Source organism: Rhodococcus sp. NPDC019647 (assembly GCF_044389235.1).
Classification (GTDB): domain Bacteria; phylum Actinomycetota; class Actinomycetes; order Mycobacteriales; family Mycobacteriaceae; genus Rhodococcus_F; species Rhodococcus_F oxybenzonivorans.
In genome coordinates, this window is sequence record NZ_JBIRXS010000015.1 from 57672 (window position 1) to 115342 (window position 57671).

The 57671-nt window shown below is 64.9% G+C and carries 49 protein-coding genes and 1 pseudogene (2 of these 50 cut by a window edge); 21 read left to right on the forward strand and 29 right to left on the reverse strand.

Annotated features, from left to right (window positions below):
• On the forward strand, positions 1–126 hold the 3' portion of the coding sequence (locus ACH49N_RS23935) for an SDR family oxidoreductase (RefSeq protein WP_358275050.1). Its footprint begins 669 nt before the window's first position; 126 of the gene's 795 nt are visible here — the last part of the coding sequence; the start codon falls outside the window, past its left edge; it ends in the stop codon at positions 124–126.
• A gap of 61 nt (positions 127–187) precedes the next feature.
• On the opposite strand, the gene ACH49N_RS23940 is transcribed toward ACH49N_RS23935, so the two are convergent.
• The 4 genes from ACH49N_RS23940 to ACH49N_RS23955 form a co-directional block, all read right to left on the reverse strand.
• A complete protein-coding gene (locus ACH49N_RS23940; RefSeq protein ID WP_358274935.1) occupies positions 188–925 on the reverse strand; it encodes an alpha/beta fold hydrolase in 738 nt (245 codons plus the stop codon).
• Positions 922–2487 (reverse strand): AMP-binding protein, encoded by a 1566-nt coding sequence (locus ACH49N_RS23945; protein ID WP_358274937.1) that lies wholly within the window; start codon positions 2485–2487, stop codon positions 922–924. Before ACH49N_RS23945 ends, ACH49N_RS23940 begins: the two co-directional genes overlap by 4 nt.
• Before the next feature lie 14 nt (positions 2488–2501).
• Entirely contained in the window at positions 2502–4004 is a 1503-nt protein-coding gene (locus ACH49N_RS23950; RefSeq protein WP_358274939.1) for an aldehyde dehydrogenase family protein, read from the reverse strand.
• A 73-nt stretch (positions 4005–4077) separates the two neighbouring features.
• Positions 4078–4914, reverse strand: a complete 837-nt coding sequence (locus ACH49N_RS23955) for a mycofactocin-coupled SDR family oxidoreductase (protein ID WP_358274941.1) — start codon at positions 4912–4914, stop codon at positions 4078–4080.
• Between the two features lie 453 nt (positions 4915–5367).
• Here ACH49N_RS23955 and ACH49N_RS23960 point away from each other — a divergent pair, with 453 nt between their 5' ends.
• A complete protein-coding gene (locus ACH49N_RS23960) occupies positions 5368–6159 on the forward strand; it encodes an SDR family oxidoreductase (protein ID WP_358274943.1) in 792 nt (263 codons plus the stop codon).
• 28 nt (positions 6160–6187) lie between these two features.
• Here the strand turns inward: ACH49N_RS23960 and ACH49N_RS23965 are convergent, their stop codons facing one another.
• From ACH49N_RS23965 to ACH49N_RS23975, 3 genes are all read right to left on the reverse strand, one after another.
• Positions 6188–7723 (reverse strand): ABC transporter substrate-binding protein, encoded by a 1536-nt coding sequence (locus tag ACH49N_RS23965; protein WP_358274944.1) that lies wholly within the window; start codon positions 7721–7723, stop codon positions 6188–6190.
• A 217-nt stretch (positions 7724–7940) separates the two neighbouring features.
• Complete coding sequence (locus ACH49N_RS23970) at positions 7941–9218, reverse strand: acyl-CoA dehydrogenase family protein (protein ID WP_358274946.1); 1278 nt, start codon at positions 9216–9218, stop codon at positions 7941–7943.
• A gap of 35 nt (positions 9219–9253) precedes the next feature.
• Complete coding sequence (locus tag ACH49N_RS23975; RefSeq protein ID WP_358274948.1) at positions 9254–10327, reverse strand: phosphotransferase family protein; 1074 nt, start codon at positions 10325–10327, stop codon at positions 9254–9256.
• A gap of 126 nt (positions 10328–10453) precedes the next feature.
• On the opposite strand from ACH49N_RS23975, the gene ACH49N_RS23980 reads away from it, so the two are divergent.
• Together ACH49N_RS23980 and ACH49N_RS23985 are read left to right on the forward strand one after the other, a co-directional pair.
• A complete protein-coding gene (locus ACH49N_RS23980; RefSeq protein ID WP_397504781.1) occupies positions 10454–11452 on the forward strand; it encodes an NADPH:quinone oxidoreductase family protein in 999 nt (332 codons plus the stop codon).
• Entirely contained in the window at positions 11452–12363 is a 912-nt protein-coding gene (locus tag ACH49N_RS23985) for a LysR family transcriptional regulator (protein WP_358274951.1), read from the forward strand. The genes ACH49N_RS23980 and ACH49N_RS23985 overlap by 1 nt, the downstream gene beginning before the upstream one ends.
• A 43-nt stretch (positions 12364–12406) precedes the next feature.
• Here ACH49N_RS23985 and ACH49N_RS23990 read toward each other — a convergent pair whose 3' ends face one another.
• The 9 genes from ACH49N_RS23990 to ACH49N_RS24030 all read right to left on the reverse strand — a co-directional run bounded on the left by ACH49N_RS23990 (position 12407) and on the right by ACH49N_RS24030 (position 22922).
• Positions 12407–13633, reverse strand: coding sequence for an amidohydrolase family protein (locus ACH49N_RS23990; RefSeq protein ID WP_358274952.1), 1227 nt, complete (start codon positions 13631–13633; stop codon positions 12407–12409).
• Positions 13634–13847: 214 nt separating this feature from the next.
• Entirely contained in the window at positions 13848–15422 is a 1575-nt protein-coding gene (locus ACH49N_RS23995; RefSeq protein WP_358274954.1) for an ABC transporter substrate-binding protein, read from the reverse strand.
• Positions 15423–15547: 125 nt separating this feature from the next.
• Positions 15548–17128: an ABC transporter substrate-binding protein gene (locus tag ACH49N_RS24000; protein ID WP_005570024.1), complete on the reverse strand. Its 1581-nt coding sequence runs from the start codon at positions 17126–17128 to the stop codon at positions 15548–15550.
• A gap of 381 nt (positions 17129–17509) precedes the next feature.
• A complete protein-coding gene (locus ACH49N_RS24005) occupies positions 17510–18460 on the reverse strand; it encodes an ABC transporter permease (protein WP_005570022.1) in 951 nt (316 codons plus the stop codon).
• Positions 18461–18566: 106 nt separating this feature from the next.
• Positions 18567–19397, reverse strand: coding sequence for an ATP-binding cassette domain-containing protein (locus ACH49N_RS24010; protein ID WP_358274957.1), 831 nt, complete (start codon positions 19395–19397; stop codon positions 18567–18569).
• Positions 19394–20443 carry an ABC transporter ATP-binding protein gene (locus tag ACH49N_RS24015; RefSeq protein WP_358274958.1) on the reverse strand — a complete coding sequence of 350 codons (1050 nt, stop codon included), beginning with the start codon at positions 20441–20443 and terminating at the stop codon, positions 19394–19396. Before ACH49N_RS24015 ends, ACH49N_RS24010 begins: the two co-directional genes overlap by 4 nt.
• A complete protein-coding gene (locus ACH49N_RS24020) occupies positions 20436–21323 on the reverse strand; it encodes an ABC transporter permease (RefSeq protein ID WP_015890791.1) in 888 nt (295 codons plus the stop codon). The genes ACH49N_RS24015 and ACH49N_RS24020 overlap by 8 nt, the downstream gene beginning before the upstream one ends.
• 4 nt (positions 21324–21327) lie before the next feature.
• Complete coding sequence (locus ACH49N_RS24025; RefSeq protein WP_358274960.1) at positions 21328–22512, reverse strand: thiolase family protein; 1185 nt, start codon at positions 22510–22512, stop codon at positions 21328–21330.
• Entirely contained in the window at positions 22509–22922 is a 414-nt protein-coding gene (locus ACH49N_RS24030) for a Zn-ribbon domain-containing OB-fold protein (protein WP_015890789.1), read from the reverse strand. Before ACH49N_RS24030 ends, ACH49N_RS24025 begins: the two co-directional genes overlap by 4 nt.
• An 834-nt stretch (positions 22923–23756) precedes the next feature.
• On the opposite strand from ACH49N_RS24030, the gene ACH49N_RS24035 reads away from it, so the two are divergent.
• Complete coding sequence (locus tag ACH49N_RS24035; protein WP_005570012.1) at positions 23757–24959, forward strand: CaiB/BaiF CoA-transferase family protein; 1203 nt, start codon at positions 23757–23759, stop codon at positions 24957–24959.
• Between the two features lie 133 nt (positions 24960–25092).
• Positions 25093–26688 carry an MFS transporter gene (locus ACH49N_RS24040; protein WP_358274962.1) on the forward strand — a complete coding sequence of 532 codons (1596 nt, stop codon included), beginning with the start codon at positions 25093–25095 and terminating at the stop codon, positions 26686–26688.
• Between the two features lie 142 nt (positions 26689–26830).
• Here the strand turns inward: ACH49N_RS24040 and ACH49N_RS24045 are convergent, their stop codons facing one another.
• Positions 26831–27523 (reverse strand): TetR/AcrR family transcriptional regulator, encoded by a 693-nt coding sequence (locus ACH49N_RS24045; protein ID WP_358274964.1) that lies wholly within the window; start codon positions 27521–27523, stop codon positions 26831–26833.
• 198 nt (positions 27524–27721) lie between these two features.
• Between ACH49N_RS24045 and ACH49N_RS24050 the strand changes: the two are divergent.
• From ACH49N_RS24050 to ACH49N_RS24060, 3 genes and pseudogenes are all read left to right on the forward strand, one after another.
• Positions 27722–28735 (forward strand): annotated as a pseudogene (locus ACH49N_RS24050) (amidase).
• A 17-nt stretch (positions 28736–28752) separates the two neighbouring features.
• Positions 28753–29127, forward strand: a complete 375-nt coding sequence (locus ACH49N_RS24055) for an amidase family protein (protein ID WP_358274966.1) — start codon at positions 28753–28755, stop codon at positions 29125–29127.
• A 95-nt stretch (positions 29128–29222) separates the two neighbouring features.
• Positions 29223–30533 carry an MFS transporter gene (locus ACH49N_RS24060; RefSeq protein ID WP_358274968.1) on the forward strand — a complete coding sequence of 437 codons (1311 nt, stop codon included), beginning with the start codon at positions 29223–29225 and terminating at the stop codon, positions 30531–30533.
• Between the two features lie 197 nt (positions 30534–30730).
• Here ACH49N_RS24060 and ACH49N_RS24065 read toward each other — a convergent pair whose 3' ends face one another.
• The 3 genes from ACH49N_RS24065 to ACH49N_RS24075 form a co-directional block, all read right to left on the reverse strand.
• Positions 30731–31855 (reverse strand): NDMA-dependent alcohol dehydrogenase, encoded by a 1125-nt coding sequence (locus ACH49N_RS24065; protein WP_005573068.1) that lies wholly within the window; start codon positions 31853–31855, stop codon positions 30731–30733.
• Positions 31856–31914: 59 nt separating this feature from the next.
• Positions 31915–33351 (reverse strand): aldehyde dehydrogenase, encoded by a 1437-nt coding sequence (locus ACH49N_RS24070; protein WP_005573069.1) that lies wholly within the window; start codon positions 33349–33351, stop codon positions 31915–31917.
• A 128-nt stretch (positions 33352–33479) separates the two neighbouring features.
• Positions 33480–34463 (reverse strand): TIGR03857 family LLM class F420-dependent oxidoreductase, encoded by a 984-nt coding sequence (locus tag ACH49N_RS24075; RefSeq protein WP_397504782.1) that lies wholly within the window; start codon positions 34461–34463, stop codon positions 33480–33482.
• Positions 34464–34694: 231 nt separating this feature from the next.
• Between ACH49N_RS24075 and ACH49N_RS24080 the strand changes: the two genes are divergently transcribed.
• The 5 genes from ACH49N_RS24080 to ACH49N_RS24100 all read left to right on the forward strand — a co-directional run bounded on the left by ACH49N_RS24080 (position 34695) and on the right by ACH49N_RS24100 (position 39056).
• Positions 34695–35810, forward strand: a complete 1116-nt coding sequence (locus tag ACH49N_RS24080) for a phosphotransferase family protein (RefSeq protein ID WP_358274972.1) — start codon at positions 34695–34697, stop codon at positions 35808–35810.
• Entirely contained in the window at positions 35807–36256 is a 450-nt protein-coding gene (locus ACH49N_RS24085) for a MaoC family dehydratase N-terminal domain-containing protein (RefSeq protein ID WP_005573072.1), read from the forward strand. Before ACH49N_RS24080 ends, ACH49N_RS24085 begins: the two co-directional genes overlap by 4 nt.
• A complete protein-coding gene (locus tag ACH49N_RS24090) occupies positions 36253–36675 on the forward strand; it encodes a MaoC/PaaZ C-terminal domain-containing protein (RefSeq protein WP_043793411.1) in 423 nt (140 codons plus the stop codon). Before ACH49N_RS24085 ends, ACH49N_RS24090 begins: the two co-directional genes overlap by 4 nt.
• A 66-nt stretch (positions 36676–36741) precedes the next feature.
• Positions 36742–38070, forward strand: a complete 1329-nt coding sequence (locus ACH49N_RS24095; protein WP_029538788.1) for a TetR/AcrR family transcriptional regulator — start codon at positions 36742–36744, stop codon at positions 38068–38070.
• A 215-nt stretch (positions 38071–38285) separates the two neighbouring features.
• Positions 38286–39056 carry an SDR family NAD(P)-dependent oxidoreductase gene (locus tag ACH49N_RS24100; RefSeq protein ID WP_005573077.1) on the forward strand — a complete coding sequence of 257 codons (771 nt, stop codon included), beginning with the start codon at positions 38286–38288 and terminating at the stop codon, positions 39054–39056.
• A 120-nt stretch (positions 39057–39176) separates the two neighbouring features.
• Here ACH49N_RS24100 and ACH49N_RS24105 read toward each other — a convergent pair whose 3' ends face one another.
• The 3 genes from ACH49N_RS24105 to ACH49N_RS24115 are packed head-to-tail and all read right to left on the reverse strand — an operon-like array spanning position 39177 to position 43421.
• Positions 39177–40040, reverse strand: coding sequence for a patatin-like phospholipase family protein (locus ACH49N_RS24105; protein WP_358274974.1), 864 nt, complete (start codon positions 40038–40040; stop codon positions 39177–39179).
• Between the two features lie 16 nt (positions 40041–40056).
• Complete coding sequence (locus tag ACH49N_RS24110; protein ID WP_358274976.1) at positions 40057–41241, reverse strand: CaiB/BaiF CoA-transferase family protein; 1185 nt, start codon at positions 41239–41241, stop codon at positions 40057–40059.
• 26 nt (positions 41242–41267) lie between these two features.
• Complete coding sequence (locus ACH49N_RS24115; protein ID WP_358274977.1) at positions 41268–43421, reverse strand: acyl-CoA dehydrogenase; 2154 nt, start codon at positions 43419–43421, stop codon at positions 41268–41270.
• A gap of 304 nt (positions 43422–43725) precedes the next feature.
• Between ACH49N_RS24115 and fdxA the strand changes: the two genes are divergently transcribed.
• From fdxA to ACH49N_RS24150, 7 genes are read left to right on the forward strand one after another with little or no spacing between them, the layout of a single operon-like run.
• Positions 43726–44049, forward strand: coding sequence for a ferredoxin (gene fdxA / locus ACH49N_RS24120; RefSeq protein WP_005573081.1), 324 nt, complete (start codon positions 43726–43728; stop codon positions 44047–44049).
• A gap of 36 nt (positions 44050–44085) precedes the next feature.
• Positions 44086–45618, forward strand: coding sequence for a class I adenylate-forming enzyme family protein (locus tag ACH49N_RS24125; protein WP_358274979.1), 1533 nt, complete (start codon positions 44086–44088; stop codon positions 45616–45618).
• A 59-nt stretch (positions 45619–45677) separates the two neighbouring features.
• Positions 45678–45983 carry a hypothetical protein gene (locus tag ACH49N_RS24130; RefSeq protein WP_016881672.1) on the forward strand — a complete coding sequence of 102 codons (306 nt, stop codon included), beginning with the start codon at positions 45678–45680 and terminating at the stop codon, positions 45981–45983.
• 46 nt (positions 45984–46029) lie between these two features.
• Positions 46030–47127, forward strand: a complete 1098-nt coding sequence (locus ACH49N_RS24135) for a CaiB/BaiF CoA-transferase family protein (RefSeq protein WP_005573084.1) — start codon at positions 46030–46032, stop codon at positions 47125–47127.
• A gap of 24 nt (positions 47128–47151) precedes the next feature.
• Entirely contained in the window at positions 47152–48219 is a 1068-nt protein-coding gene (locus ACH49N_RS24140) for a CaiB/BaiF CoA-transferase family protein (protein WP_005573085.1), read from the forward strand.
• Positions 48220–48262: 43 nt separating this feature from the next.
• Entirely contained in the window at positions 48263–49078 is an 816-nt protein-coding gene (locus tag ACH49N_RS24145; protein WP_005573086.1) for a crotonase/enoyl-CoA hydratase family protein, read from the forward strand.
• Positions 49079–49083: 5 nt separating this feature from the next.
• Positions 49084–49776, forward strand: coding sequence for an SDR family oxidoreductase (locus tag ACH49N_RS24150; protein ID WP_043793419.1), 693 nt, complete (start codon positions 49084–49086; stop codon positions 49774–49776).
• Positions 49777–49844: 68 nt separating this feature from the next.
• Here the strand turns inward: ACH49N_RS24150 and ACH49N_RS24155 are convergent, their stop codons facing one another.
• The 6 genes from ACH49N_RS24155 to ACH49N_RS24180 all read right to left on the reverse strand — a co-directional run.
• Positions 49845–51461: a bifunctional 3-(3-hydroxy-phenyl)propionate/3-hydroxycinnamic acid hydroxylase gene (locus ACH49N_RS24155; RefSeq protein WP_358274981.1), complete on the reverse strand. Its 1617-nt coding sequence runs from the start codon at positions 51459–51461 to the stop codon at positions 49845–49847.
• 81 nt (positions 51462–51542) lie between these two features.
• Positions 51543–53105, reverse strand: a complete 1563-nt coding sequence (locus ACH49N_RS24160; protein WP_005573091.1) for an AMP-binding protein — start codon at positions 53103–53105, stop codon at positions 51543–51545.
• Complete coding sequence (locus ACH49N_RS24165; RefSeq protein ID WP_358274983.1) at positions 53102–54760, reverse strand: FAD-binding protein; 1659 nt, start codon at positions 54758–54760, stop codon at positions 53102–53104. Before ACH49N_RS24165 ends, ACH49N_RS24160 begins: the two co-directional genes overlap by 4 nt.
• Positions 54761–54809: 49 nt before the next feature.
• Positions 54810–55652, reverse strand: a complete 843-nt coding sequence (locus ACH49N_RS24170; protein WP_043777197.1) for a 3-carboxyethylcatechol 2,3-dioxygenase — start codon at positions 55650–55652, stop codon at positions 54810–54812.
• A gap of 152 nt (positions 55653–55804) precedes the next feature.
• Positions 55805–56566: an SDR family NAD(P)-dependent oxidoreductase gene (locus ACH49N_RS24175; RefSeq protein ID WP_358274984.1), complete on the reverse strand. Its 762-nt coding sequence runs from the start codon at positions 56564–56566 to the stop codon at positions 55805–55807.
• A 430-nt stretch (positions 56567–56996) separates the two neighbouring features.
• A protein-coding gene (locus tag ACH49N_RS24180) for an amidohydrolase family protein (protein WP_358274985.1) crosses the window boundary here: on the reverse strand, positions 56997–57671 show its 3' end. Its footprint extends 729 nt past the window's final position; 675 of the gene's 1404 nt are visible here — the last part of the coding sequence; the start codon falls outside the window, past its right edge; the stop codon is at positions 56997–56999.

Sequence of the window (57671 nt, forward strand, 5' to 3'; positions counted from 1 at the left end):
TCACGCCTGCATCTCGAGCGGATCGGGAATCCCGCCGAAATCGTCGGGGCTGCACTCTTCCTCGCCAGCGACGCGTCCAGCTACACGTCCGGAACCATCGTACGGTCCGACGGCGGCATTCCCTGATCCGCCGGACGCGCAGGTGCACCGAGGCGTTACGCCCCGGTGCTTCTGCGCATCGCTCGAATCAGACGAGGCGATCGATCAGGATCTTCGCGAGAATCTCCGGTTCACTCACCATCACGTCGTGACAGGTGTCGATCTCGACGATCTCGTCGACTCCCCCGAGATTGTCGACGTGTTGCCGCTGCTGGTCCGGCGGCACCGCCTGATCCTGCAGTGTGAGCACCCAGGTCCGCGGAATCGACGGCGGCATGTCGCTGCGATCAACTTTCTGCGTGGCGAGGAGGTTGCTCTCCGGGCACATGCACCGCACGACGAAGTCCGTCTGCGCTTCGGTCATTCCGTTGCAGAACAGCGATTCCACCGTCTCACGGGGAAAGGGAGGCGACTCTGCCGGAGCGTCGACGCGCTCCCGGACGTCCTCCTGAAGTTCACCCATGAGGTCGTCGAGAATCGACATTCCGTTCGGCGGCGCCGCAGCGGCCACGAAGACCATCCGGCGGACACGCTCCTTTCCCAGCGCCGCTGCCACTCCGGGCATCGTGACGCCGCCCATCGAATGCGCGACAAGTACCACCTCGGACAATCCGGCCGCATCGATGTCGGCCACCACCGAGCGAACACACTCGGCGATACCGACCTCGGACAGGGCAGCAGGCTTCGACCCCCGGCCCGGTAGGTCCACGGCCAGTACCGTCACATCCGGCCGGAGCTCTCTCAGCGCCGTGACGGTGAGGTCCCAGCACTCGCTCGTGTGCTGCCCGCCGTGGATCAGTACCACTGCGTCGTTCACTGCTGTCATGTCCAGACCCTTTCCATCAACACGCGTTTGAGTAGCTTTCCGGCCGGAGTCCGCGGTAGCGACTCCTCGAAGGTCACCGATCTCGGGCACTTGAAGGACGCAAGTTCCTTCCGGCAGAATTCGAGGAGCTCGCGCTCCAACTCCGCGTCGCCCGCAACACCGCTGTCGAGTTGCACGAAGGCTTCGACCCGCTGGCCGTATTCCTCGTCCGGAACACCGATCACCGCGACATCGAACACCGCGGGATGCTCGACCAGCCGAGACTCGATTTCGGCGGGGTAGATGTTCACTCCCCCGGAAATGATGAGATCGGCGCGTCTGCCGTCGAGGTACAGGTAGCCGTCCTCGTCCAGGTAACCGAGATCGCCGAGCGTCGCGCGCCCGTCCGCGTCGAAGACACCCGCGGTCTTCTCCGGTGAGTGGTGGTAGCTGAAATCGGGCGCATGGTCGAACCAGATGGTTCCCCGCTCGTACGGGGCCACCGGCGCGTGGTCTTCACCGAGCACCGATATGGTTCCGGGTGCCGGCCGACCCACGGAACCGGGATGCGCGAGCCACTCGTCCGGCGTGATGAGGACCATGCCGATGTTCTCGCTGCCGCCGTAGAACTCGTAGAGCACCGGCCCCCACCACTCCATCATTGCGCGCTTCACAGGCACCGGGCAGGCGGCGCCGGCATGAATCGCCAACCGGATCGACGAGACGTCGTAGCGCCGCCGAACGTCCGCGGGCAAGCGCAGGAAGCGAACGAACATGGTGGGAACCATGCTGGTGTGCGTGACGCCGAATTCATCGACGATCCGAAGACTCTCCTCGGCATCGAACTTCTCGGTCAGAACCAGCGTTCCGCCCCACCTGACCACGGACGTGCAGGTCTGCAACGGATACGCGTGATAGAGCGGGGCCGAGTTCAACCACACCGAGTCCTGGTCGAACCCCCACGTGTGCGGGAAGTTGGCCGTCACCGGATCGCCCTGCTCGAACGACACGTCGGGCATCTCCCGCAGAATTCCCTTGGGCTTTCCGGTGGTCCCCGAGGAGTAGAACATGAAGGCGCCCTGGCGCACCGCCTTATCAGCACTGGGTCGTGTTGCAGGGGCAGGGTCGGATTCCACGCCGTCGTACAGACCCTCGTACCTGTCGCGGACTTCGCCGACGATCTGCACCGCCTCCACTGCGGGCGACGCACCCGCCGCCTCGGTTACCAGATCAGCAAACCGCTCGCTGGCGACGATCAGCCGGGCGTCCGAGTCGTAGATGACGTGAACGGCCTCTGCCCGCGTGAGGTGGACGTTCACCGCGACCAACCGGACGCCGCATCGCAGTGCCGCGATCGCAACGACGACATAGTCGGTGCGGTTCTCCATGACGACGGCGACGCGATCCCCGGGTGAGATTCCCTTCGAGATCCAGTCCCGTTCCAGCCAGCGCGATTTCGCAGCGAGTTCGCCGTAGGTCAGAGTCTCGCCGCCGGGTACGACCACCGCCGGGCGCGACGGGTCGCGGTCCGCCCACCAGTCGGGTGTGCACACAGGTTCTCGGACCGTCGACGGTTCCGCCATCGATGGGCCCCCTGTCACGCGGTCGCCGGTATGCCGATGGTCTTGCTCTCGAGGAACTCCTCGAAGCCTTCGACGCCGTGCTCCCGTCCCAGGCCGCTGTGGCGATACCCACCGAACGGGACGTCGTCGGCGAGGAACGCGGCACCGTTCACGGAAATCGTGCCGGTCCGGACTCTCCTGGCCACGTCTGTCGCATGGGCGACATCGCCGCCGAACACCGAGCCGGACAGGCCGTACAACGAGTTGTTCGCGATATCGATCGCCTCGTCCTCGGTCTCGTAGGGAATGACGACGAGGACCGGACCGAAGATTTCCTCCTGGGCGATCCGCGCGTCGGGGGCGACATCCGCAATGAGCGTCGGATTCACGTAGAAGCCGCGATCGTGGTTCTCCGCCCGGCCCCCTCCGAAGACGATCCGCCCCTCGGTCCTGCCGAGTTCGATGTACCCGAGAACACGTTCGAGCTGAACCGCATTGATCACCGGGCCGATGAATGTCGACGGGTCTTTCGGATCCCCGGGCACCATCGCGGACATGACCGCCTGGGCGACCTGCAGCCCCTCGTCGTAGCGAGAACGCGGAAGCAGCAGACGCGTGGTCAGTGCGCAGCCCTGACCGGCGTGCGAGCAGACCGAACCGGCGATCTGCCCGATGGCTGCCTGCATGTCTGCATCTTCGAGAACGATTGCAGCGGACTTGCCGCCGAGTTCGAGAAGGGTGCGCTTCACCGTCGGTGCGCCGGCGGCAAGGATCTTGCGTCCCGTGGCCGTCGACCCGGTGAACGTGACGACGTCTACCCGCGGATCCGTGGTGAGCGCCTCACCGACGGCATTGTCGGACGAGGGAACGACGTTGAGCACGCCGGCGGGCATGTCGGTGTACTCGGCGGCGAGCTTTCCGATCATCGTCGCGGACCACGGGGTGTCGGGTGCGGGTTTCAGCACCACCGTGCACCCGGCTGCGAGTGCGGCGGACAGCTTGACCATGTTCAGGAAGAACGGATAGTTCCAGGCGGTGATCGCCGCGACCACTCCGGCCGCTTCCTTTCGGACCAGCGGCGCTGTCGAGGTGCCCAGCGCGACGCGGGTGGGGAACTGCTTCTCGTATTCGTACGTGTCGGCGAGATCCGCCATCCACCGCAGCGATTCGATGCCGGGACCGACCTGCATCATGTCGTGCAGGGCCAGGGGAGCGCCCGCCTCGGCCGTGACGACCTCGCCGAGATCTGCTCGGCGCTCGTCCATCGCGTCGGCGAGCTGCCGCAGTATTCGGCTTCGCAGGGACGAGTTCGTCGACCAGTCGGTCGTGTCGAATGCGCGGCGCGCGGCGCTCACCGCGCGATCGGCGTCCTCCGTAGATCCGTCCGCGGTGACGCCGAGAACGTCTTCCGTTGCGGGGTCTATGTTCTCGAACACTCGGCCGGACAGGGCGTCGACCAACTCACCGCCGATCAGCATCCGCGGTTCGGCGAGCGACAACGTCGGCGCGCTCACCGGGGCGTTGACTGAAGATCCCATTGACGTACTTCTTTCGTGTGGGGCCGCGACGCCGTCGCAGCACGGATACCGATGGCGAAGTCGAGCGTGGTGATCAGAGTCCGAGAGCCAGTCCGGCGCCGGCATCCACCCGCACCTCCTGGCCCGTGACGAAGCGGGATTCGTCCGACGCGAGGTAGACCACGAGGCTCGAAATGTCGGCAGGTTCCACCCACGGCGTCGGGATGGGGTGCATGCTCGCGAAACCGTCTTTGACGTCGTCGAGAGTGGGATTGTCGAGGTCGTCGCGGAACATCTTGTACATCGGGGGGCTCTGCAACATATCGGTGTTGCAATTGGAAGGATGAATCGTGTTGGCCCGGATGCCCCTGGCTGCCAGCAGATGTGCCACGGTGCGTACGTACTGCGGGATCATCCGTTTGGCCAGTCCGTACCCGGTTCCTCCCGGGCTGGTCAGACCGGCAGGCATGAGGGCCGCGAGCGAACCGGTGGCGATGATCGAGCCGCCGTCGCTCAGGTGTGGCAGGGCACCGTGGATCGAGTTCACGACGCCGAGGAAGTCGACGTCGAACGAGTCGACGAATCCCTGCATCGGGATGTCTTTGCCGAGCGGACAGATTCCGGCGTTCGCGACGACGATGTCGAGACCGCCCAGTTCCGCAACGGCCGACGCCAGAGCCTTCTCCAGTCCGACACGATCACGCACGTCCACCTTCGCCGACACGACGCGCCGACCTTCGGCTTCCACCAGCTTGACCGTGTGCGCGAGATCTTCCTCGGTCGACAGCGGGTACTCGTTCGTCTCGATGTCCTCACACAGATCGAAGGCGATGATGTCGGCGCCTTCCTGAGCAAGGTTCAGAGCATGGCTTCGTCCCTGCCCGCGCGCGGCTCCGGTGACAAAAGCGATCTTGCCTTCAACTCGGTTCACGACTCTCCTCGATTGACGTTTCGGGTGACGATGCTTGCCTCGACAGCGTCTGATGGCACGCGGGTGCGGAAGAGATCAGACATCTTGTTCATCGGTCGCAGCTCCCGACAGTGCACCCAGCGCGCCCATGCAGCCTCGATTCCGGAAGAAACGAACATCTAACTCCGAATCGGGATCCGCATCTGACACAACGCACATTATTGTGACGCCGTTCACATGTCAATGGTGCTTTCCGGAGCTTCACCAGGTCGAACTCGCCGAGGTCGGCAACCCGAACCCTCGGGGCCGCAACGGCGATCCCGCCGCTCCGTCGATGCGGGACCTCGCCGACAGGCCCGCGCGGTTCCCGAACCGGTCCCCGACCCGAGAGGGCGGCCTTCTCCAGGGCCGAATCGTTCTGACGATAGTGTCATCACTGGACGGTTGGGCTCACATCAAGGAAGCGTGGAACACATGGATCTTCTCGTTCGCGACAAGGGCTATCTCGTCGTCGGTGGAACTGCCGGAATGGGGCTCGCGTCGGCCCGCGCCCTCGCCGGAGACGGCGCCTCGATCGTTGTGGTGGGGCGCGACGCCGCACGCGCGGAGCACGCGGCCGCCGAGATCCGCGAAGCCGGCGCCGCACGTGCGTACGGACTGTCGTTCGACGTCGGCGTCGCCGGCCAGGCCGAACAGGCGGTGGCAGAGGCGGTCGAACTCCTCGGCCGCCTGGACGGGGTGGCGGTGACCACCGGCATCCTCGGGAAGGAACCGATCGAATCACCCGAGGAGATGTGGATCGGGGCTCTCCGCGACGTCGTGCTGGGCACGACGCGGACGGTCGAGGCCGCACTCCCCCATCTCACCTCCACCCGAGGCACGATCGTGACGACGGCGGCGTACTCGGTGCGCTCTCCCGAACTCGTGCGACTGCCGTACGCATCACTGAAAGGTTCCGTCGCGGTGTTCACCAAGGGGATCGCGAAGGCGTATGGCAGCAAGGGCATTCGCGCGAACTGCATCTGCCCGGGGGCCATCGAGACGGACGCGTTGCGGGCGATCCGTACCCACGTGGCGCAGGAACGGGGATACCCGTACGAGGAAGCGCTGGAACGGGTGATGGTGGAGGAGTGGGGCCTCGAGGCGGCGCTGGGCAGGCCCGGACAGCCCGACGAGGTCGGCGAACTCGTTGCATTCCTCCTGTCACCGCGAGCCGGCTATATGACCGGTGCCTTGGTGAACATCGACGGCGGCACGGACTTCTGACACCGCCCGGCCGCCGCCGACCCCTCCATCACTCCGCGAAATGGACGTGCCGGAGTTCGAACGGGCCACCGACGAACGGCGGGGTCATCTCGTCGAATCCCACTACACCCGGCGTGTGCAGGTACTGAGTCGCCGGAGCGCAGATGAACACTTCCAGCGCTTGTTCGGACGCAACCCGGGACGCCTGCTCCAGCAGTGCGGTTCGGGTTGCGTCGCCAGGCTCGTGTGCCAGCGCTGACCGGATCGTCTGCGCGAACCCGTCGGGGAGCGGGCCCTGCTGGCTACGATCCAGGTAGCGGTCGCGAAGGGTGAAGCCCGGTTCGGGGTTTCCCGCCATGCTGTACTGCCAGGCATCGACCTCGCCCGATTCCCATCTCGGCAGCGCTTCACCGAAATCGGAGTTCTCGAAGTTCATCTTCACACCGACGGCCTGCAGCTGAGCCTGGATGCCGACGGACAGTTGAGCGTGCGCGCCGGTCGTCAACGCCTTGATCTCCAGGCCGTCTGCGTAACCGGCCTCGGCCAGCAGGGCACGCGCCTTGTCCGGGTCGTAGTTATATCCGAATCCGTCCTCGGACACATGTCCGTCGACTCCCTCCTGGAGCGGCTGCGACGTCGGAGCGCACTGTCCGTTCATCAGAGAATCGTTCAACGCGTCCCGGTCGATCGCATAGTTGAGCGCCTGACGGACGCGGGGATCGCGCAGCGGTCCGCGATCGGAGTTGAGATAGATGGTGTACCAGGACGTCCGCCCCGAGGTGGACAAGGTGAAGTCGCCCGAATCGGCCATGGCTGTCGCATCCCGGTACTGGCTCATCCGCGAGAGCGCGGCATCGATCTGACCACTGCGAAGCGCATTCATGCGCGCGTTGTCATCCACGATCCCACGGATCTCGACCTTGGGAATCACGTAGGTGTCCGGGTTCCAGTAGTCGTGCACCCTCGTGAACGTTGCCTTGTCCCCGACCGTCAGAGACGTCAGCTCGTACGGGCCCGATCCAGCGGGATGCGTACTCAGGTCGTCATCAACTGCCTTCGGATTGACGATCGATCCCAGAGTCGTCGCCAGAATGAACGGCAGATCGGTCGACGGCTCGTCGAGCGCGAACTGCACTGTGTAATCACCTGGTGCACTGACATCCTCGACCATCGTGAACTTGTCCTGAGCCGACGACTGCGGCCGGTGCAGCGCCCGGTCCATGCTCGCGACGACCGCCTTCGCATCGAGTGGCGTGCCGTCGTGGAACTTCACGTCGCGCCGGAGAGAGAACGTCAGCGTCCGGCCGTCGGCAGAGTAGTCCCAGGACTCGGCCACGCTCGGCACCACCGTGGGTACACCGTCGACCGGTTCGATTGCGGTCAGCCGGTCGTACAGGAGGTCGATGTACGGGTGAGCCCCGGCCGCACTCGGGTTCATGTGCGGATCCATCGACGACGGGGGAATGAACCACGCCACCGTCAGTGAGTCGGTGTGGCCCGTAGTACCACCGGCGCCTCCACATGCGCCTGCGCCGAGGGTGGCGACCGCGAGTGCCCCGATCTTGATCACACGAGACGAAGCCATGAACTTCTCCGATCAGATGCCGAGATCCGACGAGAACGGTCCCGGGGATCAACTGAATGGCGGAATTTTCACGCCGATCAGAAAGCTAGTGCTCCAGCTCACATCTGTCAAAGTGCCCGGGCAATCGGGCGCGGCAGGCCCGCAGGTGAATTCACTCGACCGCGGACACAGGAAAGGGAGCGTGGACATGCGCCTCCACGCTCCCCCGCCTCCGTGATCAGACGATGCCGAGCTTGTCCTTCGCGGCTTCGAGCTTCGACGGAATGTGGTCGGTCGGCCAGAGCCCGTCGGTGGACCCGTGGTCCTTGAGCACCGCCCTCGCCACCTGACGCAGGTGAACCTCGGTCGGACCGTCCACGAGGCCCATTACCGGCGCCGTGACCCACATCTTGGCCAACGGAGTGTCTTGGGTGACACCGAGGGCCCCGTGTACCTGGATCGAGCGCTGGACGATGTCGTGGAGCACCTTGGGTGTAAGGAACTTGATCGCGCTGATGTCCTTGCGGCACAGCGAGTAGTCCTTGGTCTTGTCGATCAACCACGCCGTGCGAAGAACGAACAGCCGGAACTGCTCCAGTTCCGCATACGATTCGGCGATGTAGTTCTGCACGGTCTCGCGTTCGGAGAGCGCCTTCCCGCGGGTGGTGCGGCTCAGTGCCCGCTCGCACATCATGTCCAGTGCACGCTGCGCGAGTCCGACCGTACGCATGGCGTGATGGACGCGACCACCGCCGAGACGGACCTGGGCCACCTCGAAGGCTCGTCCCTCGTCACCGAGCAGCGCGGTGTGGGGAACACGGACGTTGTCGTAGTGGATGTAGGCTTCCGAGCCCTCGTCCGCCGGTTCGTGGATCAGTGCCAGGTTGCGCTCGATCGTCAGACCCGGAGAGTCGGTGGGAACGAGGAACATCGACATGCCCTTGTGCGGGCCGGCCTCCTTGTCCGTGTACGCCATGACGATGCAGAACGTCGCGTAGCGGGCGTTGGAGGAGAAGAACTTCCAACCGTTGATGATCCAGTCGTCACCGTCGCGGACGGCTGTCGTCTCGAAACCGGAGACGTCGGCGCCGCCCTGCGGTTCGGTCATCGAATAGCAGGAGAAGATCTCCCCCTCGAGCAACGGCTGGAGGTAGGTCGCCTTCTGCTGCTCGGTGCCGAAGTGGGCGATGATCTCGGCGTTCCCGGTGTCGGGAGCCTGGGTCCCGAAGATGACCGGAGCCCAGGCGGAGCGGCCGAGGATTTCGTTGAGCAGGGCGAGTTTCAGCTGTCCGTACCCCTGCCCACCGAGAGCGGGTTCGAGATGGCATGCCCAGAGCTGCTGGTCGCGCACCTTCTGCTTGAGCGGATCCACGACTCGACGGTGCTCGTCGTCGAGTGGCTTGTAGTTGTCGTGCGGCCACACCAGATCGAGCGGCTCAACCTCCTCGCGCACGAACCGCGCGGTCCAGTCGAGTTTCTTCTGAAATTCAGGATCGGTTTCGAAATCCCAGGACATTCCCATTCCTCGATTCTTCGGTGCGACGTCGTGCGTTAGCGGAGCGACGTCGACTTCGACAGGTTTGCGGCGAACTGCATGAGCTCGAGCACGATTGGACCGAAGCGGGCGACGCGATCGTCCGCCTCCCCCTTCGCGTGCCTGGCGACACTCGCCTCCAACACGATGGCCAGTTTGAACCGGGCGAGAATGACGTAGTAATCCACGTCGGTGACGTCGCGTCCACTGACCGTCGCATAGTGCTCGAGCATGTCTTCGCGGGACGGCATCCCGTCGTAGTTCAGATAGCGGGCATGCTGCATCGCATCTCCCTCGGGCGGCCACGCGACCAGCACCCAACCGAGATCGAGCAACGGGTCGCCAATCGTCGCCATTTCCCAGTCGATGATCGCCGCGAGCTCGGCTGGCGCACCGTGTCGATACATGACGTTCGCGAACTGGTAGTCACCGTGCATGATTCCGGGCTCGAAGTTCCGGGGCTGGTGGTTGCGGAGCCACGTTGCGGTCTCGTCCAGTCCTGGAATGTCGCGGAACTTGAACCCGGCCAAATGCGACAGCCAGCGATCCACCTGCCGGTCGAGGAAGCCGTCCGGCTTACCGAAGCCTTCGAGGCCCTGCTTCCAGTCGACGCGCGCCATCTTCGCGGCGCCGTCGACGAGTTGGATTGCGAGTCCCGATCGGACCTGTAGATCGGTGTCGAACGGCGCCGCCCAGCCGCCGCCCATCGGGCTCCAGCCGTCCACCAGATCCATCAGGTAGAAGGGCGACCCGATGACAGACACGTCATCGGTCGCGCCGCGCAGCCTGGCGTGCGGTACGTCGGTGTCTGCGAGGGCCCTGAGAAGCTGCGCCTCACGCATGAGGACTTTGGCTCTGCCTTCGACTCCGTAACCGGGTGGACGTCGAAGCGCCATCTTCTCGCCCCCGCGAAGGATCTCGAAGAGCTCGTTCTGCGATCCACCGGCCAGACTCCGCGCCTGCACCGGTTCGCCGGCTCCGGGAATCCCTTGGCCGTCCATCCATTTGCCGAGCGCTTCGACGTCGAGCGAGAGGGCGGGCTTGTCGTCGACCCGGTCCGCGACCGAGGTGCTGTCACTGTGATCTGCCATACTTGGAACATAATGACTGATTTAGCAGAATGCAATTACTCTGTGGACATCTCCGGCATACTCCCTGCTGGAGACCCGCGAATCCGCGAGAGGACACCGATGACCCCTACCGAAACTCCCACCGTGATGTCGGCAGCCCGCATCCACAGGATGGGAGATCCCGACGCGATAGGCATCGATTCCGTCGCCGTTCCGGCACCGGGACGGGGAGAAATCCTGGTTGCGGTGCGCGCGGCAGCCGTGAATTTTCCCGACACCCTGATGATCGCGGGAAAATACCAGGTTCAGGTGCCACTCCCCTTCGTCCCCGGGCACGAGGCGGCCGGCGTGGTGCACGCCGTGGGGCCGGACGTCACCGCCCCGGTTCAAGGCGACCGGGTGGCGGTCCTCGCCCCGGGAGCATTCGCCGAGTACGTGGTCGCACCGGCCACCGCTGCTGTGTCGATCCCGGACACCGTCGGTTTCGACGAAGCCGCCGCTACCTGGGTGTGCCACCTGACCGCGTATCACGCGTTGCGGTCGACAGCCGAGATCGTCTCGGGCGAGAAGGTTCTCGTTCTCGGAGCCGGTGGTGGAGTCGGGCTCGCCGCCGTGGAAGTCGCCACCATTCTCGGGGGCCGGGTCGTCGCTGCCGCATCGTCGGCAGACAAACTCGAGGCCGCTCGCAGCCGGGGCGCGGAATTCACAGTCGACTACTCCGCAACCGATCTGCGGACCGGAGTCCGAGAGGCGATCGGCTCGGGCATGATCGACATCGTCATCGACCCGGTGGGCGGCACGCTGTCCGAACAGGCACTGCGGGAGATGCGCTGGGGCGGGCGGTTCGTCACCCTGGGTTACGCCAGCGGACACATTCCCCAGATCCCGCTGAACCTGGTGCTGCTCAAGGGCGTCGACGTTCGCGGCCTCGAAATTCGCACGTTCGCCTCCCACGACCCCGGCCGCGCAGAACGAGACCGCGCAGAGTTCACGAACTTGTGGGCGTCGGGCCGGATCCGGCCCCTCATCGGCGCCCGGTATCCCCTCACCCAGGTGAACGCAGCTCTGCACACCGTCGCTGCGGGGCGGTCTCTCGGCAAGACGGTAATAGAAATGGCCTCCTCACCCCACGCCGCGGAGTGCTGATGGAGATCCAGCAACTCCGATGCCTCGTCGCGGTCGCGGAACACGGTTCGTTCACCAAGGCGGCCGCAGCCATACATCTCACGCAGCCGTCGCTCTCGCATGCTGTCGCGAAGCTCGAATCCGAACTTCGGATGCAGCTCTTCCACCGATCCTCCCGCGGTGCGACATTCACATCCGCCGGTCACTCGATCCTGGCGCCCGCGCGGCGGGTACTTTCGGCGCTGGACGACATCGACGCCACTGTGTCGTCACTGCGCGGCATGACAGAGGGAACGGTGCGGGTGGTGACCACCCGCTCCTTCACTACCTCCATCGCAGAAGTGGTGTCGGAATTCTGCCGCCAGTTCCCGCAGATGAAGGTCACGATGGGTGCGCCGAGAACGGAATCGGAGGTTCATTCACTCGTGGCATCGGGTGACTGCGACATCGCCTTCGCGCGAGTGGACCGCACGCCCCCGGAGCTCTCTGCCGACGTACTCGACGTGGAGTCGCTCGCGGTCATCGTTCCGCGGCGCCACGATCCCCACCCGGACGCCTCCGACATCACCTGGCCCCAGGCCGCCGAACTTCCGCTGATAGTGCCGCCGATCGGCAATCAGGCGCGTCTCGCGCTCGATCGCGTGTTCGCTGCGCACGATGCCCGAATGACGGTCGCGGTGGAGAATGAGGACTACGAGTCGACCCTGGAGATGGTGCGCGCCGGTGTCGGTGCCTGTCTCGGCACCCAGGGGGTGTCCCGGCTGCCGGACGGAGCGCGGATGAAGACCATCGTTCCCGTGAGCGAAACCAAGATCGGCCTTCTCTGCCGGCCGGGAACGCTCGCCCCCGCAGTATCGGCGTTCAGAGCGATTGCACTGCAGTCTTTTCCCGGTCGGAACCAGATACGGACACCGATGGCGGTGAACAGCTGAGCTCCCCCGCGGTCAAGCGGGGGAGCTCGATGACATCACGGTGTCACGCAGTCGCGGCCCTGGGAAAGTTGTACAACTTCCGGGCGTTCAGTTCGACGATCTTGTGTGCTTCGTCATCGGGAACATCCTGGAGCAGTTTCGTGGTGTACTGCCGGCTGTTGGGCCAGTTCGAATCCGAATGCGGGTAGTCGCACTCCCAGGTGATGTTGTCGATACCGATCTGGTGGCGCCGGGCGACACCCTCGAAGTCGTCGATGAAGCAGCCGTACATGTGCTCGCGGAACAGATCTGACGGACGCACTTCCTTGTTTACGTTCTGATACCAGCGGTGCTTCTCCCACGTCAGATCGATCCGCTCGAGCAGGTACGGCATCCACCCGATACCACCCTCGGACAGCGCAACCTTCAAATTCGGGAACTTGTAGAACACCGGTGAAAACAACAGGTCTGCGGTCGCATCCATCGAGTTGGTGCCGAAGAGGGCGATCATCACGGCCATCGGAGCCTCCGGAGAGGTGATGGGCGCCTTACCCGAGGAGCCGAAGTGCATGCACAGCGGCATCTTCGTCTCCTCCGCGGCACGGAAGACCGGATCCCAGAAATCGGTGTAGAAGGACGGCAACCCGAGGCCGACGGTGTTCTCGGGGAACGTGATCGCCTTCGCCCCCTTCGCCGCGCACCGGTAGATCTCCTGCGCTGCCTCCTGCGGATCCCACAGCGGCAGAATGATCAGAGGAATGAAACGATCGGGATTGGACGCCGCCCATTCATCGAGGTGAAAGTCGTTCCACGCCTTCACCGACAGCAGCGCCAACTCCCGGTCCGTCCCTTCCAGAAACACGGTGCCGGCGAAACGTGGGAAGGATGGGAAGCACAACGCAGCCTGCACGCCGTCGATGTCCATGTCCGCCACTCGTGCCTTCGGGTCGTAACACCCCGGCAGCATGTCGGAGTAGCGCGTGGGATCCATCCCGTATTCCTGCGGCTTCTTGCCCGCCACCGCGTTGAGGCCGATGTTCGGATAGATCCGGCCCTCGTACGACCACACCTCGGCGAGCTTCTTCTTCTTGGGCGCGGTGTCTCCTTGGCGGGCCGTGTCGAGCAGCAGCGCCGACAACCCCTCGTCGCCGTGACTCTGGCTCATGTCCATCTCGATGATCCGCGGGCCCTGCTCGTGGAACTTCTTGGGCAACCGATCGGTCCACACGGTGGGCGGCTCGATCAGATGGTCGTCCACCGAGATCAAATGCATATGGTCCTGAAGCGGCACAGCGACTCCCTAGTGAATGGGATGACGGGTCATGGTCCTGCGTCATCCGGATTGCCAGTGATCTATCTGACACTGTGTCATCGTAGTGATGTGAGTCACCACCGTCAATCTCTAGCGGGATCTCCTGGGTATCCAGCACCGAATCGGCGACTCGTACCGACCAGGAATCCACAAAATTCGGCTCTCACAACCTCCTTCTGACGGATGGTTCGGGTCACTTGGTGGTCTTTCCGGCATAGCGCACGTCGAAGATGCTCGTGAAGTCCGCCTGCCCCAGCGTGTCCATGCCGACCGTCGAGGACGAGTACGCGACGATCGTCGGTACCCCACAGATGAAGACGTCGTATGCATCGTCGGCCGCGATGCCGGAGGCGCGGCGCAACAGCTCGGTTCTCTCGCCGTCATCGAGCCGCGGGTCCAGCGATTGCAGCACCGTCTCGGAGAACTGGGCCGACGGCGGGCTCGGGAAGCGGTAGTCGGCCATGTAGTTCAGCAACAGTGACTGGCCGGGAATCGGATACGCCAACCGCGAATTCAGGAGCTCATAGTCGCCCTGACGGAAAGTCGACTGTGCATCGACAGCCGGAATGGGCAACAACTGGGCGTCGACGCCGATGTCACGAAGTTGTGCCTGAACCGACGTCGCCATTTCCTGTTGCGGCGACGCGCCCGCGACATAGATCACGCGCAGGGACAGGTTGTCCGGTGCCCCCGCCTCCTTCAGCAGAGCCTTCGCCTTGACCGGATCGTGCGTATAGAGGGCGGTCCTGCTGTCGTCGTGGCCGTCCACGCCTTCGGGAAGCGGTTGCGAGAGTGGTGCACACTTTCCGTTCAGCAGCGCCGAATTGATACCCTCGCGGTCGATGGCATAGTTCAACGCCTGCCGGACCTTCGCGTTCTCGAGTCCGGGCGTGCCGATGTCGAGTTGGACGGCGTACGACTGGACGGTCGGATACTCGTGTACCTCGAACCCCGAACCTCCGGTGACAGCTCGGATCTCGTCGTACTGGTCCGGATCGACCTTGATGGCGTCGACCTGTCCGGAACGGAACGCATTGAGCCGTGAATTGTCGTCAGCCATTCCGATCAGCTCGAGCCGCTGGGGCTTCTGCGCGTCCGGATCCCAGTAGCCGTCGTAACGTACGTACGTCACACGATCACCGGGGCGCACCTGATCGAAGCGGTACGGTCCCGAACCGGCGTCCGTGCGGCCGATGTCGAGTCCCGCATCGAGAGCCTTCACATTCACGATCGCCGCCTCGGTCGTCGACAGCACGGCGGGAAGATCGAGCGCCGGGCGACTGGTCGAGATCCGCACCCTGTTCCCGTCGACGGCGTCCACACCGGTCACCATGTCGAATCTGCCCGCCACCTTCGACTTCTGCGGATCACGCGCGCGGGCAAGGCTCGCGACGACAGCCTGGGCGTCCACCGGCGTGCCGTCGTGGAACGTCACGTCGTTCCGAAGCGTGAAATCGACCGACCTTCCGTCGTCGGCGAACGTCCACGATTCGGCGACCATCGGTGCGATCGTCGGACCACTGACAGCTTGGGTCAGCCGGTCGTACACTGGAGACAGAAACGGGAAGTCGATCTGATAGTTGCCCGACTGGTGGGGATCGAGATTGTTCGGGACGACGTTGCCGGCCACTCGCAGAGTCGCCGTGCGATCCACCTCGCCTTGTGCCCCGTGCTCGCCTGTCGCGGTCCCACACGAGACCACGACGCCGGCGGCCAGCACAGCAACCGCCACCGCGTATCGACGGCGACGAGAACTTCTATCGAACATGAATGTGCTCCATTTCCTCGGAATCGACGCAGACACCGACCCGCGCCGCACAGAACGAGGGGCGTCGCCCCGGGACCATGCCCGGGCAACGCCCCTCGCCCGACAACACTCTGATGAGAACTGGGTCAGGAGGTCTTGCCCAGGTACCGCGTGTCGAGGATTCCGCTGAAGTCCGCTTGCCCGATGGTGTCGATACCGACGACCTTGTCGGTGTATGCGGCCTGCGTCGGAATTCCACAGATGAACATGTCGTACGCATTCTCCGAGGCGATACCCGAGGCTTCCGAGTACAGCTGGGTGCGGTCGGCGTCAGGAGTGTTCGGGTCCAGCGAACGGTTCACCGCATCAGTGAACTCCTGCGAAGGTGCCGTTGGGAAGCGCAACGGCACGAGGTAATTGGTCTGGAGCGACTGTGCGGGGGTCGGGTACGTCAGGCGCGGGTTCAGGAGCGAGTAGCTCCCCTCCCCCATCGTGGTCTGCGCATCGGCCGCGGGGAGCGGCATGATGTCGAGCCCCACCCCGACATCGGCCAACTGTGCCTGGATGGCGGTGGCCATCTCCTGCTGGGGAGACAGGCCCGAGACCGTGATCAGCCGCAGCTTCAGATCTGCAGGCGCGTTGGCCTCCTTCAGCAGCTGGCGCGCCTTGTCCGGATCGTACGTGTACTTGCCGTCGACGTCGGAGTTGTGGCCGTTGACGCCGTCGGCGATCGGCTGCGAGATCGGCTGGCATTGGTCCTTCAGAAGCGCCGAGTTGATGCTGTCCCGGTCGATCGCGAAATTGAGAGCCTGCCGAACTCGCGGGTCGGTGAGCCCCTGCTGTCCGATGTCGAGTTGCACTGCGTAGTACTGCGACACGGGGAAGGTGTGCATCTGGTACTGCGGCTGTCGCAGCAGGGTCTGCAGCTCGTCGGTCTGGCCTGCTTTCGCGAGCATGACGTCGATCTGACCGCTACGGAAGGCATTGAGTCGTGCGTTGTCGTCGCTGATCCCGATGATCTCGAGATTGGCGGCTTTCTGCGCTTCCGGATCCCAGTACCCGTCGAAACGCTTGTAGATGATGCGGTCGCCTCGTCGGATCTGCTCGGCCACGTAGGGTCCCGAGCCCGCCGTCTCCACGGACAGGTCGACTCCACCGTCGATGGCGACCGGGTTGACGATGGCCGCCGTGGTTGTCGAGAGAATGGCCGGCAAGTCTGCTGCGGGCCTGCTGGTCGTGATCCGCACCGTGTTGTCGTTCACGGCCTGGACCGAGGTGATCACCGCGAGCGATCCCGCCGAACGTGCCCGTTGCGGGTCCCGAGCACGGTCGAGGCTCTTCACCACGGCGGCGGCATCGACCGGGGTTCCGTCGTGGAACTTCGCGTCGGTACGGAGAACGAAATCCGCGCTGAGACCGTCCGGGGAGAACTGCCAGGACTCCGCCAGCATGGGCTCGATCGCCGGCCCCGATACTGCTTGCGTCAGCCGATCGTAGACCGGGGCAAGGTAACTGAAATCGACCTGATAGTTGCTGGACTGGTGGGGATCGAGATTGTTGGGGGCCAGCGTCCACGCCATCTTCAACGTCCCGTTCCGGTCTACCTCACCACCGCTCGCGGCCCCCGCAGTCGACCCGCCGCCGCCACAGGCGGACGCGACCACTGCCACCGTGACCGCCATCACCAGCATCTTGATGCCGGAGGAAACTCCGCTAGAGATCTTCATACCCACACGCCCATTTCTCACCTTGATCGGTACGACACGTCCACGAATCCGCCTGCACGGCAACAAGAGGCCTTCGAAAGAGAACACGGAAGGAATTACGAACGGCCGAGGCCATCGGTGGTCGACCCGTCCGATACGGAGTTCACGACCATTTCGTCTCGCTGCGCATGCCTTGGCGTGCGCAGCCAATCTTAGTGACCGCAGTCACATACCGCAAGAGCCGCAACACCTTTCGACATGAAAGCTCCGGATGAGGGACATAGAAGCCTTCTATGGCCCGGACCCGTACCTCCGAACAGCCCGAGAGGGCTGCCGGCAGACAGCCGGCAGCCCTCTCGTGACGTGCGGATGCAGTCGCAAATCCGCTTCGGTACAGTCTTTCTACTTGCGGATCTTCGGATTCAGATAGCCGTATGACATGTCGACCAGAAGATTGCAGACCAGCACCACCAGCGCGCTGATGATCACCACACCCTGCACGACGGGAAGATCCCGCTGCACGACCGCCGTGTAGCCGAGCATTCCCAATCCCGATATCGCAAAGACGAATTCGACGGTTACCGCGCCACCCAGGATGCGCCCCATCTGCATACCGAGCACCGTGACGATCGAGACGGACGCGTTCTTCATTGTGTGCTTCCACAAGACCCCATGCTCGGCGAGCCCCTTCGCGCGCGCGGTGCGCACGTAGTCCTTGTTCATCGCATCGACGATGGAACCTCGTGTCTGCCGCGCGAGCTCCGCCGCGGACACCGCAGCCAGAGCGATCGCGGGGAGGATCAGGTGGCGGGACCATTCGACGATCCCGCCCTCCGCGATCGTGACGTATCCGGTCGCGGGGAGCCACGCGCGAGTGATCGCGAAGGTGATCACCAGAACCAGGCCCAGAACGAACGGGGGGACCGACATCAGGAGCGCCGCCAGCGTCGTCACCGCGCGGTCGACGACGGAACCCTGGCGCACCGCAGCCCACACACCCAGCGGGATTCCGATGACCACGGTGAGCACAATGGCCCACAACGCGAGTGAGCCGGTGATCCAGATCCGCTCCATCAGCGCATCGGTCACGGGCTGGCCGCTGTAGAGGGAGGTACCCAGGTCTCCGGTGAGGGCATGAGCGACCCACTCGACATAGCGAACAACCATGGGCGCGTCGAGATTCAGGTTCTGGCGCACCTGGTCGATCTGATCGGCACTGGCGCCTTCGCCCGCGATCCGAGCCGCCGGGTCCGTACCCCGGTTCGCCAACTCGAGCAACGCGAAGGAGAGAAACGCCACCAACAGCAACAGGGGTATCGCCGCTAAGACGCGACTGACGACGAGCTTGAGCATGAAACCCGACTCCTCATGAGACGAAAGATGTGGTCAGGTGCCGGACTTGCCCACATGACAGAAGGCGACGACACCGGTGAAATCGGCTGTGTGGTGATCCCGTGCCTCACGCCTGGGCGACCAGGGTTCGTTTCGCGGCACGCTTGCGCGGATTCATCACCGGGATCGCCGACAGCAGTTCCTTCGTGTACGGATCCTTCGGGTCCTCGAAGATCTGCTCGGTAGCGCCCGACTCGACGACCTCGCCGCGTCGCATCACGGTGACGTCGTGGGCGAACATCTTCACCAGCGCCAGGTCGTGAGAAATGAAAAGGTAACTGATCTGACGTTCCTGCTGCAGATCCTGCAGGAGGTTGAGAACCTGGGCCTGGATCGAGACATCCAGTGCCGCCACGGGCTCGTCGCACACGATCAGCTCCGGCTCGGTTGCCAGCGCGCGCGCGATGGCGATGCGCTGCAACTGACCTCCGGAGAACTCGTGTGGGTACTTCTCGAGTTGGTCCATGCGGAGCCCTACCCGCTCGAGCAGTTCCGCAACCCGCTCGTCGCGAGCGCTCCCCCGCAGCTTCGTGTGCAAAGTGAGCGGTTCCGCCACGGACTGGCCGATCAACATTCGAGGGTCCAACGAGTTGAACGGATCCTGGAAGATCATCGTCGCCCGCCGGCGAAGCCTGCGCACCTCCTTCGCCGACATCGTCATGATGTCGTCTCCGAACAACTTGACGGAACCCGTGTCGGGCGTCGCCAGTCGCAGTGCCATCCGGCCGATCGTGGACTTGCCGGCACCGCTCTCGCCGACGATTGCCCGGGTCCGGCCCTTCTCCAATGTGAACGACACGTCCTTGACGGCGTGGGTGTGTTCCGCCGGGATGCCCAGGAGATTCCGCTTCTTGACGAAGGACTTGACGAGACTGTCGATTTCGAGGATAGGGCTCATTCCTTGATTCCTTCCAAGCGCAATACATCGGACCGAACGCAGCGCACCAAGTGATGATCGGAACCCTCGAGCGGGACAGTGCCCTCATCGCACTGCCCCGCCGCGGCGTAACCGCATCGGGGGTGAAACCTGCACCCGCTCGGCCAGTTCCAGGCCGCGGGCACGGTTCCCGGAATCGCGAATAGTCGTTCGGCCCGCACCTGAGCGTCCGGAGTCGACGCCAGTAGTCCCTCGGTGTAGGGATGCTCGGGCTCGTAGAAGAGTTTCTCGGCGACCGTCGACTCCATTACCTGGCCACCGTAGAGGACAGCAACCCGGTCGCATGTCTGCGCGACCACACCGAGGTCGTGCGTGATGAACAGGACGCCGAGCCCCATCCGCTCCTGAAGCTCTGTGAGAAGGTCCAGCACCTGAGCCTGGACCGTGACATCCAGTGCCGTCGTCGGTTCGTCCGCGATGAGGACGACCGGCTCGCAGGCGACGGCCATCGCCAGCATTACCCGCTGACACATACCGCCGCTGAACTGGTGCGGATACTCGTGCGCGCGCTTCTCCGAGTCGGGAATACCGACCAGATCCAGCATCTCGACGGCACGGCTCCAGGACTCCTTGCGCCCGACGTCCGCCTTGTGTCTGCGCACCACCTCGGCGATCTGATCGCCGACGGTGAAGGCAGGGTTGAGGGATCGGCGCGGTTCCTGGAAGATCATGCCGATCGTCTTGCCCCGGAGGTCGTTCATCTCACGGTTCGACAGGCCGATGAGCTCTCGGCCCTCCAGGCGAACCGAGCCGGTGATCCGAACCTTCGGTCCGGCGAGAAGTCCCATGATCGCCAACGACGTGACGGTCTTGCCCGAACCGGACTCTCCCACCAGTCCGAGCGTCTCGCCTCGGCGTAACGCCAGGTCGAGATGATCGACCACACGGGACCATCCGTGCTCGGTCTTGAAATCGATGCACAGATCCGTGACTTCCAGGACTTTCTGCCCGAGGGCGACGTGATCGGCGACCGCTTCGTCTGCCGCCAGTAGTGTCTTGTCAGCCATTAGCTCCACGCCCTTCGAAAGCATCACGCATACCGTCACCGAACGTCGACAACGCCAGCACCGTCAGCACGATCGCAGCGGTGGGCACGATCATGAAACTGGGCGAGACGCTCACGTTCTGGAACGCATCCTGGAGCATGGATCCCCAGCTGGCCTGAGGTGACTCGACACCGAGTCCGAGGAAGCTCAGGCTCGCCTCGACGATGATGACGATTCCGGCACCGAATGTCACCTGGATCATCAGGGCAGAACTGGCGTTCGGAAGAACGTGCCGCCACAGCAACCGGAAATTCGAGCACCCAACGCTACGGCAGGCCTCGATGTAGGACTCGCCTGCCACCGCCTGCGCCTCGGACCGCGCGATTCGGAACAGTCTCGGCGCCAGCAGCATTCCGACGGCTATCATCGCGTTCGTCAGTCCGGGACCGAGCACACCGACCACCGCCAGCGCAAGGATCAGCGGCGGCAGCGCGAGCAGTGCTTCGGCGATACGACTGAGCACTGCGTCCACCGGACCGCCCACCAGTCCGGCGAGGAGACCGAACGGGATACCGATGATCGCCGCCAGCGCCATTGCCTGGACGATTGCGAGTACGGCGACCTGGGTTGCGTCGACCATGCGGCTGAAGACGTCACGTCCGTAACCGTCGGTGCCGAACCAGTGTTCACCGCTCGGCCCCTGCAGACGTGCACTGAGTGCCTGCGCGTTGGGGTCGTGAGTCATCAGGACGGAACCGAACACTGCGACCAGCACGAGCAGGACGAGAAAAGCGAGCGACACCATGGCCGCCCGATTGGAACGGAGCGCACGCCATTTTCGGCCGCCACGCAGCCGTGCGGACCACGTGCCGCGGGAACTGGTGGATTCTGCGGTGGTCATGTCGTCACCCTTCGCGACGTAGCAGCATGCAGCCTGCCTCGGGTCCGCCACCGATACCGACTGCGGCGATTTCGACGTCCTTGGCGATCTGCCGGTCTCCGCCCTCCCGCCACAACTGCACGCAGGCTTCGTGCAGGAAGCCGTATCCGTGCAGACGGCCGGCCGAGAGCTGGCCACCGTGCGGGTTGATGGGGAGTTCACCGTCGAGGCGGTATCGGTCTTCTTCGTCGAGGAACTGCCCGACCTTGCCGTGCTCACAGAACCCGAGTGCTTCGATCCACTGGGTCGTCAAGTAACTGAAGCCGTCATAGAGCGTCGCGAAGTCGACGTCACCGGGGGTCAGCTTGGTGGTCTCCCACATCGAGTCCGCCGCGTCGTGGGACGCCATGGTCGTGAGATCGGCTCGCTGGTCCCAGGTGTGCCGCTCCGAGAGGGACGCACCCGCCGCTTCGATGGCGAGGGGCGAATTGTTCAGTCCGGTCGACGCTTCGCGCCGCGAGACGATGATCGCCGTCGCGCCGTCACACGGAACATCACAGTCGTAGAGACCGAGCGGCCAGGAGATAAACCGGGCGCCGAGGTAGTCGTCCATCGTCATCGGATCCCGATAGATGGCATTGGGGTTGAGGCCGGCATTACGACGGCCGTTGATGACGAGCTTGCCGATCTGCTCACGGGTGAGCCCGAATTCGTGCATGTAGCGCTGTGCGTACATGCCGATCCAGTTGGCCGGCGACGCCGCCCCGAACGGCAGCCTGAACTCCGAGTGCCCACTGGCGCGAGCCATCTTCCCGGTCAGTGCCGCGGCGCGACCCGACGCCTGAGCTGTCGCCTCCCACACCGAGCGGAAGCAGAGTACGTGGGTGGCGCGCCCGCTCGCCACGGCGGCAGCCGCGTCCAGGAGTGTTCCGATCTGCCCCGAAGTTTCGACACCGCTGACGTGCCAGCGGGTCTTCAGGCCGAAAGCGTCACGGACGTCGTGTGTCGTCGCGCCGACGAAGCCGCCCTCCGCGTTCACCGGACCGGGGTAGCTGGCTACACCGTCGATGTCATCGAACGACAGTCCGGCATGCTCCACCGCTCGCTCCGAGGCCTCGAGTGCGAGGTCGATACCGGTCCGCCCGATACGGCGTCCGATCTGAGACTGCCCGATACCCGTGATGACTGCACGGTCGTCCACAAAGGTCATTTCGTCACCGGCCTGAAGAAGGGAAGTGCAACGTCGTCCTGCTTGTCGAAGACCACCTCGACCGCCATGCCGACCTCGACCGCATCGACGTCACACTCGACGAGGCAGGTGGTCAGGCGAACGTCCGGTTGATCGTCGAGTTCCACCGCCGCAATGACATAGGGGGGTGGGAACGCGGGAAACCACTGATGGTGATTGACGGTGTACGCCGCGACCTTGCCGGTACCCGAGGCGACCTCGGGGCCGACGTCGCGGCTGTGGCACCGCCAGCACGCGCCGACCGGCGGATGAATCCACCCACGGCACGCCCGGCACCGATAGATGCGTAGCTCGTCTTCGAATCCTCCGGTCCAGAAGTCCCGCGACTCTGCGGTCACCTCGGGGAGCATTCGTCCCGACTGGTTTGACATCGAGTTCCTCCAAAGAACTGTCGCTGACGGGTACCCGATACCGATCAGCCGCGCGAAACGGATGAGACGTGACCTCGGTCACCCTGGGCGAACCCTAGCATCTGATGGTTGTGTCACGAAAGAGTCGAGCGAAATCATCGCCCCCGGAAGCGACCGCTCCCGACGCCGGCACTCCACCGTAAGGAGATCACGTCGTCCGCACAGCGTTCAAAGCTTTGCCCCTATGTGCTGCAGATATTCAAGTCATCGACGTTCACGTGCTCGCCGATCGTCCGTCCGGTCACCGCGCCGAGAAGTTCGCACAAAAGCTCCACGACGCGCCCGCAACCACAGGGGCGCAGCCCTCGGCTATCACTTCTCTGACACCCATGTACATACTAAAGCGCTTCTGGGTCGAGGCGCGAGACATACTCGATCCGCAATCGGGTGGGCAGATGACGTACCCAAAGTACCCGTCGTGTCAGATTGATTATGCGAGATCCGCCCGATTGCGCCGTGCAACGATCCGCTTCGTCGAACTGCACGCCTGACCGGAGGCGATTGGCGCTGTCAGAATGTTGACGGTTTCCGGGCCATGCAGTGGCAGTTCGTGACCTATCACGCTTGCCGGTCACCCCCACCACCAACCGGAAGCTGCACGTTCGATACGCTTGTGATGCGAAACACACATTCTTCCCATTTTTATGTACACTGAGTCAGATACTTCTCCTCAGAGGTTTCAGGTTCACAGTGTCTCCAGGTTCGCCAGGGCTCGCCGGCTTACCGGCGCCGTACCCATTTCGGCACCTGCCGCTGTCCCCCATCCGGAAAGGAAGCATCACCGTGGTCGGTGTAATGAACGGAATCCGAGTCGTCGAGGTTGCGGCATGGACCTATGTGCCCGTGGCCGGGGCCATCCTCACCGAGTGGGGTGCCGACGTCCTGAAGATCGAGCACCCCGAAAGCGGCGACCCGCAACGGGGTCTGGTCAGTTCCGGACTGATCCCCGCCGGCGGTGTGAACCACATGTTCGAGCTGCCGAACCGCGGGAAGCGGAGTGTGGCACTCGATCTGAAGTCGGAGGAAGGGCGCGAGCTGTTGATGAAGCTCGTCGCCACGGCCGACGTGTTTCTGACGAACTTCCGTCCCTCGGCGCGCAAGAAGCTACGTATCGACGTCGACGACGTTCGTGCGCACAATGACAAGATCATCTATGTCCGCGGCTCCGCCGCCGGTCAGCGCGGACCGGAAGCCGAACGCGGCGGATACGACATGTCGTCCTTCTGGGGTCGCAGCGGGGCTGCCGACAACGTCACCCCGGCGTCGAGCGAGTACCCGGTGAACATGCCGGGCCCCGCCTACGGCGACACCCTCGGCGGCCTCACCATCGCGGGAGCGATCTCGTCGGCGCTGTTCCACCGGGAACGAACCGGCGAGGCCCTTGTCGTCGACAGCTCGCTCCTCGCGATGGGGTCCTGGGCGATGGGCGCGACGATCGCAGGCGCGCATGCCTTCGGGATTGACGAGTACCCCAAGCCGGTTCAGTCCGAAGCCGCAAACCCCCTGGTCAACACGTACAGGACCGCGGACGACCGGTTCATCTCCATCGTCATGCTCGAATCGGACCGCTTCTGGCCCGAGTTGATGACGGTGCTGGAGAGCCCCGAGCTCATCGACGACCCCCGCTTCGACAGACACGCGAAGCGTGCCGAGAACCGGGCCGCGTGCATTTCCGCCATCTCGGCAGGGTTCGCGAAGAAGACACTCGAAGAGTGGAAGGTGGCCTTGAAGGACATCAACGGGGTGTGGTCGGCCGTCCAGAAGCCGCGCGAGGTCGTCACCGACCCCCAGGTCGAGGCAAACGGCTACATCGCGGACCTCGAAGACGCGGCAGGAACTCCGTTCAAGCTCGTGACGGCACCGGTGCAATTCAATGAGCAGCCCAGCCAGGTCACCCGCGCTCCCGAACACGGGGAGCACACCGACGAGGTGCTGGAGGAACTCGGACTGAGCATGGACCAGATCATCGAGTACAAGGTGAGCGGAGCAATCCTCTGACCCCGACGTTGTTGTCGAACAACTGCATGTGACGTGGAGAGGGTGCCGAACAGCGGCACCCTCTCCACGTCTCTGCGGTCTGCGCCGTCGACGTCCCCCTCTCGGACATTCGACGGCTCCCGGAAAGGCGGACATGAGCACTCGAGACGTGTGGCACACACGAAGACGTTCACGCTCGGCGACTTCGGAGGACACCCGGGACCCGATCCGAGATGCCGCGGTGCACCCGCACAGCCGGCAGGACCGGATGCTCGCGCTGACGGGCACCCTGCTCGGTCTCGTACTCGCGGCACTGGCCTCGACGACCGTCCTCACCTCCCTGCCGGTGATGATGCACGAACTCGGCGGGGATCAGACCGCGTACACCTGGGTGGTCGGTTCTACTCTGCTCACGACCACGGTGAGCCTCGCGATCTGGGGGAAGCTCGCCGACCTCTTCTCCCACAAGAAGCTCATGTTCGCTGCCATCGCCGTGTTCATCGTCGCATCCCTGTTCGCCGGGCTCGCACCGGACACCGCCGTGCTGATCGGGTTCCGATCCCTTCAAGGAATCGGGGCCGGAGGTGTGATTGCCGTCGGGCCGGTCCTGCTCGCGGATCTCCTGAGCCCGCGCGAACGCGGGCGCTACGCCGGCCTGATCAGCGGGGTCATCGGCATCGGCACGATCGGCGGCCCCGTCATCGGGGGGATCGTCACCGACACCATCGGCTGGCGCTGGAACTTCTACCTCGGCATCCCCTTCGCGATAGCGGCCGTGGTACTCCTTCAGCGGTCCCTACACCTGCCCGTCCACCATCGTCCGATCCGGATCGACTGGGTCGGCGCCGGCCTGATCTCGGTGAGTGCATGCGCGCTCATGGTGTGGGTCACGTTGGCGGGCAGTCAGTTCGACTGGCTGTCACCGACGTCGTATGTCGTGTTGGGTGGTGCGGTCGTGTGCGCCCTCGCCGCGGCGGTGGTCGAGGCGAAGGTCCGCGAGCCCGTCATCCCCCTCGCGCTGCTCAGGAATCCCTCGATCTCCCGCGTCGTGATCGCCAGTACGGCATTGGGTGTCACGATGCTGGCAGTACCGACATTCATGAGTCAGTACCTGCAGATCGCCCGAGGCCTCAGCGCCTCGGTGTCCGGAATGTTCATGCTGTCCATGTCGGTCGCGACGTTTCTGGCTGCCTCCGTGGTCGGACACCGGATCAGCCGAACCGGATTGTGGAAGCGCTGGGTCGTCCTCGCCAGCGTTGCGCTCGTCTGCGGGCTCGCCGGTCTGTCGACCCTCACCGTCTCGTCCGGGCTGGCCGCGGTGTCCGTGTATCTTCTGTGCATCGGGTTCGCGATCGGAGTCCTGATGCACAATCTTCTCGTCGTCGCGCAGAATTGCGCGCCGCCGCACCAACTGGGTGCCGCCAGCGCGCTGCCCGCGTTCTTCCGTCAACTCGCGAGCGCGATGAGCGTCAGCATCCTGGGCGCTGTTCTCGCCACGAGAATCTCCGCATTTCACACTGGCGGAGACGAATCGGAGTTGGTGAACGCATCTGTTCCACGCGTGGCCGACCTCGCCGAACCCCTACGCGGACAGCTTCAGACCGCGTACGCCGACGGCATCGGCGACCTCTTCCTACTGTGCACGCCGCTCGGACTCCTCGGACTCGTCGCCGCACTCGTGCTACCCAACACTCCCCTCAGCAGCAAGACCGCAGTGGAGACCCAGGCGCTCGATCCACTCGACACGTGATCTGCCCCGTGAGGTGTTACGTGATGGTCGGCCGCGGACGAACGCGATAGTGGTACCGGTGCGGATGTCGTGGAGGGCACCGATTGCCACAAGCATTCTCGCGCGGTCTCTCTAGACGTCTCGGCTCGAGGATCGATCTCTGTCACCGCTGGGCTTCGATCGCCGAGAACGCCTCCGCATCGAGGATGCTGACGGACAGTTCTGAAATTGACCGGGCGGCATCTTGATACATCGAGTACAGATCCTCGACTCCACCGCACGCAACCCAAAAGTTCACCAGAGCAGAGTTGGCCGCCTCGAGTGTTGCAGCTATGAGTTGAGGACGCATGTCGGTGTCCGGATCGATACCCAATGAGGCTGAAATGAAGGCAGTCAGTGCCAACTGGACACTCCGGCGACGCTCGCCGTTTGCCCTGTCCATCACCTCAGGGGCTGTGGCGGCAGCCTTTTTCCAGAGCAGGTATCCATCCAAACCCGATTGCGTGTTCAAAGTCAGAGCCATCCACACCGCCCAGATCACCGAGGCAGGATCGGGCGTCGGCTCGAGACGCGCGAACTCGTCGAGGACCACCTGATTCTTCCGGCGGTGGAAGTCGAGAAGCAAGTCTTCCTTGTTCGCGAAGTAGCGGGTCACCGTACGAAGCGAGCACCCCACCCGAGTGCCGATCTCGTCGACGGTCACTTCGGAGTATCCACGCTCGGTGAACATTTCCAACGCAACATGCTCGATGTTGGCGGCGACCCGCCGACGGCGTTCCTGCCAGCCCGGACTCAGGGATTCATCTCGCGGGGCACCAGCGCGGGTCACTGCGGTCAGCGGTTCCGATCCGTTCATCTCTTCCCTCTTCCTGAGCGACGTCTGGTGCTCTGTTAATCCCCTGTTACAGCTCGGGTGACAAGCCTTCTCCCCTTGACAGTTTGACACATTAGGTCGAGAGTTCTCTTACTTTGACATGTTCGGTCAAAGTATTCCTGTGCGGCGAGACGCAACTCGACTGCTTCGAGCGCTCGCCCCAGCACGAAAGAGGCGAAAATGAATGAGCTGACCTGGCTACCGGCATGGGAGATCCGCGATCTCATCGCAAGCGGAGATGTCTCCGCCGCGGAAGTCGTCAACCACTTCCTGGGTCGGATCGAAGAGTTTCAACCGAAGCTCCATGCCTTCGCGACACTCGATCCGGAACGAGCCCGCTACGAGGCCGCGAAAGCGGATACGGCTCGCCGCCGAGGGGAACGGCTCGGCCCCCTGCACGGTCTCCCGATCTCGGTGTAAGAGAATCTGGCAGTGCAGGATGTGCCGTTCGCGTTCCCGCGAACCGGCACGTACGGCGTCTCGGAGTTCGACGCCATCGCTGTCGAACGTCTGCGGGATGCCGGCGCGATCGTGGTGGGCACAAACACCATGATGGGGACCGGAAGCGCAAGGTCCGAGGACTCGAGGCCCGAGGCACCCACGATGAGTAGCTATAACTGGGACGTCGAGGCACGCAATCCATGGGACACCTCTCGCATTCCCGGGTGGTCGAGCTCCGGTGGTGCGGCCGCCGCGTCAGCGGCCTTGTTGCCGGTGACCATTGGCAGCGACGGTGGCGGATCCACACGCCTGCCGGCGGCGTTTTCCGGCGTCGTAGGGGTGCATCCGACGCGCGGCCTCGTGCCCCACGTCGACTACCGGCAGCCGAAGTTCCGGCTCACTTCGACAAACGGGCCGCTGGCCCGGGACGTCCGAGACGCCGCGTTGGTGATGCAGGTACTCGCTGGGCCGGACGCCCGCGACTACATCTGCATCCAGAATGAGCCGGCTGATTTCCTCGCCACGCTGGATGCCGGTGTCGGGGGCATGCGCCTGGCCTGGACCGACGACTACGGATACGCGGCCACGCACGCATCGCCGGAGAGCGGAAGAGTTGTCGCAGCAGTTCGCGAGATGGCCTTCAAACTACGGTCTCTGGGCGCAGCCGTGGAGACGACCGATCAAGTCTGGGACCGAGCAACCGCGGCGGTGGGCCGGCGCCCGGCGAACCGTCGGTATACGAGATCGAGGTAGGCAACAATCCTCCACCCTTGCCGCCGGTCGATTCACGGCTCTATCGCGAATCGCTCGAATGGCGCGCGCGCAACGGGAATGTGTTTCGGGATCTATTCCGTGAGTACGACCTTCTGTTGTCGGTGACGAGTCAGTCGATCGCACCGACCGTGGAGCAGTGGGACGAAGCATGGACCACCCGGCCGGAGAAGATGGCCGCGGACTACACGCCACACACCGTCTTGTGCAACATCCTCGGTCTGCCGGCGGTGTCCGTGCCCTGTGGATTCGTGGACGGGATGCCGGTGGGCCTGCAGATCGTCGGTCCCCCGAGCAGCGAAGATCGCATCTTCCGACTCGCCTCGGCCTTCCAACGCGCGTTCCCCGTCACCGAGCGGCCTTCGGTTGGTTAGGACGGTTCAACGGGTGCCCGCCAGTCGGTCAGTGGTCGTCAACTGCCGGGCACCCGAGTCCTTCTGAAAAATCACACCCTGAAAGAAGAACCCACATGGTAAACGCCCCAGCAAAGTATCGGTCGCGGCTCCTCCTCGCAGCTGCCACGGCCGGAAGCACCGTCGAAAGCTTCGATTGGCTGATCTACGCGGTCCTCGCACCCTACTTCGCACATGCAATATTTCCCGGTGACGACCCTGTGGCGAGCCTGCTGGCGTCCTACCTCGTTTTTGCGATCGGCTTCCTGATCCGGCCGATCGGTGCGGTGATCATGGGCCGCATCATCGACCGACAGGGTCGCAAATTCGGTCTGGTCGTCTTGGTGTCCATGATCTCCGTCGGCGCCCTTGTCATCGCGCTGACGCCCAGCTACGACACCATCGGTCTGTGGGCAGCGGTCATCGTCGTCCTCGCCCGGCTCGTTCAGGGCCTGTCGATGAGTGGTGAGCAAGCCGCAGTCGGAACGTACCTTCTCGAGACGGCACCCCGGGATCGACGGTTCCTCTTCGGCGCGGTTGCCAGCGCCTCGAGCTACGTCGGGCAAATGCTGGCGACTGCGTGTCTGGCGATCCTGCTGGGAATCTACGGCGTCGAGGGACTCGAGTCCGGCGGCTGGCGTGCGGGCTTCCTCGTCTGCGCCGCAATGGGACTGATCGCGCTGTGGATTCGTGGTGCCGCGCCAGAGAGCGAGATCTTCACCGAACAAGTGAAGAACGAACGTCCGCGTCAACTTCCACTACTTCGCGCACGCACCCGTCAGGCCGCCGCGATCTTCCTGATGCTCGTCCCGGTCACCATGGGCATGTACTTCATCACCGCCTACCTGGCCAAGTTCCTTTCCCACGCCGGCGTCGCGACGAAGGAGCAAGTCACAGGGTATGTGCCGATCTTCACGGTGTACTTGATCCTCATCATCTTGGTATCGGGATTCCTCGCGGATCGATTCGGTGGCCTCCGGATATTGCGGATCGGGTACGTGACCCTTGCGGTGTGCACACTGCCCGTCATCATCGGACTCTCCACCGGGGTGGTACCCATTCTGCCCGGAGCACTGCTGTACCTCACCGTCCTCGGATCTGTAACAGGTCCCTTCGCCATGGTCGGCCCTCAATTATTCCCTCCAGCAGTGCGAGCGGTGGGCGTGGGCTTGCCGTCGATGCTCTCCGTGGCCCTCTTCGGTGGAACGTTTCCGCTCATCGCCGAAGGTCTCACCGCCGCTGGCAACTCTGGCGCCATCCCTTGGTACATCGGGGTCGGGGCAGTCCTTGGACTAGTGGGCAACATTCTCGTTCGCAAATCGGACCTCGTTCACGATTCCGACACCCAAGATGAGTCGAGGGAGATACGTCAGCGCACTGCCCGGTGAGGCAACCGAGAAGGGTGCGCCGTAACAACACGAGTTCTCCCAGAGCGAGGCGGCACATTGTTCCAGCCGAGGCCGACCCGCCTACCAGCTCGATGTAATCGCAGCTTGGCACATGGTGACTCTTCGGGGTACCACCCGGTTGCTGTACACCGTGTTTCGACAGCCCTGACGAAACACGGTGTACCACAGGATCGGCGTCACGCATCCGCCGCGGGGTAGCGGAGGACTCCGCGTATGTTACGGCCGCCGCGCATGTCGTCGTAGCCGTCGTTGACCTTCTCGAGGGGGTAGTCCCTCGTCACCATCGAATCTAGGTCGACGCCGCCCGAACTCCAGAGCTCCAGCAGCTTCGGGATGTCGGCACGCGGATTGGCCGAGCCGTAGAGACTTCCGACGATCTGCTTCTCCGTAAGTGTCAGGTCCATCAGGCTGACCGAGATCTCGCGCTCCGCCATCGGGTGGATGTTCGTCACCACCAGCCGGCCACGCTTCGCGGTCATGGCCAGGGCCTTCGCCACCAGTCGGCCCTCGCCCACGCCCATCGCGCAGATGAACTTGTCGGCGCCACGATGCCATGTAGCCTCGGCGACGACCTCCTGGGCTTCCTCCCACGACGACGCCACGTGGGTAGCACCCATCCGCTTGGCTTCCTCACGCTTGAATTCGGAGGGCTCGATGACCGTGATGGTGCGCGCCCCAGCGATTCTCGCTCCTTGCACTGCCGCGGCACCGATACCACCCACACCCGCGACGACGACGGTCTCGCCGGGCCGGACATCTGCCGAATACACGGCCGAACCCCAGCCGGTGACGAAGCCACAACCCAGGAGGCAGGCACGGTCGAGCGGATGATGCGGTTCGATCTTGATGCAACTGGCCTCGTGGACCACGGTGTGGTGTGCGAAAGACCCGATACCGCACGCAAGCGCGAGATCTTCGTCCCTGATGTGGTGGCGTGCGGTGTCGTCGAAGATTTGACGCCCGCTGTAGATCTTGGCTCCGAGGTCACACAGACTCTGGTGACCGTTCGAGCACGACGGACAACGACCGCACGAGGGAATGAACCCGAACACGACGTGGTCGCCCGGTTGCAGCCACGACACGTGGGAACCGACTTCCTTGACGACTCCGGCGCCTTCGTGGCCACCGATACACGGAAGCCGGAACGGCATGTCTCCGGTCACGATGTGCTCGTCCGAATGGCACATCCCGGACGCGTGCAACTCGACCAGAACTTCTTGTTCCTTGGGCGGGTCGAGCTGAATGGTTTCGATAGACCAGGGAGAGTTGCGCTCCCACAGGACTGCTGCCTGCGTCTCCATGTAATTCCTTCCATCGGCGCGGCACCGGCAGGTGTCGACGCGAGTGAGTGTCCTGAGGGTCAGAGAATGATCGACTGCGGCTCGAGGTACCCGGCGATACCTTCCGGACCACCTTCCCTGCCGACGCCTGACTTCTTGAAACCGCCGAAGGGGCTGCCGAAGTCGAGTGGTGCGGGTGAGTTGACCGATACCGATCCCACGCGAAGTCGAGCGGCCACGCGCGCCGCCCGGGCGGCGTCCGCGGACCACACCGCCCCTGCGAGTCCGTAGTCGGAGTCGTTGGCGAGAGCCACGGCCTCGTCCTCTCCCTCGTACGGGATCAGGACGCAGACTGGCCCGAAGAGTTCTTCGCGCGCAATGGCCATGTCGTTGTGGACATCCGCGAGCACAGTGGGCGCGACAAACCAACCGGTGTCGAGACCGTGGGGACGAGAGCCGCCGGCGACCACCCGCGCCCCGTCCTGCACCGCGCGCTGGATGTGGGCTTCGATCCGATCGCGCGCGGCACTGTTGATCACCGGCCCGACGTCGGTCGAACGATCCGCCGGGTCCCCGACCGTGAGCGCGGCGACGGCGGCGGAAATCGCGCCGACGCACTCCTCGTAGCGACTGCGCGGCAGCAGGATACGAGTCTGTGCGGCACAGACCTGACCATTGTTCGCCATGACGCCGGTGACGAGACCCGACACGACCTTCTGGTCGAGAACAACGTCGTCCAGGACGATGGCAGCAGACTTTCCGCCGAGCTCGAGGCCGCACCGGCGAATGTCTGCCGCGCAGACGGCGCCGATGCGTCTGCCTGCCGCCGTCGAACCGGTGAAACTCACCTTGTCGACACCGGGATGTGACACCAGGGCCTCGCCCGTCTGCACGTCACCGGACACGATGTTGATCACTCCCGCCGGAATCCCGGCGGCCTCCACTGCCGCCGTCAGCTTCGACAATGCGAGCGGAGCCTCGGGCGACGGCTTGAGCACCAGCGTGCAACCCGCGGCGAGGGCGGGGGCCAGCTTCAGGAAGGCGGTGAACAGCGGCGCGTTCCACGGCAGGATCGCACCGACGACACCGACCGGGAGCTGCCGCACCAGGACTTCTCCGCCGATCACAGACGGACGACGGTCCTCGAAACGGTATTCGGGTGTGATCTTCTCGAAGGTGCGAAGAACTCCGAGCGCGGTTCCGATCTGCCCGAAGGACGCCCACTTCCGAGGCGAGCCCACTTCGGCAGAGACCACGTCGGCGTAATCCCGGGACTCTGCCTCGATCGCATCGGCCAGCCGGCCGATCGCGGCTGCCCGCTCGGCGGCGGTCGTCGTGGCCCACGGACCGCGCTCGAGCGCATCCCGGGCCGCGGCGATCGCCGCTCCGACCTCTTCCGAGGTGGCGGCGGTGACGTGCCCGAGCACCTCACCCGAGGCGGGCGAGGTCACCGCTATTCGTGCGCCTGCGCTCGGAGACCATTTCCCGGAGACGTAGATGCCCTCGTAGTTGTGCACTGATTCCCTCTCGTCCGGAGATCACCCTCTGTGGCGATCGACGCGCCCCGCACCGAGATACGTAAACCTCGGGTAGCGCGTATAGACATCGAATTCTGGCAGTAATGTCATGTTAGAGCAAGGTCGATTCAGGCGCGGTCCATGACTTCGCCCAATTGGTCCGGCGTGCTGCCGTGCAAAACCAACTCGTCGGCGCCCGCCTCGCGATACCTGTCGAACATCGACCGGCACTCGCTCGGCGAACCGAGCGCTGCCGCGCCTCGAACCCATTCGGCGGGCAGAGACTCCGCCGCTTCCGTCAGCTGCGCGCGAGTGCGGACCGAATCCGCCGCGCCCTTCACACCGGCGAGCTGTGGGTGGGCGCGGAGGGCTGCCAGTAGGTCAGGGTCCCACCCATTCACCTTCGCAAGCTGCTCCCCGAAGGTCGGGATCTGGTAGTAGGTGACGGCGCGCCCGCCGACGACCGCAGCTTCCTCGTCCGCCTCCAGGCCGGATGCGACCACCACAGTCGCGTAGATCCGCACAGAGTCCGGGTCACGGCCAGCATCGACGGCGGCAGCCCTGACCGCCTCGGCCGATCGCCGGACGGCATCAGGTGTGAGGAAGGGATGCAACAGAACTCCGTCGAAGTGGCGGCCGGCGAGCTCGAGCCCCTTCGGGCCGATCGCAGCAAAGACGAGCGGAGGAACAGGCTGGTCAGGGATGTCGTTGAGGCGAAGAGCGGGGTAGACGCCCGCAGGCCCGTCGTAGGTGACCTTTTCGCCGCGGCACAGTCGACGGAAGATGTCGGCGGCGTCGACCAGGGACCGATTCGTGGATTTGGGGAGGCCGACAGCGCTCCACATCCGGTCGACCGAACGGCCGACTCCGATCATGATCCGGCCGCCGGAGAGACCCTGTGCCGTCATCGCCAGCGAAGCCAGCATCGCGGGATGCCGAGACTGCAGATGGGTCACGCCGGCCGCGATCTTGATCGTGCTCGTGACCTGACTGAACGCTCCGGCAAGCACGCCGAAGTCCTTGGTTCCCCACCGCTCGCTCAGCCACAGCGTGTCCAAGCCGAGCCGTTCGGCTTCGACTGCCTGGGCGATGGCGGGCCGGGGGTCGGGCACCCGGCCGGGGAGGGCATACGCACCGAGACCGAGCCGATCGCGGACCGCTACGGGAGCCCCACGGGGGACCGCGCCGGGCCCGGGGGTGGATTTCTCATCATTCATGGGCCTATTCTGACAGTATTGGTCACATAATGAAATGGTCGTGAACGACGGACCAGCCGTCGTGCCGGATCTCCCCGTCACGACAACCGGCACGACGACACGAAGTAGAAGCATGGAGGGACCCACGTGGCCTACACGGCAACAAGAGGCGAACTGGAGGGCGACGTGCGCGACGTCCTCGCGCGATGGCTACCCCCGCGACTGGTTCCCGAGACGCACAGCGACTTCGAGATATCGGAGTTCTCCGCTCCCGACGCGGGATATTCCGGCAAGACGGTGTTCTTCACCGCGTCCTGGTCGGATATTTACGGCGTCCGCCGGCGTGCCGACCTCGTGCTGCGCATGCAGGCGTCGAACCACCAGTTGTTCGTGGAGCCCGATGCCGTCCGGCAGGCGGAAGTGATGCACCGACTCGGTCGCCACCCCGGCGTCGGCACCCCGGACATCGTCCTGATCGAACCGGACCCGAGCGTTCTCGGCGCGCCCTTTTACCTCATGAGGAGGGTGCACGGCCGCACTCCCTCAGACGTCCCCAGCTGGCACAAGCGCGGCTGGACGGTGGAACTCACCGAATCTGAACGGGAAACGCTCTGCGACAACGCGATCAGAGCACTCGTCGCCGTGCACCGGATAGCCGACGAGAGCGATCTCGCATATCTCCGGAACGGTTCCGGCACTACGGGGGGTACGGCACTTCACCGCTATCTCGACCGCCTTCGCGAATGGTACGCATGGTGCCGCGGCGATCTGGTCGTGGGTTCGGACGTCCTCGCGGAAGCGCTCGCCGAGCTTCTCGACCACGCGCCCGAAACGGACGCCGAGGTACCGGTCTGGGGTGACGCACGCGTCGGGAACATGTCCTTCGCCGACGATCTCTCCGTTGCCGCGCTGTTCGACTGGGAGACGGCCACCACCGGGCCACCCGACATCGACCTGGGCTGGTGGCTGATGTTCGAGCGGTACCTGTGCGAGGCTCTGGGCTTCACCCGGCTGCCGGGAGTACCCGACGACGACGAGACCGTTCGTCGCTACGTGGAATTCGGCGGGCGACCCACCGGGGACATCACCTACTACACGATGCTCGCCGCGTTCGTGCTGGCACTGATCACGAACCGACTGGCGCTGCTCCTCGCTCGCGACGGCCTGGACGAAGCGACGGCACGAACCTATCCGACTACCGCTGTCGAGCTCACTCGGCAGTATCTCGCCGACCACATCGCCAGAAGGAGCACGACATCATGACGATCCCGTCGACCGAACCCGCGCCGAAGGGCGCTGTCAGCGAGGAGTGGGAGGTGTTTGTCGAGCGTGGCAAAATTCGTGAGTTCGCCACCGCCATGCAATCGGACAATCCCGACTACGCCGGCCCCGACGCGATCGTCCCGCCGACCTTTCTCATCACAGCGGCGCAGTGGGCTCCGCCGGGAGTGCGGTTGACTCTGGGGTTCGAGCGCAAGCGCCTCCTGCACGGCGAGCAGGAGTACATCTTCCACGGTGCTCTCCCCACCGCCGGAGACCGACTGCTCGCCAGGGAACGGGTGGTCGACCGATTCGAGAAGCCCGGCAAGAAAGGCGGCCTGATGAGGTTCGCCGTGATCGCGACCGAATTCCACTCCCCCGAAGGCGAACTGATCGCCGAAGCGCGCGGAACCTTCATCGAAACCGCCGCCAAAGAAGGTGCCAAATGACGACGACAGCTCCGCTCATGGTCGGCGCGCAGGCCGAACCGCGCCAGTTCGGTCCGCTGACCACCCAGATGTTCGTGCGGTACTCCGGCGCGTCGGGAGATCTCAACCCGATGCACTACGACGACGTGCTGGCTCGCGCCGCGGGAAACCCGTCCGTGTTCTCTCAGGGAATGCACCAGAGTGCTTTGCTGGCAACCTTCGCCACCGACTGGCTCGGTGCCCGAAATGTCCGGAGATTTGGTGTCCGATTCCGCGAGCAGGTGTGGCCCGGAGACATTTTGACGTGTACCGGAGAGATCACGGGCATCGATACGGCGCCCGATGGAACGAAAGTCGCCACCGTCGCCCTGACCTGCACCCGCCAGACGGGCGGAATCGCCATCAGCGGTACCGCGGAATTCGGTGTTACCGATGCGTAGTAATTCCGGCCACTCCCCTGTCCTCGTCCTCGCAATCTGCCTCGACTCCCCATAGACTGTCCACTGATGTCAGAAAATTCGATCACCCGCCGAGCAAGTTACGGCCCGTCGAGCCCCGAAGTGGGCAGTCGGGGCGCAAGCACGCGCAACAAGATCGTGGAAGTGTCACTGGATCTCTTCGCCGAGGTCGGCTTCTTCAACACTTCGGTGGAGGCGATCGCCAAAGCCGCGGACATTTCCCGTGCCACGCTCTACCAGTACTTCCCCGGCAAGGACGAGATCTTCCTCGAACTCCTCGAAGAGTGCGGCCGTGCGCTGTTCCGCGTCGCGCGCCGCATCGGCCCCCTGGGCCCCACTGAGGTGGGGTTCGACAACCTCAACTGGTGGCTGGGCGAGTGGAGCTGGGTCTTCGACAAGTATTCGACGATGTTCGTGCAGTGGACGCAGGTCGCCGCGTCCGACACCGCCGTGAGGCCGGAGATCACCCGGTTCATCGAGGGCTACAACAAGCGGATCTCCGAACGCTTGGCCACATCGGGAATCGAGGGCATCGATCCTGACGCGGGTGCCATGATGATGACCGCAATCGTCCACCGGATGAACCTCTTCATCCACACCGGACGGGCCTACGGTCGCGACACCCAGTCCGTCGTCGACGCCGTGTCCGTCTTCATTCAGTTGGTACTGTTCCCCGAAACCCCACCCGAGGTCCTGAACAGCCTCTCGTTGCGCACGTCGGGCACCGGGTCGATCGACATGCCCGAGCCCCCGAACACCCAGGGCCTGTCCACCCAGGACCGCGTGGCAGGCCTCAGCAAGCGAGCGGTGAAGACCGTCGAGACCCTGGTCGAAGCAGGTGCGATCCAGTTCCGCGAAAAGGGGTACCACCGCACGAGCGTCGACGACATCGTCGAGCAGGCTGGATTCGCGCGCGGAACGTTCTACAAGTACTTCAGCGAGAAACAGGATCTGCTCGTGGCGCTGAGCGTGGAGGCCACCGGGTGCGCGATCGAACAGGCCGATCGGGTCCGGAAGATCGATCCGATGGCAGAGGACGACACCGAGTTGCGAGAATGGCTGGTGGGGTTTTCGCAGTACATCACTCGATACGCGGGATCGATCGACGTCTGGTCCGAGCGCAACAGTGGGAACGACATGGTGGTGGACCTGGGCACCTATGGGCAGGCACGCATGGACGACGCCCTCCTGGCGGTGGTGACGAGCCGCAAGCGCGACTACCCGTTCGACCCGGTCATGGCGGCCTTGATCTTCCGCGCTCTCGTCGGCCGGGTGCCGCAAGCGTCGCAGGAGCTTCCCGAACCACTGTCGCAGGACGACTTCGTGTCGCTGCTCGTGGCGTGCATCAAGCGCGGGTTCTTCAGCCACGCCACCTGATAATCATCTGACCGTCGATGGACAGTTCGAGCCCTACCGCATGGCGCGGAAGGGCTCGAACTGTCTATGCACCAGTCGCTTTCGCACTTACGCGCGGGATCGGACATCTACCCCCTCCACGCTATTGAACTTTTCTGACGATTGTGTCATTTTTAAATGAGTGCACCAGTCAACGGCTCGCGGCTCGTGTCGTGGCCAGGAGAGGAACAACGAAGATGGACATCAGCAACGCGTCCGCGCTCGTCACGGGCGGAGCGGGAGGCCTCGGAGAGGCCACCGTACGTCAGCTCGCCGCTGCCGGAACCTCGGTGATCGTCGCCGACCTCAACGACGAGCGCGGCAAAGCACTCGAAGCCGAACTCGGCGAGAAGGTTCGGTACGTCAGCACCGACGTACTCGATGAAGCCAGTGTCGTCGCAGCCCTCGCCGCAGCAAACGAGCTCGCTCCGCTCCGCATCGTCGTCAACGCTCACGGCGGCGGCGCCGGGGCCTCACGCGTGGTCGGACGGGACGGGGAGCCCGCTTCGTTCGAGCAGTTCCAGTGGTACGTCAACCTTTTCCTCAACGGCACGTTCAACGTGCTTCGCCTGGGCGCGGCAGCCATGGCCAAGAACGACGCCGACGAGAACGGCAGCCGTGGCGTCATCGTCAACACCGCTAGCATTGCGGCATTCGAGGGCCAGATCGGACAGACCGCCTACTCCGCCGCCAAGGGCGGCGTAGTAGGTCTGACCCTGCCGGCTGCGCGTGACCTCACCAAGTTCGGTATCCGCGTGATGGCCATCGCGCCGGGCACCTTCTTCACACCCGCGTTCAAGATGGAACGCGAAGAGGCCGAGAAGTTCTGGGGTTCGAATGTTCCGTTCCCGAACCGCATGGGCAGCCCGTCCGAGTACGCCGGCCTCGTGCAGCACATCGCGGAAAACGATTACCTCAACGGCGAGGTCATCCGGATCGACGGTGCGCTGCGTTTCCAGCCGAAGTAGACGCCAAGGCCTCTCAGCCCGCCCGTCGAACGCAGCGACCCGCCATGGGCACGACACCGTAGCGAGTGTCGAGCCCATGGCGGGTTTCTTCGTGGTCGTCTGCGTTTCGGCGCGTTCCCGTCAGGGAACGACGCCGAGAAACTCGCCCAGTTGCGCGGCTGCTCGTCGGCCCTGATCGCGCCCCGCGAGTGCGGCCGGAGCTCGAGTCGAGGGCGCCAACGGGTTCGTCCCGAATGCCCCGACCGCGGCAGCATCGGCAAAAACGGGAAGCACGTCGGAACCGGTCATCGAGGTGATCTCGATGAGCAGACTCCCTCCGAGCAGATAGGGACCGGGCTCGGTTGCGGGAGCAAGGACTACGACTCGTCCGCACACTCCCGCCAAGAACGCGTTGGCGGTACTTTCCACACCACCGTCCATGAACTTGCGTCCGTCGATCGTCACCGTCGGCCAGATTCCCGGTACCGCACAGCTCGCGGCCACGGCGTCGACGAGCGAGACACCGTGACCCTGCTGGAAGACGACGAGCTCACCGGTCGACGCGTCGATTGCGGTGATACTCAGCGCCCGCTCCGGCCATTCGTGCGAGGGAAGCCGAGACTCGATGACTGCCCTGCGCGTCTCCTCACTCACTGTGGTGGCCCGGAGCGCCGCCGCCCCGATGCGGCGTAACCGTTCCCGGGGCGGGGCGTCCTCGTCGCCGAGTCCCTCCGCGAAGACCGCCATCAGCTGCTCGAGGTCGACGCCGGGATCGATCTCGGTGGTCTCCGCCGCGAGTTGCGTGTGGAACAGATCGCTCAGGCCGACGCCACTGGAGATCTGGGCCGCGACGGTGGCACCGGCCGAGGTGCCGACGAGATGTGTGGAATCCAGCAACGCCCGAGCCACGTGCTCCGACTCGTCCTGCACTCCGAGGAGGAAGCCCAGTTCCCACGCAATGCCTGCGACTCCTCCGCCAGCCAAGACCAGCGCCAGATCTTCCACGTAAAACTCCCTCTCGTCAGATGATCGCCTTCGACCTCAGGTGTGCGATGTCGGTGCCGGACCGTCCGAGGCCGGTGAGGATCGCGGCCGAGTGCTCCCCAACCGCCGGGACCGGATCCATCCGTGGTTCGACGCCCGTGAACGACGCCGGCGGCACGAGTGCCTGGATAGTCCCGCGCGGCGTCGCGACATCTCGCCACCGCTTGCGCTCGGACAGTACCGGGTGCGCCCAGAGCTCGCCGACCGTGTTCATCCGCGCGTTCGCGATCGACGCCTCCTCCAGCCGCCCGGCGAGTCGGTCTGCGGTGAAACCCTCGATGGCTTGGGTGATGATCTGCTCCAACACCTCTCGGTTGGCCACTCGGTCGGGATTGGTGGCGAACCGAGGGTCGGTGACGAGGTGGGGTTGCGCCAGTATCTCGACGCACAGCCGCTCCCATTCACGTTGATTCTGGATCGCGAGGAGCACCCGTTCTCCGTCACCTGCCGTGAACGGCCCGTACGGTGCGATCGTCGCATGCCGAGCACCGGTACGCCGGGGACTCTCGCCGCCGTATTGCGCGTAGTACGCCGGTGAACCCATCCACTCGGCCAGCGCATCGAACAACGACACACTCACCGAGCGCACTCGGCCCGACACCGCCCGCGTGTACAGGGAGGCAAGGATTCCCGAGTAGGCGAAACTTCCTGCTGCGATGTCGGCGACCGAGATTCCGGCCTTCGCGACCTCGTTCGGCGACCCGGTGATGGACAGCAGCCCTGCCTCCGCCTGGACCAGGAGGTCGTAGGCCTTGCGCGTACCCCACGGTCCGTCCGCACCGTAACCCGAGATGTCGCAGACGATCAGCGTCGGGAAGCGGGCGGCGAGATCCTCCGCGCCCAGGCCCATGCGGACGGTGGCTCCCGGTCCCAGGTTCTGCACGAAGACATCTGCCGTCGCGAGAAGCTCGAACAGGATCTCCCTGCCTTCGTCGGCCTTGAGATCGAGTGACAACGATTCCTTGGACCGGTTGAGCCAGACGAAGTAACTCGACTGACCGTGAACCGACACGTCGTAGCCGCGGGCGAAATCCCCGTCGCCGGGTCGCTCGACCTTGATGACGCGGGCTCCCAAATCTGCCAGCTGACGCGTCGCGAACGGTGCCGCGACAGCCTGTTCCAGACTGACCACGGTGACACCCGCGAGGGGAAGGTCATTCACGTACAATTCCTTTCGTCTGTCATCGCTCAGCGGACCAGTGGATCGCGCGGTAGCCCCAGGATCCGTTCGGCGATGGTGTTGCGCATGATCTCCGACGTTCCACCCGCGATCGTCAGGCAACGGGTGAAGAGGTAGGGGTAGGAGACGTCCGGAACCTCACCCATCACCGCCGCCGGTCCGGCCAGAGTCATGCCAAGGTTGGTGATGCGCTGGGAGTGTTCGGCTTTGACGAGTTTGGTGACGTTGGCCTCGGGACCGGGACCGGCACCGGCGATCGCCCGGGCGGCCTGGCGGAGGTTGAGCAGACGCAGCGTGTGCTCCTCCGCGAGGATCTCCCCCACCTCGTGCTCCGCGCTTTCCCTGGCACCGGGAGACCCGTCGAGCAGCTTGACCAGTTCCTTCCCGGTGAACGCGATGGAACCACTGCCGCCACCGATGGAGACGCGTTCGTTGCCGAGCGTCGCACGGGCCACCTTCCAGCCCTCTCCCTCGCCCCCGACCACATCGGTGTCCGGCACGAATACGTCGTCGAAGAACACCTCGTTGAACAGCGCGTCTCCGGTGATCTCCCGCAGCGGGCGGATCTCGACTCCCGGTGAGTCCAGCCGGATCGCCATCATCGTCACGCCGGCGTGCTTAGAGGCCTGCGGATCCGTCCGGACCGTGGCCAGGCCCCACTCGCAACCGAGCGCGGCACTCGTCCACACCTTCTGTCCCGTGACACGCCACCCCCCGTCGACGCGTTTGCCTGCCGTGCGAACCGCGGCCGCGTCGGACCCCGCGCCCGGCTCGCTGAACAACTGGCACCAGTTGGTCTGCCCACGGAGGACGGGGTCGATCCACCGGCTCTTCTGCTCGTCCGTCCCGACCTGGGAGATCGTGAGGTTGACCCAGCCGGTGATTCCGAGATCGGGTAGATCGATGCCCGCGAATTCCTCCTCGATGACCAGCTGCTCCACCACTCCGGCTTCCCGGCCCCAGGGCTTCCGCCAGTGCGGAACGAGGTAGCCGCTGTCCACCAGATAGTCACGCTGCTCCGCCTCGGGCAGCGCCTTGTAGTGGGCCACCGCGGCACCGGCCTGCTCGCGGAACGTCCGTGCTTCCTCCGGCAGTTCGAAGGACGCACCGTGTGCTTCCCCGGCGCGGAAGGCCTCGACGACGTCGACCAGCGGGTCTCGCCCGTCCGCCACTACGGCCGCCACGGTGTCCGCTCGACGCAGGTAGAGGTGCGCGTCGTGCTCCCAGGTGAATCCGATACCACCGTGCAGTTGGATGTTGAGCCGGGCCGCTTTCACCTGGGCACGGGCGGCGTGTGAGGCCGCGACCGCGGCGGCGAACCAGGCGCTCTCGACATCTCCGGCGCGTGCCGCGTCCCAGGTGGCGGCCACGGTCATCTCGATGTCGATCAGCATGTTCGCGCAATGATGCTTCACTGCCTGGAAGGTGCCGACCGGTCGCCCGAACTGCTCGCGGGTCTTCACGTAGTCGATGGCAGTCTCGAGGCAGGCCATCGCACTTCCCACAGCCTCGGCGGCGGCGAGGATGCGGAAGTACGTGACCGCGGCGCGCGCTGCGCCCTTCAGGATGCGCTCGGCGGGAATCGCAGCGCCGTCGACCGCGACGTTGCCGATCGTCCGAGTCGTGTCCAAGCCCGCTCGCGTCGACACCGACACACCGGCCTCGCCGGGTTCGACCACCACGACGTCATCTCCTACGACCAGCACGAGCACAGCGGCCTGGGGCGCGCCGATCACCGCGCGACTCTCGCCGGTGAGGCCACCGTCCGAATCGAGTGTCAACCCCGGCGACAGGCCGACGGCGCCGATCGCCGAACCGTCTGCCAGTCCCGGGAGCCACCGAGTTTGAACCGATTCGGGTGCGCTGTGCGCCAGGATCGCCGAGGCCGTCACCGTCGGAAGGAACGGCCCCGGGGCCAGTTCGTGTCCGAGTGCCTCAAATACCACCGTCAGTTCGGGGAGACCGAAGCCCGACCCCCCGTGCTCTTCGGGCAGGTGCAGTCCGAACCAGCCGAGCCCTGCCGTCGCGGACCAGAACGCGTGAAGGTCCGCGCCGGTGCCGTCGAGGGTCTGACGTGCAGCCTCCCGCACGTTCCCCCGCGCGAGATGGGACGCGGCCACGTCTGCCAGTTCCTTGTGTTCTTCCGAGATCGCCAACGCCATGGCGGAGTACCTTTCGATTGAGTGGAACGGCAACGTAGCCGCGTCGGAGCTGCAGAATCTCGATGTGACCTGAGCTGTCAGATAGAAGAGTATCCAATGATCCCGCTGCGCAACAGAGCCGATCGCGAATAACCGATGTTCCCCGTCGACATTGTGCGGATAGCGCGCATATCCCCAGGCCGCACCCCGCCTCGGGCCGGCTCGGGACCGACTTCAAGATTTCATAGACAAGATGTCAGAAGATGGCATATGGTTCTGGGCAAGTTGAGTTAGGTCATCGTCAGAGCTAGGAGTCCGACCCGCCGTGCCGTACGTAATTGCCGAACCCTGCGTCGATGTACTGGACAAAGCCTGCATCGAAGAATGCCCCGTCGACTGCATCTACGAGGGCGGACGGATGATGTACATCCATCCCGACGAGTGCGTCGACTGCGGAGCCTGTGAACCGGTCTGCCCCGTCGAGGCCATCTTCTTCGACGACGACCTGCCTGATCAATGGTCCGGATACGTCAGTTCCAACGCGGAGTTCTTCGACGAACTCGGCTCTCCCGGCAGTGCCGCGAAGACCGGGCGAACCGAGAACGATCCCCCATCGATCGCGGCCCTGCCAGCCAAGGACCCCCACTGACGGTTCCCTCGACACTCACCTGATCGGAAGACAACCATGAGCATTTCGCTGATCCTGGAGATGGCGATCTCCGGCAACCCGGACCGCACCGCGATCACCGTCGGTGACGGTTCGCTCACCTACCAGGAGTTCGGCCGGCTCGTCGCGGGCGCGGGAAGCGCCGTGATCGAGTCGGGCGCGCGCAACGTCGTGTTCCTCGGGGGATCTGGACTCCAACTTCCTGCGCTGCTCTTCGCCTCCGCCTATGCCGGTGTCCCGTTCACCCCCGTCAATTACCGGCTCGGTGCAGCGCAGTTGCAGCAGTTGATCGCGAGAGTGGACGACGCACTCGTCGTCGTCGACCCGGTCTACCTCGCACCGGTCGCGGACGCCGACGCCACCCGCGTCGTCACCACCGACGACTTCTTCGCCCGCGCCGAGGAGCTGGCCTCGGATCCGGTGCCGCCCGCGGACGTCGACCCGGACGCACCGGCGATCGTGTTGTTCACGAGCGGTACCACCTCCGCCCCCAAGGGCGTCGTGCTCCGGCACAGCCATCTGCTGAGCTACGTGATGGGGACCGTCGAGTTCGCCTCCGCCGAGGAGACGGACGGCGCGCTCATCAGCGTTCCGCCCTACCACGTCGCAGGCATGGGCACGATTGTGACCAACTTCTACGCGGGCCGGAAAATGATCTACCTCCCGCAGTTCGACGCCGCGGACTGGGTCGAACTCGCGCGCACCGCGAAGGCCACGTCGGCGATGGTCGTCCCGACGATGCTCGACCGCATCGTGGATCACCTCGGCGGCAGTGATGCCGACGTCCCTACGCTGCGGTCACTGTCCTACGGAGGTGCGCGCATGCCGCGCCCCACATTGGAAGCCGCCCTCCGCGCGTTCCCGAACGTCGGTTTCGTCAATGCCTACGGGCTCACCGAGACCAGCTCCACGATCGCCCTGCTCGGCCCGGAGGATCACCGCGCCGCACTGGAATCCGAAGATCCTGCGGTCCGCGCCCGGCTCGGATCGATCGGCCGGCCGGTGCCCGGCATCGAGGTCGAGATCAGAGATGCCTACGACAGGCCGGTCGCACCGGGTGACGAAGGCGAACTGTGGGTCCGCGGACCTCAGGTGTCCGGCGAATACATGGGTAGCGGTTCGGTACTCGACGCCGACGGTTGGTTCCCCACCCGGGATCTGGCGTTCGAGGACGTCGAGGGTTTCCTCTTCGTGGTGGGTCGCAACGACGACACGATCATCCGCGGCAGCGAGAACATCGCGCCGGCGGAGATCGAGGACGTCCTGGTGGAGCACCCACGGGTGCGCTCGGTGGTGGTCGTCGGCATCCCGGACGACCACTGGGGTCAGGCCATCGTCGCGACGGTGGTTCCCGAGCCCGGCGAGGTCCCCGACGCGGAGGAGCTACGACAGTTCGTGCGCGCCCGTCTGCGCGGTTCCCGGACTCCTGATCGGATCGTCTACCGCAACGAACTGCCCACGACCCTGACAGGGAAGATCCTGCGCAAGGACATCGTCGCGGAGATCGTCGCGGGCGCCATCGACTGCGAACCTCAGAAGTCCGCCGTCTAGCCATCCACCCTCGGCCCGGCGAGCACCGGGCCGAATACCACAGCAAGAGAGGGATTCCCATGTTGAAGACCGGAGCACGACTGCGCAGCCAGGTGTGTAGCACCGAGGTCATCGTCGTCCGGGGCGGGAGCGGTGACGTCACCCTGACGTGCGGCGGGCAGCCGATGATCGATCCTGCCGGATCGCCGGCTGAAGGACTCACACCGGCCGGGGATCTCGCCGGGGGCACCACGATCGGCAAGCGTTACACGGATGCCGCCAATACCGTCGAGGTCCTCGCCACCAAGAGCGGCGAGGGGAGCCTGGCTCTAGGTGACGAAGTGCTCGCACTCAAGAGCGCCAAGCCCCTTCCGTCGAGTGACTGACCGGGTCGCCGACCACACTTCACACCACCTCGACCCAGGAGCAGCCGTGCCCACCGAAGACGTCGGCAGCGGTCCCCTGGCGGGTATCCGCGTACTGGAACTCGCCGGAATGGGACCCGGACCGCATGCTGCAATGCTTCTCGCAGACCTCGGAGCCGACGTGGTTCGAGTTCAGCGCGCCGGCGGTCTGCCGGCACCCGATCGCACGGCGAGCCAGCAACTACGCGGACGCACCATTGTCGAAGCGGACCTCAAACGCCCCGAGGACATCGCCATGGTCCTCGGCCTTCTCGACCGAGCCGACGTTCTCGTCGAGGGATTCCGACCCGGAGTGACCGAACGTATGGGGCTCGGACCGGACGAGGCCCTCACCCGCAATCCACGCCTGATCTACGGTCGGGTCACGGGGTGGGGGCAGAGCGGACCACGCGCGTTGCAGGCCGGCCACGACCTCAACTACATCTCGGTGACCGGATTGCTCCACGCCGTCGGCCGAAAGGACGAACGCCCGGTTCCACCGCTGAATCTGTTCGGCGACTTCGGTGGTGGGTCGATGTTCCTCGTCGTCGGGGTACTCGCTGCTCTCGTGGAACGTCAACTGTCGGGCCGGGGACAGGTGGTCGACGCGGCGATGGTCAACGGCGCCCCCGCGCTCGCCCATCTGCTGTGGTCGATGCGCGGCACCGGTCAGTGGTCGGACGACCGGGGAACCAACGTCTTCGACGGATCCGCACCCTTCTACGACACCTACGAGTGTTCCGACGGCAAGTACGTTGCCGTCGGTGCGCTCGAGCCCCAGTTCTACGCAGAACTGCTGCGTGTTCTCGACATCGATCCGGCGACGCTGGGGCATCAGCGTGATGTCGAGGGCTGGCCCCTCGTGCGCAAACTGTTCACCGAGAAATTCGCGTCGCGCACTCGCGACGAGTGGGCAGCGCAGTTCACCGACGTGGACGCCTGCGTCACACCGGTATTGGACTTTGACGAGGCCGCACGGGACCCACAGATGATGGACCGGAACGTCTTCACCGACCTCGACGGTGTCCTGCAGCCCGCACCGGCACCGGCGTTCTCGCGTACCCCGACGGCCACACCGACGGCCCCCTCGCGGGTAGCGGTTCCGGCGAACACTGTGTGGAGCTGATCGAGGGTGAGCAGGAGCGGACCCTTGATCGGACTGCGGGTCGTCGAGCTGGCGAACATCGGACCGAGCGCCCACGCCGCGATGGTTCTCGCCGATCTCGGTGCCGACGTCGTCCGCGTCCAACGCCCCGGTCTTCTCCCCGAGGACCACACCAGCGCCGAGCACTTGCACCGCGGGAAGCGGGTCGTGGAGGTCGATCTCAAAGATTCGCGAGGAGCCGCCGACGTCCTCGCCCTCGCGTCCGGTGCAGACGTCCTCGTCGAGGGCTTCCGTCCCGGCGTCGTCGAACGCCTCGGATTGGGGCCGGCGATCGTGCTCGAACACGTGCCCTCCCTGGTGTACGCCCGCGTCACCGGATGGGGTCAGGACGGCCCCCGAGCCGACAAGGCCGGACACGACATCAACTTCATCGCACCGACGGGTATCCTCCACTCGATCGGCAGGGGCGAGGATCGGCCCGTGCCACCACTCAACGTGGTGGCCGGGTTCGCTGGTGGGTCCATGTTCATGGTCACCGGGATCCTCTCGGCCCTCTGGGAGCGACAGCGATCCGGACTCGGTCAGGTGGTCGACGTCTCCGCTGCCGAGGGTGCGGCGGTCCTGACCCAGCACGCGTGGTCGATGCGGGGGCAGGGAAGGTGGTCGGACGAGCGCGGCGCGAACCTCGTCGACGGTAGCTGCCCGTTCTGGGACACCTACGAGTGCTCGGACGGCCACTATATGGCGGTCGGTGCGTTCGAACCACAGTTCTACGACAGGCTGATCGCCGTTCTGGGGCTCGACCCGAACACCCTTCCGGACCGCGACGACCGCAGTCGATGGCCCGAGCTCCGCGTCCTGTTTGCAGCGAGGTTCACCACCCGCAGCAGGGCCGAGTGGGCGGCCGCTTTCGCCGACGTGGACGCGTGCGTCACCCCCGTATCGAGCTTCGCCGAGGCCCCCAGCGATCCTCATTTCTCCACCCGCGGGTCCTTCGTGGAGATCGACGGCGTCGTGCAACCCATGCCGGCGCCCCGCTTCTCGCGGACACCGCCCTCTACACCGACCTCCCCACCACGGGAGGCCGCGGACCTCGATCGGGTGTGGGTATGACCTGCGCCCACCGAACTCATCTCCCCACTGCGAAGGACAGAGTATGACCGTCACAGAATCGACCACCTCCACCACGCCCCCGGCGCTCGTCGAAGTGCGTGGCCACACGATGTTGATCACGTTGAACCGTCCGGAGGCGCGCAACGCGGTCAACGCCGACATGTGTATCCGGGTGGGCGACGCCCTCGAGGAAGCGGAAGCCGACCCGAACGTCCGCGTCGTGGTGCTCACCGGCGCGGGCGACAAGGCGTTCTGCGCGGGGGCCGACCTCAAGGCGCTCGCTCGCGGTGAAAGCGTCATTCCAGCGGGCCGCGAAGCCTGGGGGCTCGCGGGCTACGTCGGCCACGCCATCAGCAAGCCGACCATCGCCGCGGTCAATGGGCCCGCGCTCGGTGGTGGAACCGAATTGGTCCTCGCGAGTGATCTCGCCGTCGCAGCCGACACGGCGACGTTCGGACTACCCGAAGTCAAGCGGGGCCTGATCGCAGGTGCCGGTGGCGCCTTCCGTCTCCCCGCCAAGCTGCCCGCCACGGTCGCGATGGAACTCCTCCTTACCGGTGAACCGGTGACGGCCCGGCGGGCACTCGAATTTCATCTGGTCAATCGGGTCGTACCTGCCGAGTGTGTGCTGGACACGGCGCTCGCTCTCGCCGAACAGATCGGATCGAACGCCCCGCTGGCCGTGCAGGCACACAAGCGAATTGCCCTCGCACAGCGAGCGAACGGTGACCGGCCCGACGAGCACGCAGGCTGGTCGATGACATCCGACGAACTGCCGCGGATCGCCACGTCGGAGGATGCCAAGGAAGGACCCCGCGCATTCGCCGAGAAGCGTGCGCCGGTATGGAAAGGACAGTGAAGGACATGGCACGCACAGCTCTGGTGACCGGGGGAACCGGTGGCCTCGGGTCGTCGGTCACCACTCACCTCCTGATGGCCGGATGGCGGGTGGTGGTCCCGTGGATCAACCGTGATGAACTCGGCCGCCTTCCCGAGCATCCCAATCTGCAGTTGGTGCGCACCGATCTCGCCGACGAGGACGACCTCGAGAACGTCGTCGCCACCGCCGGTGACGACGCGGATCGGCCCCTTTTCGGCGTCGTCAACCTCGTCGGGGGTTTCACTTCGGGGACGCGGGTGCACGAAACGCCGGTGGCGACACTCGACGCACAGCTGAACCTCAATGTCCGGACCGCGTACACGGTGACGCAGTCCGCTCTCCCGCACTTGATTCGGGGTGGTGGAGGTTCCGTGATCTGCATGTCCGCCGCCGCGACACGTCGACCGTTTCCCGGTGCGGCGTCGTACATCGCGTCGAAGGCTGCCGTGGTGGCACTCGTCGAGACTCTTGCACTCGAGTACATCGACGACCACATCCGAGTCAACGCGCTGTTGCCGTTCGTCATAGACACTCCAGGCAACCGTTCCGCCATGCCCGACTCGGACCGTAAGGGGTGGTCGAAGCCGACAGAGATTGCGAAGGTCGTCGACTTCCTGTTGTCGGACAACGGTTCCGCGATCACCGGCGGTTCGATACCGGTCACCAGCGTCGACTAGGCGATCTGCGACGATTGCACCACCGCGGCCCCGGCCCCCTCTCACGTGGGCCGGGGCCGTGAGGCGGTTCAGCTGGGAACTGCCATCCCGTCGCACAGGCGAGACATGACCCGATCGAGTTCGTCCGCCCGGCACACCGCTGCCACGTACCGATCCGGCCGGAGGACGATCACCTCGTCCTGCCGACGTTCGAGTTTCAGGTCGCGGAACGCACCGTCGACGTCGAACAGTTCGGTGCTCGAGCTGCTCCCGCTGCTCGACACCCTGAACCCGTGGCGGCGTGCGGACGGCGGAGCCGTCACGCGGAACAGATTCGCCCCCAGCGCGTTCACGCGTGCTCGAGTGGCCGCCGAGAGCGAATCTGCTGGATCGCTCGTCAGTCCGAGAACAGCAAATCCGCGTCCGACCGCATCGTCCAACTTCACTCGGTTGCCGTCGGCGAGTTGCACCGACGGCTGGCCGAAGAGCCTGCCGACCGGAGATCCGGAGTCCTGTCCCGGTTCGGCCACCACCACCCCGTCGGTGTAACGTGGCGCCGGCTTATATTTCATCTGCAGAATGTATTCGCGCGCGCCGGGAATCAGCTGAACCCCGCGGAACACGGCGTCGCGCACCACCTCGGTGGCGCGATTATGCGGCTGATAGTAGCTCCCGATCCGGGTGGCGAACGACACCATCGCCTCGGCATTCTTCCTGCGCTCGGCGTCGTAGGTGTCGAGCAACCGGTCGCCGGCCCGTCCCTGGACGACCGCCGCCAACTTCCATGCCAGGTTCGTCGCGTCACGGATTCCGGAGTTCATGCCCTGCCCGAAGAACGGCGGTTGCAGGTGCGCAGCGTCGCCTGCAACGAAGACGCGGCCGGACCCGAACCGGTCCGCTGTCCGCGAATGATGCCAGTACACGCGACGCCGCAGGACGGTGGGCATCGGTATCCCGCGGTAGAACTTTCGCAGCAGCCGATCGACGGATCGATCGGTGACGACGTCCTCCTCGGTCTCGTCAGGTAGGAGTTTGAATTCGAATCGCCGATACCCGTACGGTAGCGGGATCGTCATCGCCGGCCGATCCGGATCGCAGTAGACCGCCGAATAGGGCGCATCGAGGGAATCTTCGGCGACGTCGACGACGAGCCACTTCGACGGCGCCGTCTCCCCGGTGAGCAGCAGACCCGCTGCGTCACGGACGAAGCTGCGGCCACCGTCCGCGCCGACCACGAACTGCGCTCGCACCCGCACTTCACCCGCCTCGGACTTCGCTACCAGGTGCACCGCGTTCGAAGTCTGCAGCAACTCCGTGACCTCGGTGGCAGCATGGAGTTCCACGTTGGCGAAACGGTCGAGGCCTTTCCGGAGCCCGGCTTCCATCAGCGGCTGAAAGAACAGGTTGCGTCGAGGCCAGCCGTACGGTTGCCCGCTGGGACGCACGTGGGCCAACTGCTTGCCGCGCGAGTTGTAGTACCGGATCGGCGCATTCTGGATGGTGTCCCGCACGATGTCGTCGACGATCCCCGCGGTCTGGAACGAGCGCAACGATTCGTCGTCCACCGCCACCGCCCGCGGATGGTCGATGATCGCCGGCTCCTTGTCGAGCACGACCGTCGTCACGCCCTGTGTGCCCAGCAGATTGGCCAGTGTGACACCGCATGGACCGGCACCCACCACCGCGACCTCGACATCGATTTCCATCAGAAGTGCCTCCTCGCACGAGTGTTGTTCGCGTTGGATTCGAATTGCTGTGCTCGATCGAACATCAGTTCACGCAGAGGCTCACTGGGCGTCCTTCCCGAACAACCGGGCCAGATCCTTTTTCACGACCTTGCCCATGGCATTTCGGGGCAATTGATCGAGTACCTCGAGCTGCACGGGCAGCTTGCGCTTGTTCAGCCCCCGGACCACGAGGTGCTCGCAGACGTCGGCCAGGCTCGGAGCCACCGCCGAACCCTCGGGTACCACTACCGCACAGACACGTTCACCCGTCTCCGGGTCGGGGAGTCCGATGATGGTCGAATCGACGAGTCCGGGAACGGTGACGAGGTGATCCTCGACTTCCCGGGCGGAAATGTTCTCCATGTTCCTGATGATCACGTCCTTGAGACGGCCGACGATGTTGAGGCATCCCTCGTCGTCGAGGAAGGCGAGGTCACCCGTGCGAAAGTAACCGTCGTCGTCGAACGCCTCGACGTCCAGCGCGGCGTCCACGTACCCGACGGTGAGTTGCCGGGCCTTCACTCTCAGTTCACCGCGCTCGCCGGCAGCCACTTCGGCGCCGTCCGCGCCGACGATACGTATGAATGTGCCGGGTCCCGGATGGCCTTCGGTCACCGCGATCTCGTTCGGGCTGCCCGAGGGACTCCCCCACGCGATGAACGGGCATTCCGTGAGCCCGTATCCGGACACCAGGCCCACCCCGCCGAGTTCGCTCGAGACCTCGCGGTGCAGGGCGACCGGACGCGGCGCGCCCCCGATGAGAAAGGCCCTCAGGTCCGGGAACAGCCGACCATCGTGCGCCCGCTGTTGCCGGAGAAGGGCTTGTGCGAAGGGGGTTCCGTTGCCTCCCAGGGTGACACCGGTGTCGGCGAGGAGTCGCGCGGTCGCCTCGGGTTCGAAGACGTCGGTGGTGATCAACGCTGCACCGGACATCAGCGCGACGAGCAGGTGCAGGACACCGCCCACATGGGCGATCGGTGCGAGCGCAGCGATCCTGTCGTTCGGTCCAGGAGCGATGGCTTCGCAGAATGTTTCGGCAGCGGCGAGTAGTCCGGTGTCCACGTGTCGGGCGCCCTTGGGTTGCGAGGTGGTACCGGAGGTGTAGAACACCCAGCGGACATCGGTCGGCTTCGGCGGCGGTTGCTCGGTGCGAGGTTCGGCTCGAGAGAGGGTGCGGTCGGTGACGAGGACGTCGATTCCGGGCAGCCGAGCGGCCACCGAACGTGCCATCTCGCCGTGGGCGTAACCGCGAAATTCCTCCGGGACGATCAGAAGCCGGCTGCCGACCTGACGACAGATGAACTCCACCTCGGGTTCGCGCAGCATCATGATCAGAGGATTCTGCACGGCGCCGATCCGGGAGAGTGCCATGGTCAGCACCATGGTCTCGGTCCAACTCGGCAACTGCCAGGAAACCACCGTGCCCGCGGTGACGCCCCGTTCGGCCAGGCCCGCTGCAACCCGCTCGACGGAATCTCGGAACTCCCGAAAGCTCATGGTGCGCTGACGCTCGTCGATCACGAGGGTGTCGTCGGGCGTTGCTTCCGCCCGAGCGATCACGAGGCCGAAGACGGTGTCCGCGCGCAGATGTCCGGGCAGTCCCGAGGTCCGACCCGAGGTCATGCGTGCACCGTTCTCGATCCGGCGTGGCGGCCGGCGAGATAACCGAACACCATTGCCGGCGCCAGCGTCCCACCCGCGCCTCCGTACGTCATCCCGAACGGCGACGCCATCACGTTGCCCGCCGCATACAACCCACCGATCACCCCGCCGTCGAGGTCCACCACTCTGCCGTGCTTGTCGACCTTCGGTCCGCCCTTCGTCCCCAATGCCCCGCTTTCGAGCCGCACCGCATAGAACGGCGCCTCGGTCAGCGGACCGAGGGTGCCCTCGACGGCACCCTTCAGGTGCGGGTCGCCCCACCATCGGTCGTGCGCACTCTCACCGCGGTGGAAGTCCGGATCGCATCCCTCCGCCACCTGTCCGTTCCACCGCTCGACCGTCCGTTCCAGCGCGTCGCCCCGAATCCCCAGGGCGGCCGCCAACTCCGCAACGCTGCCGGCCCGTGTCATCCATTCCGGCGCTACCTCTCCCGGCGGCCACGGTCCGACCGTCCCGTACCTCCGCAGATACTCCTGATCGAAGATCAACCAGCACGGAAGATTCGCGTAGCGAAAGGCGGCCACATCCTCCTGGTGGAATGCGCCGCCGAAAGCGTTGTAGTTCGCCGCCTCGTTCGTAAAACGTTGCCCCGACCGGTTCACCATGATCGACCGTGGCCGTGTGCGGTCCGCGTTGACCATCACCCGGTTCATCTCGTTCACACCGTCCGGCAATTCGGCCACCGGACTCCACCACGCCTCTCTCATGTTCCCGAGCATCGCCCCGACCCGCATCGCCATCGACAAGCCGTCGCCCTCACACGTGGGCATCGAGACCGGATGCGTCAGCGGACCCCGCAGGAACGCCCTCTTGAACTCCTCGTTCCACTCGAATCCCCCCGTCGCCAGCACCACACCAGACCCGGCAGCCACCTCGACGCGCTCACCGCCCGCCGACTCGAAATGCACTCCCGTCACCGCCACACGACCGTCCGGCGCCGACGCGGTCACCAATCTGCGGGCTCGCATGCCCGGGAACACCTCCACCCCGGCCCCCAGGCAGGCAGCGAGTAGCCGGCCCACCAACGACTGACCTCGTCCCCGTTCGTCGCGTACCCGACGGCGAGCGACCTCGGCTTCGGACGGCGGGCGCGGCACTGCGGCGCCGATCGGTGTCTCACATTGCACGAGGTGCAGATTCGCGAAATAGGGACCCGGCGTCACCCGCGACGCCCACTCCCCCAACTCGTCGAACGCGAACAACGGGGTTTCCAATGTCCGGCCGCCACCGGGCTTACCACCCGGATGCTCAGCGTGATAGTCCGGAAACCCCTCGGCAACATAGAATTCGGTTCCCGCCTCCGCATCGAGGAAGGTCACCATCTCTCGCCCCGCCACCACGAACGCCCGCACCAGGTCTTCGTCGAGTAAGCCCCGTGACAGCGACATGATGTACTCCACCGACTCCTCCTCGGAATCCGCGACGCCGGCAGCACCCATCAGCGGATTGTTCGGTATCCACACGTTCCCGCCCGACCAGGCGGCCGTACCGCCGACCTTGTCGGCCTTCTCGAACACCCCCACCCGGGCACCGCTCACCGCCGCCGTGAAGGCCGCCGTCAAACCCGCAGCACCCGAACCCAGAATCACCACATCGAACGACGAGCCCACGAACACACCTCCGTGCAGAGAAAGGACCGCAGAGTCTTATCGACAGCCTGTCAGATCACGCCGACACCGCGACGGCCATGCCGGTGATCCACTCCTCCACCGGCTCGTAGATCAGCGGCTCGAGCGGAACGCCGCCGCCGGCCGCACCCGCAGCCAGCCAGGTCCGCACCTCGTTGGCTCCCGCACCGGCATCCGCGTGCGCGCTGTCGGTGAGACGCGCGAGGGCCTCCCTGTCCCAGGTCGCCGATGCGTGCAGGAAGGCCTTGTCCCACGCAGGTTTGATCTTCTTCCGCGCGGCGGCGGAACCCTCCGCGATGATCCTGGCGCGTTCCTCGTCGCTGATGTCGTACGTGTCCACTTCGAGACTGGGCGGCGAATGCGAAAGACCGCCGGTACCGATTACCAGCACCCGATCGCCCGTGCCGGACAGATATCGGCCCACCGCGTCCCCGAATGCGAGCACCCGCTCGGCCTTGGGCAACGGCGCCGTTGCGCAGTTGATGGGCAGCGGGATGACGGGATACGCGTCCACGCTGCCGGTCAGATCGCGCAAGGGCTGCGCGAACGCGTGGTCGAGCTGCACATCCCGGCAGACCGAGATATCTATCCCGGAGTCGAGCAGATGCTCGGCGAGGCCTCTCGCAGTGCCCTGAGGGACGTTCAATGCGCCTGCAGAGTGCCCGGCCTCCGCCATGATCCCGGCAGACAGTGCCACCCCGAAAGTGGGGACGACGTGCCGGAATGCCCGCCTGTGGTCCCCGCCGAACAGGACGATGTAATCGGGATCGAATTCTCGGACGATCGAACTCGCGCGCGCCAACCCCGTTCGGAACGTGGTGCCGAACACTCGGTCGACATCGCGCTCCATTCCTGGGCTGTGGCTCGCGCACACCACCATCCGGTTCGCAGTCGCCCGCTTCACTTCACTCAAGACACCCTCCTCGCACCTGACTCGCCGCCGGGGAACGCTGTCGGTCCGCGGCACGGATCAAACATGACACAAACGTTAGATGGTAATCGGCGTCACGTCGAGGGTGTGCCGCGTTTCGGTCACCGCATCATCAGAGTTCCGCCGTCGACCGGGAAGATCTGCCCCGTCATGAACCGGGCGCCCTCACCGGAGAGGAAGGCCAGTACCGGAACGAAATCCTTCTCGACGTCACCGAGCTTGCCCCCGAGCGGGACGGCTCTCGCCATGTACGCGTCGTGCGCGGCCAGTTGTTCCGTCGTCATCGATGCACGGGTCTTGTCGTACATGGGAGTCCAGATTGCCGGAGCGATGGCGTTCACGGTGACGCCGTATTTTCCCCATTCCTGAGCCGCGGTGCGGGTCCACGCGACCACAGCACCCTTGCTGGCCGAATACGCAGCCTTATTGGTCAAGCCCTGGACCCCGGCGGCGGACGCGAAGTTGATGATCTGTCCGCCGTCGTCCCTCAAATGTCGGAACGCCGCCTGATTCGTGAGAAACGTGCCTGTCGCGTTGATGCCCATGACCCGATTCCAGATGTCGAGCGGAATCTCTTCGGCCGCTCCCCCCGGAGCGATGCCCACTGCATGAATCAGGACGTCGAGACCGCCCAGTGAATCGACGGCCTGCGCGAACGCCGCATCGACCGAGGTCTGCTCCGACACATCACATTGGACGAATCGAGCCTTGCTCGCCTCTGCAATCTCACGTCCCTCACGCTCGGCGAGGTCGAGCGATACCACGTCGGCTCCGAGAGCAGGAAACGCCCGTACAAGGCCCTCTCCCATTCCACTGGCCCCTCCGGTAATGATTATGCGTCTACCCTGCAGGTTGTCTGACATTGCGTTCCCGTGCTTCCTCGATCAGCTGGTGCTATCTAGTGGCTCATTGGCTGAATTGCAATATGTTTCGCCACAAAGGTACGCGGCTTGCGCAAGCAGGTTTCTCGTTCACCCGATTATCTGACATATCGGCCACATTGTTGGTCTCGATCGCTGAGCCCGACCGCAGGGTTGACCTGATCCGCGTGACACAACGCATCACACACAGGGATCCGGTCAGAACTATCGCGGATTCGAAACGCCGTGGGCACGTTCCGGTCGGTCGCCTCGTACTCGAATGCGACCCTCCACCAGACCGCCGGGCGGCTAGAACTGGGACCGTCTCGGCCCGACATGTCTGTACGAGTTCAGCCTCGAACTCGGTATCAGCAGTTCACGGTCGACCTTGGTATTGAGGCAGGCGCCGTGTCCACCACCCCTGACAGGCCTCTCAGATTCGGTGCGGTATTCCACCGAAGAGGGTGGCCCGGACGGCGTCGGCGGATGGTGCGGTGAGGACGGCGGCGAGCGGACCGTGCAGGAGTACCAGATCCGCGGGTGCGCCCGGACTGACGGTGCGGGGTCTGCCGCCCGGATCGTCCGCGGGTGTGAGGTATCGCGTCAATGCCTCTGCGGCTGTGATGCGTTCGGAGGCACCGGCTATTTCACCGGTCGGCGTCCGCCGGTTCACGGCGGCGGCGATCACCGCCCATGGGTCCGGTGGTCCGTACGGGGCGTCGCTCGAGAGAGCGACCGGGACGCCCCCCTCGATCAGTGACCGGCAGCGGTACAGGTCGGGGTGGTCGATCTCGTCGATGTCACGCAGATAGTCGTCGCCGCGGTGCGCGAGAAAGCCGGGCTGGGTGACGACGGTGAGTCCTCGTCGGCGGCGACCGTCGATCGTCTCCCCGGGAATGAGCGCGCCGTGTTCGATGCGGTCACCGGCCCACGTCCCGACGTCATCGAGAACCGCGAGCAGGAGAAGCAACGACTCCCGGGTCACGCAATGCACCGCCACCGCTCGGCCTCGGTCGTGGACGTCGCGGATCCGGTCGGCGAGGTCGTCGAGGTCGGGAAGTCCGGAGTCGGCGAGCACGATTTTGGAGGGGCCCACGGTGACTCGGGC

Coding starts and splice junctions, on each gene's coding strand:
- ACH49N_RS23940 (WP_358274935.1), bottom strand. CDS start 925: ATGACAGCAGTGAACGACGCAGTGGTACTGATCCACGGCGGGCAGCAC.
- ACH49N_RS23945 (WP_358274937.1), bottom strand. CDS start 2,487: ATGGCGGAACCGTCGACGGTCCGAGAACCTGTGTGCACACCCGACTGG.
- ACH49N_RS23950 (WP_358274939.1), bottom strand. CDS start 4,004: ATGGGATCTTCAGTCAACGCCCCGGTGAGCGCGCCGACGTTGTCGCTC.
- ACH49N_RS23960 (WP_358274943.1), top strand. CDS start 5,368: ATGGATCTTCTCGTTCGCGACAAGGGCTATCTCGTCGTCGGTGGAACT.
- ACH49N_RS23965 (WP_358274944.1), bottom strand. CDS start 7,723: ATGGCTTCGTCTCGTGTGATCAAGATCGGGGCACTCGCGGTCGCCACC.
- ACH49N_RS23970 (WP_358274946.1), bottom strand. CDS start 9,218: ATGTCCTGGGATTTCGAAACCGATCCTGAATTTCAGAAGAAACTCGAC.
- ACH49N_RS23975 (WP_358274948.1), bottom strand. CDS start 10,327: ATGGCAGATCACAGTGACAGCACCTCGGTCGCGGACCGGGTCGACGAC.
- ACH49N_RS23980 (WP_397504781.1), top strand. CDS start 10,454: ATGTCGGCAGCCCGCATCCACAGGATGGGAGATCCCGACGCGATAGGC.
- ACH49N_RS23985 (WP_358274951.1), top strand. CDS start 11,452: ATGGAGATCCAGCAACTCCGATGCCTCGTCGCGGTCGCGGAACACGGT.
- ACH49N_RS23995 (WP_358274954.1), bottom strand. CDS start 15,422: ATGTTCGATAGAAGTTCTCGTCGCCGTCGATACGCGGTGGCGGTTGCT.
- ACH49N_RS24000 (WP_005570024.1), bottom strand. CDS start 17,128: ATGAAGATCTCTAGCGGAGTTTCCTCCGGCATCAAGATGCTGGTGATG.
- ACH49N_RS24005 (WP_005570022.1), bottom strand. CDS start 18,460: ATGCTCAAGCTCGTCGTCAGTCGCGTCTTAGCGGCGATACCCCTGTTG.
- ACH49N_RS24010 (WP_358274957.1), bottom strand. CDS start 19,397: ATGAGCCCTATCCTCGAAATCGACAGTCTCGTCAAGTCCTTCGTCAAG.
- ACH49N_RS24015 (WP_358274958.1), bottom strand. CDS start 20,443: ATGGCTGACAAGACACTACTGGCGGCAGACGAAGCGGTCGCCGATCAC.
- ACH49N_RS24020 (WP_015890791.1), bottom strand. CDS start 21,323: ATGACCACCGCAGAATCCACCAGTTCCCGCGGCACGTGGTCCGCACGG.
- ACH49N_RS24025 (WP_358274960.1), bottom strand. CDS start 22,512: ATGACCTTTGTGGACGACCGTGCAGTCATCACGGGTATCGGGCAGTCT.
- ACH49N_RS24030 (WP_015890789.1), bottom strand. CDS start 22,922: ATGTCAAACCAGTCGGGACGAATGCTCCCCGAGGTGACCGCAGAGTCG.
- ACH49N_RS24035 (WP_005570012.1), top strand. CDS start 23,757: ATGAACGGAATCCGAGTCGTCGAGGTTGCGGCATGGACCTATGTGCCC.
- ACH49N_RS24040 (WP_358274962.1), top strand. CDS start 25,093: ATGAGCACTCGAGACGTGTGGCACACACGAAGACGTTCACGCTCGGCG.
- ACH49N_RS24045 (WP_358274964.1), bottom strand. CDS start 27,523: ATGAACGGATCGGAACCGCTGACCGCAGTGACCCGCGCTGGTGCCCCG.
- ACH49N_RS24060 (WP_358274968.1), top strand. CDS start 29,223: ATGGTAAACGCCCCAGCAAAGTATCGGTCGCGGCTCCTCCTCGCAGCT.
- ACH49N_RS24065 (WP_005573068.1), bottom strand. CDS start 31,855: ATGGAGACGCAGGCAGCAGTCCTGTGGGAGCGCAACTCTCCCTGGTCT.
- ACH49N_RS24085 (WP_005573072.1), top strand. CDS start 35,807: ATGACGATCCCGTCGACCGAACCCGCGCCGAAGGGCGCTGTCAGCGAG.
- ACH49N_RS24090 (WP_043793411.1), top strand. CDS start 36,253: ATGACGACGACAGCTCCGCTCATGGTCGGCGCGCAGGCCGAACCGCGC.
- ACH49N_RS24095 (WP_029538788.1), top strand. CDS start 36,742: ATGTCAGAAAATTCGATCACCCGCCGAGCAAGTTACGGCCCGTCGAGC.
- ACH49N_RS24100 (WP_005573077.1), top strand. CDS start 38,286: ATGGACATCAGCAACGCGTCCGCGCTCGTCACGGGCGGAGCGGGAGGC.
- ACH49N_RS24115 (WP_358274977.1), bottom strand. CDS start 43,421: ATGGCGTTGGCGATCTCGGAAGAACACAAGGAACTGGCAGACGTGGCC.
- ACH49N_RS24125 (WP_358274979.1), top strand. CDS start 44,086: ATGAGCATTTCGCTGATCCTGGAGATGGCGATCTCCGGCAACCCGGAC.
- ACH49N_RS24130 (WP_016881672.1), top strand. CDS start 45,678: ATGTTGAAGACCGGAGCACGACTGCGCAGCCAGGTGTGTAGCACCGAG.
- ACH49N_RS24145 (WP_005573086.1), top strand. CDS start 48,263: ATGACCGTCACAGAATCGACCACCTCCACCACGCCCCCGGCGCTCGTC.
- ACH49N_RS24150 (WP_043793419.1), top strand. CDS start 49,084: ATGGCACGCACAGCTCTGGTGACCGGGGGAACCGGTGGCCTCGGGTCG.
- ACH49N_RS24155 (WP_358274981.1), bottom strand. CDS start 51,461: ATGGAAATCGATGTCGAGGTCGCGGTGGTGGGTGCCGGTCCATGCGGT.
- ACH49N_RS24160 (WP_005573091.1), bottom strand. CDS start 53,105: ATGACCTCGGGTCGGACCTCGGGACTGCCCGGACATCTGCGCGCGGAC.
- ACH49N_RS24170 (WP_043777197.1), bottom strand. CDS start 55,652: ATGGTGGTGTGCGCGAGCCACAGCCCAGGAATGGAGCGCGATGTCGAC.
- ACH49N_RS24175 (WP_358274984.1), bottom strand. CDS start 56,566: ATGTCAGACAACCTGCAGGGTAGACGCATAATCATTACCGGAGGGGCC.